53 protein-coding genes (2 of these 53 cut by a window edge) are annotated in these 56,579 nt (G+C 68.8%); 42 read left to right on the forward strand and 11 right to left on the reverse strand.

Annotation, left to right across the window (positions count from 1 at the left end; all coding sequences use genetic code 11):
• The 4 genes from ACP15J_RS00285 to ACP15J_RS00300 form a co-directional block, all read right to left on the reverse strand.
• Positions 1-306 carry the start of an error-prone DNA polymerase gene (locus ACP15J_RS00285; protein WP_424936002.1) on the reverse strand. 3,117 nt of this gene lie to the left of the window's left edge, so the window shows 306 of its 3,423 coding nt (coding positions 1-306); its start codon is at positions 304-306; the stop codon falls past the left edge of the window.
• Positions 306-1,931, reverse strand: a complete 1,626-nt coding sequence (locus ACP15J_RS00290) for a DNA polymerase Y family protein (RefSeq protein WP_424936001.1) — start codon at positions 1,929-1,931, stop codon at positions 306-308. Before ACP15J_RS00290 ends, ACP15J_RS00285 begins: the two co-directional genes overlap by 1 nt.
• Positions 1,931-2,707 carry a hypothetical protein gene (locus tag ACP15J_RS00295; protein ID WP_424936000.1) on the reverse strand — a complete coding sequence of 259 codons (777 nt, stop codon included), beginning with the start codon at positions 2,705-2,707 and terminating at the stop codon, positions 1,931-1,933. Before ACP15J_RS00295 ends, ACP15J_RS00290 begins: the two co-directional genes overlap by 1 nt.
• A 131-nt stretch (positions 2,708-2,838) precedes the next feature.
• Positions 2,839-3,741 (reverse strand): FAS1-like dehydratase domain-containing protein, encoded by a 903-nt coding sequence (locus ACP15J_RS00300; protein ID WP_424935999.1) that lies wholly within the window; start codon positions 3,739-3,741, stop codon positions 2,839-2,841.
• A gap of 87 nt (positions 3,742-3,828) precedes the next feature.
• Between ACP15J_RS00300 and ACP15J_RS00305 the strand changes: the two genes are divergently transcribed.
• From ACP15J_RS00305 to ACP15J_RS00320, 4 genes are all read left to right on the forward strand, one after another.
• Positions 3,829-4,119 carry a DUF1905 domain-containing protein gene (locus ACP15J_RS00305; RefSeq protein ID WP_424935998.1) on the forward strand — a complete coding sequence of 97 codons (291 nt, stop codon included), beginning with the start codon at positions 3,829-3,831 and terminating at the stop codon, positions 4,117-4,119.
• Between the two features lie 83 nt (positions 4,120-4,202).
• Positions 4,203-4,682: a prepilin peptidase gene (locus tag ACP15J_RS00310; protein WP_424935997.1), complete on the forward strand. Its 480-nt coding sequence runs from the start codon at positions 4,203-4,205 to the stop codon at positions 4,680-4,682.
• Positions 4,683-4,753: 71 nt separating this feature from the next.
• Positions 4,754-4,969 carry a hypothetical protein gene (locus tag ACP15J_RS00315; protein WP_424935996.1) on the forward strand — a complete coding sequence of 72 codons (216 nt, stop codon included), beginning with the start codon at positions 4,754-4,756 and terminating at the stop codon, positions 4,967-4,969.
• Positions 4,962-5,594: a CYTH domain-containing protein gene (locus ACP15J_RS00320; RefSeq protein WP_424935995.1), complete on the forward strand. Its 633-nt coding sequence runs from the start codon at positions 4,962-4,964 to the stop codon at positions 5,592-5,594. Before ACP15J_RS00315 ends, ACP15J_RS00320 begins: the two co-directional genes overlap by 8 nt.
• An 88-nt stretch (positions 5,595-5,682) precedes the next feature.
• On the opposite strand, the gene lpdA is transcribed toward ACP15J_RS00320, so the two are convergent.
• Complete coding sequence (gene lpdA / locus ACP15J_RS00325) at positions 5,683-7,080, reverse strand: dihydrolipoyl dehydrogenase (protein ID WP_424935994.1); 1,398 nt, start codon at positions 7,078-7,080, stop codon at positions 5,683-5,685.
• Positions 7,081-7,157: 77 nt separating this feature from the next.
• Between lpdA and ACP15J_RS00330 the strand changes: the two genes are divergently transcribed.
• From ACP15J_RS00330 to ACP15J_RS00340, 3 genes are all read left to right on the forward strand, one after another.
• Positions 7,158-7,640, forward strand: coding sequence for an FHA domain-containing protein (locus tag ACP15J_RS00330; RefSeq protein ID WP_424935993.1), 483 nt, complete (start codon positions 7,158-7,160; stop codon positions 7,638-7,640).
• Positions 7,640-8,323: a MerR family transcriptional regulator gene (locus ACP15J_RS00335; RefSeq protein WP_424935992.1), complete on the forward strand. Its 684-nt coding sequence runs from the start codon at positions 7,640-7,642 to the stop codon at positions 8,321-8,323. Before ACP15J_RS00330 ends, ACP15J_RS00335 begins: the two co-directional genes overlap by 1 nt.
• 102 nt (positions 8,324-8,425) lie before the next feature.
• Positions 8,426-8,971 carry a MerR family transcriptional regulator gene (locus tag ACP15J_RS00340; RefSeq protein WP_424935991.1) on the forward strand — a complete coding sequence of 182 codons (546 nt, stop codon included), beginning with the start codon at positions 8,426-8,428 and terminating at the stop codon, positions 8,969-8,971.
• Between the two features lie 80 nt (positions 8,972-9,051).
• On the opposite strand, the gene ACP15J_RS00345 is transcribed toward ACP15J_RS00340, so the two are convergent.
• Positions 9,052-9,864, reverse strand: coding sequence for a ParA family protein (locus ACP15J_RS00345; protein ID WP_424980856.1), 813 nt, complete (start codon positions 9,862-9,864; stop codon positions 9,052-9,054).
• Positions 9,865-9,953: 89 nt separating this feature from the next.
• On the opposite strand from ACP15J_RS00345, the gene ACP15J_RS00350 reads away from it, so the two are divergent.
• Genes ACP15J_RS00350 through def form a run of 3 tightly spaced genes read left to right on the forward strand, consistent with a single transcriptional unit; the run spans position 9,954 to position 15,597 of the window.
• Positions 9,954-13,361, forward strand: a complete 3,408-nt coding sequence (locus ACP15J_RS00350; RefSeq protein ID WP_424935989.1) for a pyruvate carboxylase — start codon at positions 9,954-9,956, stop codon at positions 13,359-13,361.
• Positions 13,362-13,408: 47 nt separating this feature from the next.
• The gene (locus ACP15J_RS00355; protein WP_424935988.1) at positions 13,409-15,109 is read left to right on the forward strand and encodes an AAA family ATPase; all 1,701 of its coding nucleotides are present in this window, start codon (positions 13,409-13,411) and stop codon (positions 15,107-15,109) included.
• Positions 15,106-15,597, forward strand: coding sequence for a peptide deformylase (def, locus tag ACP15J_RS00360; RefSeq protein WP_424935987.1), 492 nt, complete (start codon positions 15,106-15,108; stop codon positions 15,595-15,597). Before ACP15J_RS00355 ends, def begins: the two co-directional genes overlap by 4 nt.
• A 66-nt stretch (positions 15,598-15,663) precedes the next feature.
• Here def and ACP15J_RS00365 read toward each other — a convergent pair whose 3' ends face one another.
• The gene (locus ACP15J_RS00365; RefSeq protein ID WP_197220616.1) at positions 15,664-17,490 is read right to left on the reverse strand and encodes an AMP-dependent synthetase/ligase; all 1,827 of its coding nucleotides are present in this window, start codon (positions 17,488-17,490) and stop codon (positions 15,664-15,666) included.
• Positions 17,491-17,658: 168 nt separating this feature from the next.
• On the opposite strand from ACP15J_RS00365, the gene ACP15J_RS00370 reads away from it, so the two are divergent.
• Positions 17,659-18,357 carry a lysophospholipid acyltransferase family protein gene (locus tag ACP15J_RS00370; protein ID WP_424935986.1) on the forward strand — a complete coding sequence of 233 codons (699 nt, stop codon included), beginning with the start codon at positions 17,659-17,661 and terminating at the stop codon, positions 18,355-18,357.
• A gap of 38 nt (positions 18,358-18,395) precedes the next feature.
• Positions 18,396-19,733, forward strand: a complete 1,338-nt coding sequence (locus tag ACP15J_RS00375; RefSeq protein WP_424935985.1) for a class II 3-deoxy-7-phosphoheptulonate synthase — start codon at positions 18,396-18,398, stop codon at positions 19,731-19,733.
• Between the two features lie 117 nt (positions 19,734-19,850).
• Here the strand turns inward: ACP15J_RS00375 and pknB are convergent, their stop codons facing one another.
• Together pknB and ACP15J_RS00385 are read right to left on the reverse strand one after the other, a co-directional pair.
• The gene (gene pknB / locus ACP15J_RS00380; RefSeq protein WP_424935984.1) at positions 19,851-21,776 is read right to left on the reverse strand and encodes a Stk1 family PASTA domain-containing Ser/Thr kinase; all 1,926 of its coding nucleotides are present in this window, start codon (positions 21,774-21,776) and stop codon (positions 19,851-19,853) included.
• Between the two features lie 100 nt (positions 21,777-21,876).
• On the reverse strand, positions 21,877-22,857 hold the full coding sequence (locus ACP15J_RS00385; protein WP_424935983.1) for a LysM peptidoglycan-binding domain-containing protein: 981 nt from the start codon (positions 22,855-22,857) through the stop codon (positions 21,877-21,879).
• Positions 22,858-23,026: 169 nt separating this feature from the next.
• Here ACP15J_RS00385 and ACP15J_RS00390 point away from each other — a divergent pair, with 169 nt between their 5' ends.
• A complete protein-coding gene (locus ACP15J_RS00390) occupies positions 23,027-23,377 on the forward strand; it encodes an Rv2175c family DNA-binding protein (protein ID WP_424935982.1) in 351 nt (116 codons plus the stop codon).
• A gap of 32 nt (positions 23,378-23,409) precedes the next feature.
• On the opposite strand, the gene ACP15J_RS00395 is transcribed toward ACP15J_RS00390, so the two are convergent.
• Complete coding sequence (locus ACP15J_RS00395) at positions 23,410-24,495, reverse strand: polyprenyl synthetase family protein (protein ID WP_424935981.1); 1,086 nt, start codon at positions 24,493-24,495, stop codon at positions 23,410-23,412.
• Positions 24,496-24,583: 88 nt separating this feature from the next.
• On the opposite strand from ACP15J_RS00395, the gene ACP15J_RS00400 reads away from it, so the two are divergent.
• The 25 genes from ACP15J_RS00400 (at position 24,584) to ACP15J_RS00520 (ending at position 51,608) form a co-directional block, all read left to right on the forward strand.
• Positions 24,584-24,958: a DUF3040 domain-containing protein gene (locus ACP15J_RS00400; RefSeq protein WP_424935980.1), complete on the forward strand. Its 375-nt coding sequence runs from the start codon at positions 24,584-24,586 to the stop codon at positions 24,956-24,958.
• A gap of 283 nt (positions 24,959-25,241) precedes the next feature.
• The gene (gene mraZ / locus ACP15J_RS00405) at positions 25,242-25,673 is read left to right on the forward strand and encodes a division/cell wall cluster transcriptional repressor MraZ (RefSeq protein WP_424980857.1); all 432 of its coding nucleotides are present in this window, start codon (positions 25,242-25,244) and stop codon (positions 25,671-25,673) included.
• A gap of 100 nt (positions 25,674-25,773) precedes the next feature.
• Entirely contained in the window at positions 25,774-26,727 is a 954-nt protein-coding gene (gene rsmH / locus ACP15J_RS00410; RefSeq protein ID WP_424935978.1) for a 16S rRNA (cytosine(1402)-N(4))-methyltransferase RsmH, read from the forward strand.
• Positions 26,724-27,299 carry a hypothetical protein gene (locus ACP15J_RS00415; protein ID WP_424935977.1) on the forward strand — a complete coding sequence of 192 codons (576 nt, stop codon included), beginning with the start codon at positions 26,724-26,726 and terminating at the stop codon, positions 27,297-27,299. The genes rsmH and ACP15J_RS00415 overlap by 4 nt, the downstream gene beginning before the upstream one ends.
• A 41-nt stretch (positions 27,300-27,340) precedes the next feature.
• Positions 27,341-29,128: a peptidoglycan D,D-transpeptidase FtsI family protein gene (locus ACP15J_RS00420; RefSeq protein WP_424935976.1), complete on the forward strand. Its 1,788-nt coding sequence runs from the start codon at positions 27,341-27,343 to the stop codon at positions 29,126-29,128.
• Positions 29,129-29,161: 33 nt separating this feature from the next.
• A complete protein-coding gene (locus ACP15J_RS00425; RefSeq protein ID WP_424935975.1) occupies positions 29,162-30,574 on the forward strand; it encodes a UDP-N-acetylmuramoyl-tripeptide--D-alanyl-D-alanine ligase in 1,413 nt (470 codons plus the stop codon).
• Complete coding sequence (mraY, locus tag ACP15J_RS00430) at positions 30,571-31,680, forward strand: phospho-N-acetylmuramoyl-pentapeptide-transferase (protein WP_424935974.1); 1,110 nt, start codon at positions 30,571-30,573, stop codon at positions 31,678-31,680. Before ACP15J_RS00425 ends, mraY begins: the two co-directional genes overlap by 4 nt.
• Entirely contained in the window at positions 31,677-33,215 is a 1,539-nt protein-coding gene (gene murD, locus ACP15J_RS00435) for a UDP-N-acetylmuramoyl-L-alanine--D-glutamate ligase (RefSeq protein ID WP_424935973.1), read from the forward strand. Before mraY ends, murD begins: the two co-directional genes overlap by 4 nt.
• Positions 33,181-34,446, forward strand: a complete 1,266-nt coding sequence (gene ftsW / locus ACP15J_RS00440) for a putative lipid II flippase FtsW (protein ID WP_424935972.1) — start codon at positions 33,181-33,183, stop codon at positions 34,444-34,446. The genes murD and ftsW overlap by 35 nt, the downstream gene beginning before the upstream one ends.
• Positions 34,443-35,516: a UDP-N-acetylglucosamine--N-acetylmuramyl-(pentapeptide) pyrophosphoryl-undecaprenol N-acetylglucosamine transferase gene (locus ACP15J_RS00445; protein WP_424935971.1), complete on the forward strand. Its 1,074-nt coding sequence runs from the start codon at positions 34,443-34,445 to the stop codon at positions 35,514-35,516. The genes ftsW and ACP15J_RS00445 overlap by 4 nt, the downstream gene beginning before the upstream one ends.
• 79 nt (positions 35,517-35,595) lie before the next feature.
• A complete protein-coding gene (gene murC / locus ACP15J_RS00450) occupies positions 35,596-36,996 on the forward strand; it encodes a UDP-N-acetylmuramate--L-alanine ligase (protein ID WP_424935970.1) in 1,401 nt (466 codons plus the stop codon).
• 297 nt (positions 36,997-37,293) lie between these two features.
• Positions 37,294-38,028, forward strand: coding sequence for an FtsQ-type POTRA domain-containing protein (locus ACP15J_RS00455; RefSeq protein ID WP_424935969.1), 735 nt, complete (start codon positions 37,294-37,296; stop codon positions 38,026-38,028).
• Positions 38,029-38,212: 184 nt separating this feature from the next.
• Positions 38,213-39,376 carry a cell division protein FtsZ gene (gene ftsZ / locus ACP15J_RS00460; protein ID WP_424935968.1) on the forward strand — a complete coding sequence of 388 codons (1,164 nt, stop codon included), beginning with the start codon at positions 38,213-38,215 and terminating at the stop codon, positions 39,374-39,376.
• A 6-nt stretch (positions 39,377-39,382) separates the two neighbouring features.
• Entirely contained in the window at positions 39,383-40,069 is a 687-nt protein-coding gene (locus ACP15J_RS00465) for a YggS family pyridoxal phosphate-dependent enzyme (RefSeq protein ID WP_424935967.1), read from the forward strand.
• A 40-nt stretch (positions 40,070-40,109) separates the two neighbouring features.
• Positions 40,110-40,574 carry a cell division protein SepF gene (locus ACP15J_RS00470; protein ID WP_424935966.1) on the forward strand — a complete coding sequence of 155 codons (465 nt, stop codon included), beginning with the start codon at positions 40,110-40,112 and terminating at the stop codon, positions 40,572-40,574.
• A gap of 3 nt (positions 40,575-40,577) precedes the next feature.
• The gene (locus ACP15J_RS00475; RefSeq protein ID WP_424935965.1) at positions 40,578-40,886 is read left to right on the forward strand and encodes a YggT family protein; all 309 of its coding nucleotides are present in this window, start codon (positions 40,578-40,580) and stop codon (positions 40,884-40,886) included.
• Positions 40,887-41,046: 160 nt separating this feature from the next.
• Positions 41,047-41,646: a DivIVA domain-containing protein gene (locus tag ACP15J_RS00480; RefSeq protein ID WP_424935964.1), complete on the forward strand. Its 600-nt coding sequence runs from the start codon at positions 41,047-41,049 to the stop codon at positions 41,644-41,646.
• A 9-nt stretch (positions 41,647-41,655) separates the two neighbouring features.
• Entirely contained in the window at positions 41,656-42,267 is a 612-nt protein-coding gene (gene lspA / locus ACP15J_RS00485; RefSeq protein WP_424935963.1) for a signal peptidase II, read from the forward strand.
• Between the two features lies 1 nt (position 42,268).
• Positions 42,269-43,189: an RluA family pseudouridine synthase gene (locus ACP15J_RS00490; RefSeq protein ID WP_424935962.1), complete on the forward strand. Its 921-nt coding sequence runs from the start codon at positions 42,269-42,271 to the stop codon at positions 43,187-43,189.
• A gap of 59 nt (positions 43,190-43,248) precedes the next feature.
• Positions 43,249-43,821 (forward strand): N-acetyltransferase family protein, encoded by a 573-nt coding sequence (locus ACP15J_RS00495; RefSeq protein WP_424935961.1) that lies wholly within the window; start codon positions 43,249-43,251, stop codon positions 43,819-43,821.
• Between the two features lie 91 nt (positions 43,822-43,912).
• On the forward strand, positions 43,913-47,431 hold the full coding sequence (dnaE, locus tag ACP15J_RS00500; protein WP_197220466.1) for a DNA polymerase III subunit alpha: 3,519 nt from the start codon (positions 43,913-43,915) through the stop codon (positions 47,429-47,431).
• A gap of 118 nt (positions 47,432-47,549) precedes the next feature.
• Positions 47,550-48,776 (forward strand): hypothetical protein, encoded by a 1,227-nt coding sequence (locus ACP15J_RS00505; RefSeq protein ID WP_424935960.1) that lies wholly within the window; start codon positions 47,550-47,552, stop codon positions 48,774-48,776.
• A gap of 6 nt (positions 48,777-48,782) precedes the next feature.
• A complete protein-coding gene (hisD, locus tag ACP15J_RS00510; protein ID WP_424935959.1) occupies positions 48,783-50,087 on the forward strand; it encodes a histidinol dehydrogenase in 1,305 nt (434 codons plus the stop codon).
• A gap of 11 nt (positions 50,088-50,098) precedes the next feature.
• On the forward strand, positions 50,099-50,575 hold the full coding sequence (nrdR, locus tag ACP15J_RS00515; RefSeq protein ID WP_424935958.1) for a transcriptional regulator NrdR: 477 nt from the start codon (positions 50,099-50,101) through the stop codon (positions 50,573-50,575).
• Between the two features lie 10 nt (positions 50,576-50,585).
• Positions 50,586-51,608 (forward strand): quinone-dependent dihydroorotate dehydrogenase, encoded by a 1,023-nt coding sequence (locus ACP15J_RS00520; protein ID WP_424935957.1) that lies wholly within the window; start codon positions 50,586-50,588, stop codon positions 51,606-51,608.
• Positions 51,609-51,641: 33 nt separating this feature from the next.
• On the opposite strand, the gene ACP15J_RS00525 is transcribed toward ACP15J_RS00520, so the two are convergent.
• The gene (locus ACP15J_RS00525) at positions 51,642-52,253 is read right to left on the reverse strand and encodes a DUF3043 domain-containing protein (RefSeq protein ID WP_424980817.1); all 612 of its coding nucleotides are present in this window, start codon (positions 52,251-52,253) and stop codon (positions 51,642-51,644) included.
• Between ACP15J_RS00525 and ACP15J_RS00530 the strand changes: the two genes are divergently transcribed.
• The 4 genes from ACP15J_RS00530 to ctaD all read left to right on the forward strand — a co-directional run.
• Positions 52,252-53,667 (forward strand): dipeptidase, encoded by a 1,416-nt coding sequence (locus ACP15J_RS00530; RefSeq protein WP_424935955.1) that lies wholly within the window; start codon positions 52,252-52,254, stop codon positions 53,665-53,667. The genes ACP15J_RS00525 and ACP15J_RS00530 overlap by 2 nt on opposite strands.
• Positions 53,668-53,757: 90 nt before the next feature.
• Positions 53,758-54,120: an iron-sulfur cluster insertion protein ErpA gene (gene erpA / locus ACP15J_RS00535; RefSeq protein WP_424935954.1), complete on the forward strand. Its 363-nt coding sequence runs from the start codon at positions 53,758-53,760 to the stop codon at positions 54,118-54,120.
• Between the two features lie 145 nt (positions 54,121-54,265).
• Positions 54,266-55,159 carry a cytochrome c oxidase subunit II gene (coxB, locus tag ACP15J_RS00540; protein ID WP_424935953.1) on the forward strand — a complete coding sequence of 298 codons (894 nt, stop codon included), beginning with the start codon at positions 54,266-54,268 and terminating at the stop codon, positions 55,157-55,159.
• A 5-nt stretch (positions 55,160-55,164) separates the two neighbouring features.
• Positions 55,165-56,579: the 5' portion of a cytochrome c oxidase subunit I gene (gene ctaD, locus ACP15J_RS00545; protein WP_424936067.1), read on the forward strand. It continues 319 nt past the right edge of the window; 1,415 of the gene's 1,734 nt are visible here — the first part of the coding sequence; it begins with the start codon at positions 55,165-55,167; its stop codon lies off the right edge, out of view.

Genomic DNA, 56,579 nt, shown 5'->3' on the forward strand with positions numbered 1-56,579 from the left:
GAACCGTGCCGCGCCGTAGAAGCCGTCGTGGTCGGTGATGGCCAAGGCGGTGAGGCCGAGCCGCTGCGCCTCGGCGATGAGCTCCGCGGGGGAGGAGGCCCCGTCGAGGAAGGAGAAAGAGGTGTGTGCGTGCAGCTCCGCGTAGGGCATGGCATCGGCGGGGCGGGGAATGTGACCGAGAGAGACCGGGGCGCGCTTGTTCATCCGAGAGGGGGCGTCCACGACCGGCTCGTCGTGAAGGGGCGGCCGGCCGCTGAGGGTGCGCTCCATCTCGGTCCAGGACAGCGGGGGGTTGTTCCAGCCCATCAGTGATACCTCCCCTCGGCCCACCAGGCACGATCGGCGTGCAGCACGAGCCAGGCCCGCTGCTGGGCGTCGACGAGCTGGAAGCGGTCTCCCCGGACCCCGTCGCCGTCTCCCCGCCGATCGCGCACCGGCCAGGGACCCGCCCAGGCGGTGACGGGGCTGCCGTCCACGATCGCAGGCGGTGCGGAGAGCCGACCGCGCTCATCGATCTGAACCTCACCGCCGTCGGCGGCCTGCACCGCGATCGCCCGGAGCGGGACGAAGACCTCGGCGGGGAGAGGGTCGGGAAGATGCCCCGGCCACGGGAGCGCGGGCTCGCGCGCGGGGACCACGCGCTCTCCCCAGGGAGTGAACTGCTGCCGGTCGGCGAGTCGGCGCCCGCCGGTGAGCGTGCCCACGACCACGCCCTCATGACCGAGCAGGGTCTGCACGCGCGACACCGCGTGATGGAGGCGTTCGTCGCCGGCCGGCCCGAAGAGCCCCGGCTGATGATGTGCGGCATCGTCCACGGCGATCGGGGTGAGCCGCACCCGGACGATCCCGCGGAAGGGCCGGTCATCGACGGAGGGGCGGTCGTCCACGGACGGCGCGGTGCCCGTCGGGATGGTCGTGGCGGCGAGGGCCTCGAGCTGCCAGCGCACGCGGTCCACGAGGTCGGCGGCCTCGAAGCAGGTGGGATGCAGCCAGACCCGGGAGAAGACGGCGCCGTCGTCGTCGGTGAGGTCGATCCGCACCTCGGTGCACACGAGCGAGGCGCTGGCGAGCGCGAGGGTCATCTCATCCGCGGTCCGGCGAACGGCGAAGGCGATCTGGTCCGTTTGAGCCAGCGGGCTCTCGAGCTCGATCTCGGCAGCGAGCTCGGGGTCGGGGGAAAGGGCCGACACCGGCCTCGAGTCCGCGCCACGGGCCAGAGCATGCAGACGCGCGCCGCGGGCGCCGAACCGGTCGCGAACATCGAGGGCGGGAAGCGCGGCGAGATCGCCCAGGGTGCGGACGCCGAGACGGACGAGCAGGCTCGCGATCTCCGGATCCTGCAGCACCTGTACTGGGAGGGGGGCGAGGAAGGCCGAGGCAGCCCCTGGTGGCACGATCAGATGCGCGGAGACATCGACCGCGTCCGGGAATCCGGATCCGTCCGCCTCCGCGGAAGGCAGGGAGGGAGCGGCTCCTCTCGCGGCGACCTCGGCGGTGAAGGGCCCATCGGCGATGCCGATGCGCGCCTCGGGGTAGCCGGCGGCGGACAGATGGGCGAGGAGGGCCCGTGCTGCCGCGTCCTCACTGCCGTGGTATCGGGCGACGCCCCGGGCGCGGAGCACGGCGAGGCCGGGTCGGAGCATCTGCACACCAGGAGCTTCGGTCTCGATCGCGTGGAGCGGGGGGAGGAACGCGCGCTCGTCGCGCGCGGGATCGGCGGGCAGGAGCCGCAGCGACGGCAGGAGCCCCTGGGCCTCGCGGCGACGCTGCCCGATGCGCACGCCGTGCTCCCTCGCCGCCGCGGAGCAGGCGAGGACGCGATTCGCATGCATGACGGCGACCGGTGGATGGGGGAGGGGGCCCAGCGCCGCTCGCAACGGCCAGTCCGGGAACCACAGCACGAGAACACGGGAGGGGGCGCGGTCGCTCATCAGACCACCGCCCTGAGAGGGGGAAAGGACGGGGCGTCGGCGGCCGTGTCGTGCTTGACGGGCGCAAGGGGTTTCGCCGCTCCGATCCCCGTCGCTCCGGCCTCCCTCGTCCCTGCCTCAACGGCGCCGAGAGCCCCGGGCAGCCGGACTCGTACGCTGCGTGGGGCGGGGGAGCGACGGGTCTGCACGGTCACGGTCACCTCGCAGCCCTCCAGGAGCCCCCACCCCTCGCCGAGCCCGTGCCACTGCGGGTCGTGCATGCGGATGCTCCCCTCGCTCTGCGGCCAGGGGGCAGAGACAAGGAGAAGGGTGCAGCCTCGATCGCGGAGCCGGGCGGAGAGCCGGGACGCCTCCGCGTCGCGCAGACGGGAGCCGGGGCGGACGGCGATGAGCGGGACCACCTCGGAGAGCGCCGAGGCGGCCGAGAGCCAGCGGTCGCCGGGCGCGGGGACGAGGATGAGCCGGGAGAGGTCCACGCCGTGCCCGGCGAGCGCCTCCAGGCCGAGCGTGGGCATGCCCACCGTCGCGACCCAGGAGCCGTCGCGGGAGGCGGCGGCCAGGAGAGCGGCGACGAGCCCTGGAGAGGAGGAGAGCGCGTAGGTCGTGCCGACCTGGAGCCCGCCCTCGGGGAAGAGCGGCGCGAGGGCGGGGTGCACCGGGATGAGCGGCAGGTCGCTGCGGCGCCGCTGCATCCGGGTGATCTCCTGGCGCAGGCGCAGGATGTCGCCGGCGCGCGTGCTCTCGCCGGTGTCGACGGTACGGAGGGTGATCCCCATGCTCTCCATCCTCGAAGATTGTTTCGAATCTTTCAAGACAGGAGGGGATGCTATCTCGTACATCCGACAGCGTGATCCTCCGCGCGTCCGGCGGGAAGGCTGCGCCGCCGAACGGTCGCTCTCAGGAGTGATCAGGCATCGCGATAGGCCACATGCCCTGTCACCATGGCGCGGCCTTCCGGGCCCACGATCGCGAGCTCCTGGGTCTCCGTGTCCTTCCCGCGCGCCGGCTCCCCGGACGCTGCCGGGCGGCCGCACAGGTGCAGCAGCTCGTTCGCGAAGACGGGGGAACGGGCGATGAACGAGAAGGAGAGGGGTGCTGCTCTCGGATGCGTCCGGAGGAAGGCGTCGAGCAGGAACGTGGCCATCAGCGGGCCGTGCACCACCAGACCGGGATATCCCTCGACCCCGGTGGTGTAGGCGAGGTCGTAGTGGATGCGGTGCGCGTTGAACGTGAGTGCCGAATAACGAAAGAGGGCGACCTCGCCTACGCGGAGCGGACGAGACCATTCCCAGCCCTCCGGTGCAGGGGAGTCAGGGCGTGGTCCTGACGCCTGCGCCGTCCTCGCAGCCTCCGCCTCGCGGTAGACGAGGGTCTGCCGCTCGACGAGGGCAAGGTCGCCGTCCGCGCTCACCTCGTGCCGGAGGGTGACGAAGCAGAGGCGTCCGGTCGATCCCCGCTTCGGGACGATGGCCTCGGTCGTGGTGATCCGTTCCAGGACCTGCCCCACGAAGACGGGGCGATGGAAGTCGATGCTGCTCCCCGCCCACATCCGCCGGGGGAGGTCGGCCGCGGCCTGCAGCCCGTCGCGTCGCGGATGGCCGTCTGCCCCCAGCTTCGACATCGGTGTCGAAGGCGCGAAACGCAGCCAGTGATCCAGCGGGAACAGCGGCGTCGCCGGGCTGCCGGGCTCGGGGTCCATCGTGTGGTCGAGCAGCGCGTCGAGCCCGATCGCAGCCGACCGGGAGGCGACGTCGAGGGCAGTCTCGGTACGACCGACACCCTCTGCTTCGTCGTTCTTCTGCTCGTCCATGGCATTCCTTCCGTGAGGCGGGCACAGCGACCCTATCCCGGTCCGGCGAAGAGCGCCGAGGTCGGAGCCCGACGTTAGCCTGATCCTGTGCAGATCGATTTCGATGCCGATGTGCAGCGCTGGAATGCGCGGGCCGATTCCTGGTATTTCGCGGTCGTCCCCGAGGAGCTGAGCGCAGACATCCGCGAGCTCCCCGCGCCGCCGCGCGGGTTCGGCGCGCTCCGCGTCCGGGTCAGGGTCGGAGCCACGCGATGGGCGACGTCGATCTTCTTCTCCCGGGGGACCTACTCGTTGCCGCTCAAGCGCGCGGTGCGCGAGGCGGAGGGGATAGAAGAGGGCGACGTGATCCGGATCGAGCTCGAGGTCGTCGACCTCTAGCTCGGGACGCTGTGCCGATCCGGGCTCCAAGGGTTGTCCACAGGGGGAGCAGAGGCCCCTTCGATGATCCCTAGCATGAGCGGATGGATCTGATCGGCGTGCGTACTCTCGCCCTGGTCGTCGTGCACGTCGGCCTGCTCTTCGTCGCCCTGGCGTTGATCGCCGTCGACATCGCGGAGCATCGTCTGCCTGACCGGATCGTGCTGCCTGTGCTGGGGGTCCTGCTCCTGCTGGTCGTCGCCGACGCCGTCGGAGCCGGCAGCGCAGGACTCTTGCGCCGTGCCGTGCTGGGCGCGCTCCTGCTGGCGGGACTCTATGCGGCGCTCCGCATGCTCAGCCGGGGCGGTATGGGCGGTGGCGACGTCAAGCTCGCCGCCGTGATCGGGCTCGTGCTGGCCTGGCACGGCTGGCGTGCCTTCGTCGTCGGGGCCGCCGCGGCGTTCGTGCTGGGGGCGCTCGCCGCCGCCGTCCTCCTGCTTGCGCGCAGGGCAGATCGCGAGACGCGGATCGCGTTCGGGCCGTGGATGATCCTGGGCGCCGTGATCGGGATCCCCGCCGGGTGAGCCGGAGCTGCGGGAGGCCACGTTCCGGTCCTGATGGGGCCGCCCCCGGCGAGAGGGATTATGGTGTGCACATGGCACTTGCACGGCTCCACGGCGGCCCGCTCGACGGGCAGATCCTCCCGCTCGACGACATCGCTCAGGAGACGCTCATCGTCCCCTACAGCGAGACCCAGGTCATCTACCGCCGCGACGGCGTGGCGACGCACACCGCCGCGGACGACGGCCCCACGGAGGTGACGTTCCGGTTCGTCGAGTCCGAGGACGGCATCTCGCCGAGCGATGACTGAGCCGCAGCGCACCGTCGAGGTCGAGCGCAAGTACGACGCCGACGCGGGCACACCTCTCCCTGACTGGCGAGGTCTCCCCGGCGTGACCGAGGTCTCGGTCGGCGAAGAGCGCGCGCTCGACGCGCGGTATTTCGACACCGCTGATTTCGCGCTCGCCCGGGCAGGGGTGGCGCTGCGCCGCCGCACGGGCGGTCCCGATGAGGGCTGGCACTTGAAAGGACCCCGCCACGGTGAGGGACGTGCCGAATGGGGGTGGCCGCTCGGGCATCCGGAGAACGAGCACGAGTCGCCGCCGTCGGGACTCATGGCGGAGATCCTCCGCATGACCGCGGATCCGATCGCGCCGATCGCCCGGATCGAGAACGCCCGCACCGCCTACGCCCTCCGCGGCCCGGACGGCGTGGTGGCGGAGTTCGTCGACGATCACGTGCAGGCGACCGATCTGCGCACGGGAACGCGGCGCGCCTGGCGCGAGTGGGAGATGGAGCTGGGGCCGGCGGCGCCCGAGGACGCGGCGGGCAGGGGCGCGTTCTTCCGCGCCGTCGAACAGGCCGTCCGCGACGCCGGTGGGCATCCGTCCGCATCCTCGTCGAAGCTCGGTCGTGCGTTGGGATCCGAGGCTTAGAAAAGGGCAGCAGGAGGATGCGGGAGGGCCCGGGGCGAAACGGATCGCACCGGGCCCTCCCGCATCGCGGAGTCGTTCGAGAAACGGCTCAGAAGTTGATCATGTGCCCGGCCAAGCCGTGGAAGCCCTCCTGCAGCGCCTCCGACAGGGTCGGGTGCGTGTGCACGTTCCGGGCCAGCTCGTGGGCGGTGAGATCCCACTTCTGAGCCAGCGTCAGCTCGGGGAGGAGCTCGGACACGTCGGGGCCGATCATGTGGGCGCCGATGAGCTCGAGGTGCTCGGCGTCGGCGATGAGCTTGACGAATCCGACCGGCTCGCCGAGGCCGTGCGCCTTTCCGTTGGCCATGAACGGGAAGGTGGCGACCTTGATGTCGCGGCCTTCGTCTTTCGCCTGCTGCTCAGTGAGGCCGAACGAGGCGACCTGAGGCGAGCAGAAGGTGGCACGGGGCATCATCCGATAGTCGCCGAGCGTCATGGTCGCGACCTTGCCGATCGTCTCAGCGGCGACGACGGCCTGGGCCTCGGCCACGTGTGCCAGCTGCAGCTTGGCGGTCACGTCGCCGATCGCGTAGATGCCCTCGACGTTCGTACGCATGTGGTCGTCGATGTCGATCGCTCCACGCTCGGTGAGCGCCACGCCGGTGTTCTCCAGACCGTATCCGGTGACGTTCGGCGCGAACCCGACCGACATGAGGACCTTGCCGGCCTCGATCGAGGACTGCTGTCCGTCCTTGCCGGTGTAGGTGACCGTCACTGAGGATCCGTTGTCGACGATCGTCTCGACCTTGGTCGAGGTGAGGATGTCCACGCCGAGGTTCTTGTACTGCTTCGTGATCTCCTTCGACACGTCGGCGTCCTCGTTGGGGAGGGCGCGATCGAGGAACTCGATGATGGTGACCTTCACGCCGTAGTTCGCCACCACGTATGCGAACTCCATGCCGATGGCGCCGGCGCCGACGATGACCATCGACTCGGGGAGCTCACGGGAGAGGATCTGTGCCTCGTAGGTCACGACGTTGTCGCTCAGCTGAACGCCGGGGAGGAGTCGGACGGTCGATCCCGTCGCGATGATGACGTTGTCGAAGGTGACCTCTTCGGTCGTGCCGTCCGACTTCGCGACCGAGATCGCCTTCGGGCCGGTGAAGGTGCCCCGACCGTCGTACTCGGTCACCTTGTTCTTCTTCATCAGGAAGTGGATGCCCTTGACGCGGCCGTCCGCCACCTCACGGCTGCGGTCCCATGCTTTGCCGAAGTCGAGCGTGAAATCGCCCGAGATGCCGAAGAAATCGGCCTTGTGGGTCAGGGTGTGCGCGATCTCCGCGTTCTTCAGGAGGGCCTTCGAGGGGATGCAGCCGACGTTGAGGCAGACACCGCCCCAGTACTTCTCCTCGATGATCGCGGTGGAAAGACCCAGCTGTGCGCTGCGGACAGCGGCGACGTAGCCGCCAGGGCCCGCGCCGAGGATGACGACATCGTAATGTGGCATGCACCCAGCCTACCGCTCAGGATTCTCCTCCCGGCGGGCCGATGGCATCGGATAGTCTGGAACGGAAGGAGGGCCACGTGTCAGACAACGAGCACCGCCAAGAGGCTTCCGCCATCCACCGCGGCACCGAGGCGCAGCACGACACCACGCAGACGTTCGGGAACGAGTCCGATCTGTCGTTCGTGCCGTTCGGGGTCGAGCTGACCGACGTCGAGCAGGCCGCGATCGCCGCCCTCCCGTCCGGTTCGGCCCTGCTCCTGGTCCGCTCCGGCGCGCTCGCCGGAGCCCGCTACCTCCTCGACACCGACGTGACCACGGTCGGTCGTCACCCGGAGGCCGACATCTTCTTCGACGACGTCACCGTCTCCCGCCGGCATGCCGAGATCATCCGTACCGGTATGGCGTTCGAGATCGTCGACCAGCGGTCGCTCAACGGCAGCTACGTCAACGGAGAGCGGGTCGACCGCTCTCCGCTCGGCAACGGCTATGAGCTGCGCATCGGCAAGTTCCGCCTCAACTTCTTCTCCTCGCCCGTCGACATCGCGGCGGCGAACGCCTGATGGCGGCCGCGTCCGCCCGCGAGCGCTCTGCGCCCGCGGGCCTGCTGAGCATCGGTCAGGTGCTCGCGCGGCTCACCCCGGAGTTCCCCCAGATCTCGGCCAGCAAGCTGCGCTTCCTGGAGGAGAAGGGCATCGTGGCGCCGGTGCGCACCGAGTCCGGCTATCGCAAGTTCTCCGCTTCCGATCTCGAGAGGCTCCGGATCGCGCTCACGCTGCAACGTGATCAGTACCTCCCGCTCAAGGTGATCCGTGAGCATCTCGACGAGCGGGAGGAGAGCGGCGGCTCCCTCGCCGAGCTTCCCGTGTCGATCGTTCCCGGCCCGCGTCGCTATCGCCGGGATGAGCTCCTCGCCACGACCGGCGCATCCGCGCAGCTGCTCAACGACGCGATCAGCAGCGGCATGATCGCGGCGGCGGACGCCTTCCCCGAGTCCACGGTGGCCCTTCTCCGGGCGCTGGTCGCCCTCGACCGACACGGGATCGAGCCACGCCATCTTCGTCCGCTGCGCCAGAGCGCCGAGCGCGACGTGGCTCTCGTGCAGTCCGCCCTGTCGGCGCTGCTGCGGCGGACCGATGCGACCTCGCGCGGCAAGGCCGGTGAGATCGCTCCGGAGCTGGCAGGCCGGCTCGACGAGGTGCGCACCGTCCTCGTCAAGGACGCGCTCGGTCGGCTGCTGTCGTAACGAACTGGTTGCGACACGCCTTCCGCGTGTGCCGGATGTCATTGCCGGGGCAGGGGCGCTGCTCTAGCGTGGAGGCATCGACCTTTCCGAGGAGGAGATGAGATGAGCGCGGACGAGCGTCACGACGATCCGTCGTTCGAGGACGAGCTCCTCTTCACCGACGGGCTGCCGGCCATGGACGACGAAGTCGGCTACCGCGGCGCCGTGGCCGCCCGCGCCGCAGGCATCACCTACCGTCAATTGGACTACTGGGCTCGTACCGAGCTTGTCGTCCCCACGGTGCGAGGCGCGAGCGGCTCCGGGTCGCAGCGCCTCTACGGCTTCCGCGACATCCTCGTCCTCAAGCTCGTCAAGAGCCTTCTGGACACCGGGATCTCGTTGCAGCAGATCCGCACCGCGGTGGAGCAGCTGCGTGCCGCGGGCATCCGCAACCTCTCCGGGACCACGCTCATGAGCGATGGGGCCTCGGTCTACCTGTGCACCTCCAACGACGAGGTGATCGACCTCGTCAGCCGTGGGCAGGGAGTGTTCGGCATCGCCGTGGGCAAGGTCCTGCGTGAGGTCGAGACGACGCTCGTGGAGTTCGACCCCGCCGTCCCGGATGCGGTCGACGAGCTCGCCGCTCGTCGCGCACGGCGCACGGCCTGACCGTCCCGCGCCGACCTCTGTCTTCGGCGCATTCCTCTTCCCGTGCGACGCGACGTGCGTCCATCGCGACGGGTCGTCGGTCAGGAGCGCGCGGGAGTCTCCGGAACAGGGACGCGCCCTGTGCGGATGATGCGGTCCAGCAGGGTGTCGAAGTCGGCCGCGAGCTCCTGGGCCGAGTCTCCCGGCCAGATGTGCAGCGGCTTTGCCGCGCCCTGGGCCTGCTGCAGTGAGGTGCGTTCCGGCAGCTGGGGGGTGAGTACGAGCGGACCGAACATGTCGCGCAGCTCCTTGATCCGGAACTGGTGCTCGATCGACTGAGGACGCACGCGGTTCACGACGATGCCGAGGGGCTGGAGGCGCGGTGACAGCCCGCGGCGGATCTCCTCGATCGCGCGCAGCGCGCGGTCGGCCGCGGCCACGGAGAAGAGGCCGGGCTCGGTCACGACCATCACCCGGTCGCTCGCGGCCCATGCCGTACGGGTGAGGGCGTTGAGAGACGGGGCGCAGTCGATCAGCACGAGATCGTAGTCGGACTCGACGGAGGCGAGCGCCTCCTCGAGCTTCCAGACGTCGCGCACGCTCGGGTGAGGGCCGTCGAAGTTGATGGCGGATGGGCTCCCGATGAGAACGTCGATCGTGCCGGGGTGCACCTTGGCCCAGCCGCTGGACGTGATCGCCTGACGGACGATCTTCTCCTTCGGGTTCGCCAGGACGTCGGCGATGTTGAGCCGGCCGGCGATCTGGATGTCCATTCCCGTGGACACGTCCGACTGAGGATCGAGGTCGACGACGAGCGTGCGGATGCCGCGGGCGAACGCCGCAGAGGCGAGTCCGAGGGTCACTGTCGTCTTGCCGACGCCTCCCTTGAGAGAACTGACGCTGAGTACGTGCACGAAGACCACGTTACCGTCCCCTAGGCTGGGGAAACACTCAGCCCCGCCCATGCACGTCAAACGCGTGCATTGAGCTCTTCGAGGTGCGCATGTTCCAGAAGATCCTTGTGGCCAATCGCGGCGAGATCGCGATCCGAGCCTTCCGTGCCGCGTTCGAGGTGGGAGCCCGCACCGTCGCGGTGTTCCCGCACGAGGACCGCGGGTCCGTCCATCGGCTGAAAGCCGACGAGGCCTATGAGATCGGCGAGCGGGGCCATCCCGTCCGCGCCTACCTCGATGTGGACGAGATCGTCCGCGTCGCCGTGGAGAGCGGTGCTGACGCCATCTACCCCGGCTACGGATTCCTCTCCGAGAATCCTGAGCTGGCCGAGAAGGCCGCCGCCGCGGGCATCGTGTTCATCGGCCCTCCTTCTGCCGTGCTGGAGATGGCGGGCAACAAGGTCGAGGCCAAGCGTCACGCGATCGAGGCGGGCGTGCCCGTCCTCCGCTCGACCGAGGCGTCCGACGACGTCGACGGGCTCGTGGCCCAGGCCGACGGCATCGGCTTCCCGCTCTTCGCCAAGGCGGTCGCCGGCGGCGGCGGTCGTGGCATGCGCCGGGTCGAGACGAAGGCGGAGCTGGCGCCGGCGCTGGCCGAGGCGATGCGTGAGGCGGAGAGCGCCTTCGGCGATCCCCGGATGTTCCTCGAGCAGGCGGTCGTGCGCCCGCGACACATCGAGGTGCAGATCCTCGCCGACAAGACCGGCGAGACCGTGCACCTGTTCGAGCGCGACTGCTCGGTGCAGCGTCGCCATCAGAAGGTCGTCGAGATCGCGCCCGCGCCGAACCTCGACGAGAGGGTCCGTGCGGCCCTGCACGGATATGCGGTCGCCTTCGCACGGTCGATCGGCTATGAGAACGCCGGCACGGTCGAGTTCCTCCTCGAGACCGCGGGGGAGAGGGCCGGCGAGGTCGTCTTCATCGAGATGAACCCGCGCATCCAGGTTGAGCACACGGTCACCGAGGAGATCACCGACGTCGACCTCGTGCAGACCCAGATCCGGATCGCCGCGGGGCAGTCTCTGGCCGATCTCGGGCTGCGGCAGACCGAGATCCGCCAGCGCGGCGCGGCGCTGCAGTGCCGCATCACCACGGAGGACCCGACTCAGGGGTTCCGCCCCGACACCGGCAAGATCACCACCTATCGTTCGCCGGGCGGCGCGGGCGTGCGGCTCGACGGCGGCACCGTGCACCAGGGCGCCCAGATCAGCCCGCACTTCGACTCGATGCTCTCCAAGCTCACCTGTCGCGGCCGGGACTTCGGCGCGGCGGTGGCCCGGGCCCGCAGGGCGCTCGCGGAGTTCCGCATCCGCGGGGTGTCCACGAACATCCCCTTCCTCCAGGCGCTCCTCGAAGACCCTGCTTTCGTCGCCGGAGACATCAGCACCTCGTTCATCGACGAGCGTCCTGAGCTGCTGCGTGGCCGTGCGTCGAAAGACCGGGGCACCAAGATCCTCAACTGGCTCGTCGACGTCACGGTGAACAAGCCCCACGGCGCGCGCCCCGGGCACGTCGACCCGCGTGCGAAGCTGCCCGCCATCGACCTGACCACGGAGCCGGTCGCCGGCTCCCGGCAACGGCTGCAGGAACTGGGGCCGGAGGGCTTCGCGGCGGAGCTGCGCGGCCGTCGCGGCCTCGCGATCACCGACACGACCTTCCGCGACGCCCACCAGTCGCTGCTCGCGACGCGTGTCCGCACGCGTGACCTCGTCGCGGCTGCGCCCTATCTGGCTCGGCTGACGCCCGGGCTGCTCTCGGTCGAGGCCTGGGGCGGCGCCACGTACGACGTCGCGCTGCGCTTCCTCGGCGAGGATCCCTGGGAGCGGCTCGACAAGCTGCGGGAGGCGCTGCCGAACGTCGCGATCCAGATGCTGCTGCGCGGCCGGAACACCGTGGGCTATACCCCGTACCCCACGGCCGTGACGGAGGCGTTCGTGCGCGAGGCCGCGACGAGCGGCATCGATGTCTTCCGGATCTTCGACGCGCTCAACGACGTGACGCAGATGCGTCCGGCGATCGATGCCGTCCGCGAGACTGGCACCGCGGTCGCCGAGGTGGCGCTGTGCTACACCGGCGACCTCCTCGACCCGCGGGAAGACCTGTACACGCTGGACTACTACCTGCGCCTCGCGGAGCAGATCGTGGAGTCCGGTGCGCACATCCTCGCGATCAAGGACATGGCGGGTCTGGTCCGTCCTGCCGCTGCGGCTCGGCTCGTCACGGCGCTCCGCGAGAGCTTCGATCTTCCGGTGCATCTGCACACGCACGACACCCCGGGCGGTCAGCTGGCGACGCTCCTGGCCGCCAGCGCCGCCGGCGTGGACGCCGTGGACGCCGCCTCGGCGCCGCTGTCGGGGACGACGAGCCAGCCTTCGCTGTCCGCTCTCGTCGCCGCGCTCGCCCACACCGAGCGCGACAGCGGGCTGTCCCTCCAGGCGGTGTCGGATCTCGAGCCCTACTGGGAGGCGGTTCGTCATCAGTACGAGCCCTTCGAGTCGGGTCTTCCCGGACCCACCGGTCGGGTGTACCACCACGAGATCCCGGGCGGGCAGCTGTCGAACCTCCGGCAGCAGGCCAAGGCTCTCGGTCTCGCCGAGGACTTCGAGCTCATCGAGGACATGTACGCGGCCGCGAACGGGATCCTCGGACGGGTGCCCAAGGTGACGCCTTCCTCCAAGGTCGTGGGCGACCTCGCCCTGCATCTGGCGGCGGTGCGGGCCGACCCCGCCGACTTCGAGGCGAACCCGGAGAGGTACGACATCCCGGACTCCGTGGTCGGGTTCATGGCCGGTGAGCTGGGCGACCTTCCCGGCGGATGGCCTGAGCCCTTCCGGTCCAAGGTCCTGGCCGGTCGTACGGTCCCTGTGGGCATCACTGCGATCTCGGACGAGGACGAGGCAGGGCTCGCGGCTGACAGTGTGACGCGACGTGAGACGCTCAACCGCCTGCTGTTCCCCGCGCCCACACGCGAGTTCGCCCAGATGCGCGAGCTCTTCGGCGATCTCTCCGTGCTAGACACGGCGGACTATCTGTACGGGCTCGTCCCCGGTCAGGAGCATCTGGTGGAGATCGACCGCGGCGTACAGCTGTACGTCGGGCTGGAGGCGATCGGGGAGGCCGATGAGAAGGGCATCCGCACGGTCATGACCACGCTCAACGGCCAGCTGCGCCCGGTCTTCGTGCGCGACCGTTCGATCGTCGTCGACGCCCATGAGGTGGAGAAGGCCGACACCTCCAAGCCGGGCCAGGTGGCTGCTCCCTTCTCTGGCGTGGTCACGCTGAAGACCGAGCCGGGTGCTCTCGTCGGGGCAGGGGAGCCGGTCGCGTCGATCGAGGCGATGAAGATGGAGGCGGCGATCACCGCCCCTGTCGACGGCGTCGTCGAACGCCTCGCGATCAGCGGGACGCAGCAGGTCGAGGCAGGCGACCTTTTGGTCGTGATCCGCCCCGCGCACTAATCTTTGTGCGGGCGAAAGCTCGCACAAAGACTCACCGGGAGTACGACATGACGCCAGAGCGCCGGACGAAGGGGCCGGAGGACGACGACGAGTTCGGCGTCCTCGATGACAGCGGAGCGGTCGACACGACGACGATCGGCGTCCTCGGGATCCCGACGGCGCAGGTGAGCGTGACGCTCCCTGCACCGTCGGACGAGGAGCTCGCGGACGACGACGTGGTGGATGACGAGCCCTTTGCCCGCGTCTTCGACGAGGATCCCGCGGCTCTTGTGCCTGAGCCGGACGCGGTCGGTCGCATCCATCGTGGCTCGGACATCGCCGACATCGTGATCGAGGTGCCTGCGTCCGCCGATCCGGGACCTTCTGCGCAGGCCTCCGCGCCGAAGGAGGCCGAGGACGAACCGGTCGCCGTCGCCCCTGCGCCGGCGTTCGAGGGAGAGCCTGAGCCCGAGGGCGAAGGTCACGGCGGCGTCCGTGTCGCGGCCCCGGAGCCTGCCGCATCCCCGACCGCCGTCTCGGGCAACGGCGGGGAAGGGCGCGCCGAGCCTGCTCGCCCCGACGTCTCACGGACGGAGGAGACGGTCGCGGCGTCGCTCTCAGGACCGCCGGTCCTCGGGATCCCCGCCCGTGTGATCTCGGCGTCCGCATTCGGTGCGCCGGCGGCGACGTCCTCCCCGGCGTCCGAGGACCGGTCCACGCCTCTCTCCGCCACGGCTGCTCTTGAGGCGGAGAGCCCGGAGCACCTGGATGCGACCGCCGCGTCGGCCCCATCCTCCCGTCGCGTGGGCGAGGTGCTCGACCAGGTGCGCGAGAGCGCGGATCTGCTGACCGCGGATCGGCTTCTCGACCCGCATCGGATCGCAAAGGCGGAGCCTGAGGGCGCCTGGAGCCACTTCCTCTACCGTCTCTCCGGCGGTCGGATCAACATCGGCGACGGACGGAAGGTCCGTGAGCGGAAGGCGTTGAGCGCTCGTATCGCCGCGCCGTTGGCCGGTACCGCGCGTTTCGTCCCGGTGCTCTCCCGCAAGGGAGGCGTAGGGAAGACCACCGTGACCACCCTCCTCGGGATGGCGCTGGCCGATGCCCGCGACGACCGCGTGATTGCCGTGGACGCGAACCCCGACCGCGGAACCCTTGCCGACCGTGTCGCGCGGAGCAGCACGAAGACGGTCCGGGATCTCGTGCGCGCGCACGACCGGATCGAGGGGTTCCACGACATCTCGGCGCTCGTCTCGCGGGATGAGACCCGCTTGGACGTTCTCGCCTCGGACAGTGATCCGCATGTCTCCGAGGCATTCGGCGACAGCGACTACGAGCAGGTCGCCGACATCGCGTCGCGGTACTACTCCCTGGTCCTGACCGACACCGGCACGGGGGTGGTGCACGCGGTCATGGGGCCGGCGCTCGACAGGGCCGACGTCCTCGTGGTGGTGGCCGGTCTCAGCGTCGAGGCGGCACGTCTGGCCTCGGAGACGCTCACCTGGCTGGAGACGAACGGCTATGCGGACCGTGTCCGTGACGCGGTGGTCGTGCTCAACCAGACCGCCCCCGGTGCGCCGATGGTGCGGCTCGACGAGCTCGAGGCGCACTTCACCACGCGGGTGCGGCGGGTGGTGCGACTGCCGTACGACCCGGCGATCGCCTCTGGGAGCGCGATCAGCTATGCGGGCCTGCGGTCCGAGACCCGCGCCGCAGCCCGCGAGCTCGCCGCGGTCGTCGTCGAGGGGCTTCGTGAGGCGGATCGATGACGGTTCGTGAGATCCGTCTCTTCGGTGATCCCGTCCTGCGCACGGTCTGCGCTCCGATCGAGGAGATCGACGACGGCGTCAGGGCGCTCGTCGCCGATCTCGTAGACTCGGTGAGGCTGCCGGGCCGGGCGGGGGTTGCGGCTCCGCAGATCGGTGTCGCGCTGCGTGCCTTCAGCTACAACGTCGACGGTCAAATCGGGTACGTCCTCAATCCTGTTCTGACCGAGGTGCGCGGAGATCCGGTGCCGACGGGCGAGGGGTGCCTCTCCGTGCCGGGACTCTGGCACGATGCCATGCGGCATCCGTGGGCGCGAGTGGAGGGCATCGACCTCGAAGGCGATCCGGTGGTGCTGGAGGGGGAAGGGCTTTTCGCGCAGTGCCTCCAGCACGAGACAGACCACCTGGACGGCCGGGTGTACATCTCTCGTCTGGACCCCGACACCCGTCGGACCGCGATGCGCGAGATCCGCGAGAGCTCCTGGTTCTGATCGACTTCCGCCGGGCGATGACGCGGACTGTGCGGAGACGGTGCTCTCGCGGTCCCTCTGTGCTTCTCAGCCGAGGGGAACGGTGGTGGTCGTCGTCGGCTCGTCGTAGATCGCGGCGATGTCGTCCGCGAAGTCCGCGAGGATGACGTTGCGCTTGATCGAGAGCTTGGGCGTGAGGTGGCCGCTCGTCTCGGTCCACTCGCTCGGCAGGATCGTGAACTTTCGGATCGACTCGGCTCGCGAGACCCGCGTGTTGGCGCTGTCGATCGCCCGCTGCACCTCGGCGCGCACCGCGTCGTGGGCAGCGGCCTGAGCGAGCGGCATGTCGGTGGGGAGACCGTTGTTGGCGAGCCAGGTCGGCAGCATCTCCGGATCCAGGGTCACCAGGGCCGAGATGAACGGCTTCTGATCGCCCACGACGACGACCTGTCCGATGATCGGATTGGCACGGATCGGATCCTCGAGCGCGGCAGGGGAGACGTTCTTGCCGCCTGCGGTGACGATGATCTCCTTCTTCCGTCCGGTGATCGTGAGGAAGCCTTCGGCGTCGAAGGAGCCGATGTCGCCCGTGCGGAACCAGCCGTCGTCGAACGCGGCGGCGGTGGCCTCGGGGTTGTTCCAGTACTCCTTGAAGACGTTGATCCCGCGGACCTCGATCTCTCCGTCGTCCGCCAGACGGATGCCGACGCCGGGGAGGGCAGGGCCGACGGTGCCGATCTTGGACTTGTCGGCGAGGTTGACCGTCGCCGGGGCGGTCGTCTCGGTGAGACCGTAGCCTTCGAGGATGACGACGCCGAGGCTGTGGAAGAAGTGACCGAGTCGCGCGCCGAGCGGGGCGGAGCCGGAGATGGCGTAGACGACGTTGCCTCCCATCGCCTCGCGGAGCTTGCCGTAGACGAGCCTGTCGAACAGGGCGAACTTGATCCGGAGTCCGAGGGGGATCCTGGCGCCCTGCTCGGTAAGACGCGAGTGCTCGATCGCGGCGGCGGCCGCGGCGCGGAAGATCTTGCCCTTGCCGCCCGCTTCGGCTTTCTGCTCGGCGGAGTTGTAGACCTTCTCGAACACACGGGGCACCGCGAGGAGGAAGGTGGGCTTGAAGGAGCCGAGCGCGGGCAGCAGCTGTTTGGTGTCGGGCTGGTGGCCGGTGCGGACGCCCGCGTGCACGTTCAGAATCGAGATGAACCGGGCGAACACGTGTGCCGTGGTGATGAAGAGGACGGTGGAGGCGCCGGGGGTCGAGACGACGTCGTCCAGTGCCTTCGCGGCGTTGCGGGCCAGCTCCACGAAGTTGCTGTGAGCGAGCACGCAGCCCTTGGGGCGACCGGTCGACCCCGAGGTGTAGATCAGGGTCGCGACGTCGTCGGCATTGGCCAGGCTGCGGCGGTGCTCGACCTCCTCGTCGGCGATGTCGGCTCCTTGCCCGGTGAGGGCATCGATCGCGCCCAGCTGCAGCTGCCACACCTCGCGGACGAGCGGCAGCTCACCGCGCACCTCGTCCAGGCGGGTGAAATGGTCCGGCGTCTCGACGATGGCCGCGATGGCGCCGGAGTCCTCCAGGATCCACTGGATCTGCGAGGGCGAGCTGGTCTCGTAGATCGGCACCATGATCGCGCCGGCGTAGAAGAGCGCGAAGTCCACCAGTGTCCACTCGTACGTGGTGCGGGCGAGGAAGCCCACCTTCTCGCCGGGCTGGATCCCCGCGGCGATGAACCCCTTCGCGAGCGCGATCACGGATCGCTCGAAGTCGGCCGCGGTGACGTCGCGCCACCCGGAGCCGTCCGGAACCGAGAAGAGGGCGAGGCTCGGTGTCTTCTTGACGCGCTGGACCAGGAGGTCGGTGATGTTCGCCTCAGGGTCCGCGGGAACGATCGCGGGGACTTCGAACTGGACCACGGCAACTCCTTCGGTACCGGACGGGTGCTGTCTTCTCAGGAGTCTATGGCAATCGCGGTGGGGATCGGGGTCGATTCGTATGAGATTCAGTCGCAGATCCGATGAAACCGCGTCGCAGCCGGTGCGAGACTCCCCGCGATCGCGCGTCCCGAGGCTAAACTGCACCTGATGATCTACTGGATCTTGAAGTACGTGGTGATCGGGCCCTGGGTCAAAGCGGTCTTCCGACCGTGGATCGTGGGACGCGCGCACGTCCCCACGACCGGTGCCGCCATCCTCGCGAGCAACCACCTCTCGTTCGCGGACTCGATCTTCCTGCCGCTCATGCTGGATCGTCCCGTGTCGTTCCTCGCCAAGAGCGACTACTTCACGGGACGGGGCCTCAAGGGCTGGGCCACTCGCATGTTCATGAAGGGCACGGGGCAGATCCCGATCGATAGGTCCGGCGGCAAGGCCTCCGAGGCGTCGCTGAACACCGGCCTCAACGTCCTTGGCGGTGGTGACCTGCTGGGCATCTACCCCGAGGGCACCCGGAGCCCTGACGGCAGGCTCTATCGCGGCAGGACGGGCATCGCGCGGATGGCGCTCGAGGCCAAGGTCCCTGTGATCCCTGTCGTGATGGTCGACACCGACGTGGCGATGCCGATCGGCCGGAGGGTCCCCCGCATCATGCGGGTCGGGATGGTCATCGGCGAGCCGCTGGACTTCTCCCGCTACGCCGGCATGGAGAACGACCGCTACATCCTGCGCTCCGTCACCGACGAGATCATGGTGGCTCTGCAACGACTCGGCGAGCAGACATACGAGGACGTGTATGCCTCCACCGTCAAGGACCGTCTCGCAGCCGGTGCTGCCGCTCGCCGCTGAGGCGTCTGGACCCCCTCCGATCCCCCTAGAATTGAGGGATGCTTCAGCACCTCGACGCCCTCGACGCGTGGCGCTCCCTGCCGATCAAGCAACAGCCGCAGTGGCCGGACGCCGAACGCGTCGCGGAGGTCTCTGCGCAGATCTCCGCGCTTCCGCCGCTGGTGTTCGCGGGTGAGGTCGACAACCTCCGTGACCGGCTCGCGCGAGCGGCCGCGGGGCAGGCGTTCCTGCTCCAGGGCGGCGACTGCGCGGAGACTTTCGCCGGAGCGACCGCGGACCAGATCCGCAATCGCATCAAGACCGTCCTGCAGATGGCCGTCGTGCTCACCTATGGCGCGTCGATGCCGGTGGTCAAGATGGGGCGGATGGCGGGTCAGTTCGCCAAGCCGCGATCGAGCGACACGGAGACGCGCGGCGACGTGACGTTGCCCGCGTACCGCGGCGACATCGTCAACGGCTACGACTTCACCGAGGCCTCCCGGCAGGCCGATCCCGCCCGCCTGCTGCAGGGATATCACACGTCCGCCTCCACGCTGAACCTGATTCGCGCGTTCACCCAGGGAGGCTTCGCCGATCTCCGCGAGGTGCACTCGTGGAACAAGGGCTTCGCACAGAACCCGGCCAACCAGCGCTATGAGCGGATGGCGGCTGAGATCGACCGTGCGATCAAGTTCATGGAGGCGGCCGGCGCGGACTTCGAGGAGCTGCGCCGTGTGGAGTTCTTCACCGGGCACGAGGGCCTCCTGATGGACTACGAGCGTCCGATGACCCGGATCGACTCGCGGACCGGGACTCCCTACAACACCTCGGCGCACTTCCTCTGGGTCGGGGAGCGCACTCGTGAGCTGGACGGCGCGCACGTGGACTACTTCTCGAAGATCCGCAACCCGATCGGCGTCAAGCTCGGCCCGACCACCTCGCCGGAGACGGCGCTCGCTCTGATCGACAAGCTCGATCCGGAACGCGAGCCCGGTCGGCTCACCTTCATCACGCGTATGGGAGCGGGGAAGATTCGCGACGCTCTGCCACCGCTGCTGGAGGCGGTGCGCGACTCCGGCGCTCTTCCGCTCTGGGTGACCGATCCGATGCATGGGAACGGCATCACCTCGGCCACCGGATACAAAACCCGTCGCTTCGATGACGTGGTGGACGAGGTGCGCGGGTTCTTCGAGGCGCATCGCGCCGTGGGCACGTTCCCTGGCGGCATCCACGTGGAGCTCACCGGCGATGACGTCACCGAGTGCCTGGGCGGGTCGGAGCAGATCGACGAGGCGGGTCTGGCCACGCGGTACGAGTCCCTCTGCGATCCCCGGCTCAACCACATGCAGAGCCTCGAGCTGGCCTTTCTCGTCGCCGAGGAGCTGGAGAAGCGCTGATCCGCTCCGACGACGTGAGAGAGGGCCGGCAGAGACGATCTGCCGGCCCTCTCTCACGTGATGGCGGGAAGCCACGTGCCGACAGGGGAGTGGGTGCCCGGCAGGCAGGGGCGGAGGTCAGCCGGTGTAGCTGACCCGGACCTCGGAGCCGCGGTCGACGCTCTTGCCCGCTTTGGGATCCGTGCCGGTGGCCCTGACCAGGCTCCAGGCGAACTCCGGCATGCTCGTCGTCGGCTTGAGCCCGGCGTCGCGGAGTGTCTGCATCGCGGTGGCGAGGTTCATGCCGTTCACGTCGGGCACCTCGACCGGGGCGGGTCCGAGCGACACGATGAGCGTGATCGTGTCCCCTGGGCGCCAGTTCCCGCCGCCCTCACGTTCGCTGGTGCGGATCACCTCGCCCTTGCGGACGTCCTCGCTGTATTCGCTGACGACCTCGGCGGCGACGCTGAGCTTCTTGTCTGCGAGAGTCTGTCGCGCCTGGTCGACCTTCATGCCCGAAACATCGGGCAGGGGCCCCAGTGAGGTGAGCAGCCGGACGGAGTCGCCTTCGAAGATCTGACAGCCCTCGCCGCACTCGTATCCCGCCCCGCCGCTGCGGGGGGTGACCTCGGCATTGATCACGGTCCCCGAGGCGGCGCGCGAGAAGAGGGGGACCGTGTCCTGCACCGTGAAGGTGTGCTCGGCCAGCGCGGCCTTGGCCGCCTCCTCGGTCAGCCCGTTCAATGCGGGAAGCGTGACCTGCGCAGGCCCCTGGGAGATCACGACGGCGACCTTGGCGCCCTTGTCCAAGCGTTTCCCTGAGCCGGGGTCGGTGCGGATCGCGACGCCCGCCGGCACGTCGACCGAGTTCTCGCCCGTCTCGATGGGAGCGAAGCCCTCCTTCGTGAGGGTCGCGGCGGCGTCGGCGTACGACATGGCGGCGACGTCGGGCACCGACACCTGGGAGCCGGGTCCTGAGCCGAACCACCATCCCGCCCCGCCGGCGGCGGCAGCCAGGACGAGGACGAGGGCGAGGAGGAGGCCCCCGCGGGCGCGCCGGCGGGCGACGCGGCGGCGCAGTCGGGAGGCGTTGTCGGCGGCCGGCTCAGCCGCGGCGGGACTCGCGGGCTGCGCCCCGGGCAGGACGAGGGTGAGCTCGCCCGAGTCTCGGAGGGAGGACACGGGGGCGGTCTTCGTCTCCGTGACCGCGGGCGAGACGCCGAGCTCGCGCTCGACAGCGCGGAGCCGGTCGAGCATCGCCTGCGCATCGGTCGGACGCTCGTCGGGGCTCTTCTCCGTGGCCCAGAGCACGAGCTCGTCGAGCTGCTCCGGCACGCCGGGGTTTCGTACGCTCGGTCGTGGCACGGACTCCGTCGCGTGCTGGAAGGCGATCTGCATCGGCTGCTCGCCCTTGTAGGGCTGCTCGCCGGTGAGCATCTCGTAGAGCATGATGCCCAGCGCATAGATGTCGCTGCGGGCGTCGGCAGTCCCTCGGGTCACGAGCTCGGGGGCCAGGTAGGCGATCGTCCCCATCAGCTGCTGTCCGGTCGCCGTATTGGCGCTGGTCGCACGGGCGAGCCCGAAATCGCCGATCTTGATGCGTCCGTCCTCGGCGAGCAGGACGTTCTCCGGCTTGACGTCACGGTGCACGATCCCCGCGCGATGGGCTGCGGCGAGTCCGGACAGCACCGCGTCCATGATCGTGATCGTCTGCGGGATCGTGAGACGTCTCTGCTCCCGCATGAGCTCGCGCAGGGTGATCCCGGGCAGATACTCCATGACGAGGTAGGCGAGCTCGCCGTCCTGCCCCTGGTCGAAGACGTTGACGACGTTGGGATCGGCCAGCCGCGCCGCTGCACGGGCCTCCTGGATGAAACGGCTCTGAAAGACGGAGTCGTCGCTGAGGTGGCCGTGCATCACCTTGAGGGCGATGCGGCGCTCGAGGCGGAGGTCGGTGGCGACGTACACCGTCGCCATGCCGCCGCGGGCGATCCGGGCGCGTACTCGGTAACGACCGTCGACGAGCCGCCCGATGAGCGGGTCGGTCTGCTGGCTGGTCGTCACGTCAGAAGTCTAGGGAAGACAGGCTGAAAGCCCGGGGAACGGCTCGCGCTTCGGGGGCAACCCGCGGGGCCCCGGAGCGAGCCGCGCTTCCCGCCGCCGGTCACCGGTGGGCCGCGACCCACGCCTTCGCCTGCAGCTCCCAGGCTCCGTATCGCAGCGGGTAGGCCGAGAGCTGCACGGCCTGAGCCGCGTCCGTGAACGGCAGGGACTCCCAGTCCCCGAGGTCGAGGAGGCCCAGGGCGGTGGGCCCGTCCGGGCCTGTGACGCCGAGGAAGAACGCCCTGATGCTGTGCTCGGGGTCCGCGATCTGCTCCGGCGTCCCCCAGCCCGTGCTGGCCCGCTGCTGGAACAGGCCGATGGAGTCGCGGTCCCCGTGGGAGAGGTTCCGAAGGTTCGACTCGACCATCGCCGCGGCCAGCGCGATCTCGATGCCGCGTTCCGGGACTCCGATCGCGTCTCCGATCGCGATGATCCGCGCCGCGTTGTGCGCCTGCTCGGCGTCGAGGGCGGTGGACGGGGCGAGGGGCGGGGCCGGCTCCTCCGAGGGTTCCTCGTCCGGCGCGACCGCGGAGAGCGACGGCAGGGCGGCCACGGCACCGGCCGGGGAGAGGAGGAGCGTCTGTCCCGGATAGATGATCGAGTCGGGTCCCAGCCCGTTGGCGGCGTAGATCGCCTCGACGGTGGTGCTGTGCGTCCGCGCGATCGCCCAGAGCGTGTCGCCGGCGACGACCTCGTACGCCTTCTCGGCGGGCGCATCGACGGAGGCGGCGGCATGCCCCGCGGACACGGCGTCCTCTGTCGGTGTCGGCGCGGCCGTGCGCAGGACGTCGCCCGGATGCAGCAGGTCGTCAGGGTGCAGCGCGTTCCAGTTGCGCAGCTCGGCGACGGAGATGTCGAAGCGACGCGCGAGGTCGAAGAGCGTGTCGCCGTCGACGACCACGTGATCCTCCGCCGCGGCCGAGGGGGCGAGCGCGAGAGAGCCGGCGAGGGAGCCGAGGACCGCTGCCGGCGCGATCCATCCCGTGGCATACGGATGTCCGGTGCGTGTGCGTCTGGTGCGTCGTCCGAGCTGCGGCGTCATCGTCGTCCCCCTCTGGCGCCCCGACCGGGGCGATTACGGGTACGACGGTGTCATGTTCTGTGACAGGAGTCAATAAGAAGGCACTTGTGTGAATAATGTGGCGGATGTCGCGAGCAGGCGAGGCCTCATCGGGAAGTGGCATCATGACGGGAAGTGGCATCATGACAGGGTGTCCTCGACTGAACCCGCTCCCGTCCCCCTGACCTGGCTGACCCTTCCGGAACTCGTCGAGATCCTCGATGAGCCGCTCGGGCGCGTGCGGCGCCTGATCGACGATCGACACCTCATCGGATCCAAGCGCAACGGCCCGTTCGCCGTGCCCTCGGTCTTCCTGCAGGGCGACCGGCCGCTGCCGTCCCTTCGGGGGACGGTCATCGCGCTCGCGGACGCCGGGTTCTCCGACGACGAGGCGATCGATTGGCTGCTCGCCCCTGAGGAGACGATCGGCCGCCCGCCGATCGAGGCGCTGCAGCAGGGGCACAAGAGCGAGGTCCGGCGTGTCGCGCGTACGCTCGCCTGAGCCGGAGGCCCCCGCGTCTCGCCGGTGAGTGCTCAGGCGATTCTGCTCGTCGCGGCGCGCGCCAGCTCGCGGAGCTCGTCGAGAGCGTGAGCGTCGAGCGGGGCGTCCCGGAGGGCGGTGTCCGCGTCGGCGGCGTAGCGGACGATGAGCTCCTCCACGCGCCGCAGCGCGCCGGACTCGACGATCGCCGCCTGCAAGGAGGCGATCTGGTCAGGGGTGAGGGCAGGGTCGCCCAGAAGCTCGTCGACGAGGCGGCGCCCCGGCGCGGCGAGGGCTTCCCTCGTCCACGCGATGAGCAGCGTCCGCTTGCCTTCCCGCAGATCATCGCCTGCCGGCTTGCCGGTCGCGTCCTCGTCGCCGAAGACGCCGAGGACGTCGTCCCTGAGCTGGAAGGCCATGCCCACGGGATGGCCGAACCCCTGCAGCGACCGTCGTTGCTCGGGGGCGGCGCCGGCCAGCGCCGCCCCGATGAGGAGAGGCTGCTCCACGCTGTATCTGGCCGACTTGAGGGAGGCGACCCGCAGCGCTCGCTCGGCGTGCGTGCTGTCGTCGTTGACGCTCCACGCCGCCTCTTCGGCGACGTCGAGATACTGGCCGAGCGTGACGTCGCGGCGCATCCGCGCGTATTCGGAGCGCACGGCGTCGGCATGCGGATGACCGGTGAGTCCCGTCTCCAACAGATCGTCGCTCCAGGCGAGGAGCAGGTCGCCGAGCAGGATCGCGGACGAGCGTCCGAACGCCGCCCCGTTCCCGCTCCAGCCCGCATCGGCGTGCGCGGTCTCGAAGACGCGATGCATCGAAGGGCGTCCACGGCGCGTGTCGGAGTTGTCGATGACATCGTCGTGCACGAGCGCGGACGCCTGGAACACCTCGAGCGAGGCGCATGTCTCCCAGAGCGCGTCCGCCTCGGCCGCGGCGGGAGTGCTCCGCCGGGCCACGGCGCTCCACCCGGCGCGACAGAACCGGGCGCGAAGGCCCTTGCCGCCCTGGAGCGACGCTGCGGCGGCCTCGACGAGCCCACGCGCGTCGGGGCCATGCGCGGCGATCTCCTCGCGCCGACGCTCCACGAACGTGTCGATGCATGCGGCGACCGCCTGCAGGACGGAGGGAGTGGACACCCTTACAGCCTACTGAGCGTCCGTCCGCATCTAGCCCGCGCACAGCCAAGCGGCGTAGACTGGAGGGAACTTCACCCGAGGGGGACGAATGCCACTCTCTGAACAGGAGCAGCGTCTGCTCGACGAGATGGAACGTCATCTCATGCAGAACGACGCGGACGTCGTCAGCGCGCCCGCCGGAGACCGTGCGTTGAGCTATCGCAATCTCGTCTACGGGGCCGTGCTGCTGCTGGTCGGACTCGGTGGGCTGATCGCCGGCGTCGTGGTCGGTGATGTCCTGGGGATCGTGATCGGCGTGGTCGCGTTCGTCGCGATGCTCGGGGGAGTGATGCTCGCGGTCACCCCGATCCGACGGACCTCCGCGGAGCCGGCCTCGCCCGCTGCGGAGAAGGCGTCCTCCTCCGGCGTCTCCTTCATGGACCGGATGAACGACCGCTGGGACCGGCGTCACGAGGAACGCTGACCCTCTGATCTGAAGGCCCGGATGCTTCGGCATTCGGGCCTTTTTCGTGTCTTCGGAGCCGACCGGCCTTGCTGAGGCCCTGCCCGCCGAGGCCTCCCGTCCGCCGCTTTTCCTCCACCCTCCCTCCACTCCGCTCCACCGGGACAATCCGCGGAATTTCGCGACTACAGGGCTGCTGGCGACGGCGAATCGCCCCGCTCCATGCAGATGGTCGTAGGAAAGTGGGGCGAAGTGGAGTAAAGTGGGGGAAACGCTGCTGGCGAGGCGAGAGGGGGCGATGCCGATGCTGTTGGGCACGCATTCCCCCAAGCTCGACGACAAGGGCCGCGTCATCCTCCCGGCCAAGTTCCGTGAGGACCTGGCCGGTGGTGTGGTGGTCACCCGTGGTCAGGACCGCTGCCTGTACGTCTTCAGCACGGCCGAGTTCGAGAGCGTGCACGAGCGCATCCGGCAGGCGCCGCTGAGCAACAAGGAGGCCAGGGCGTTTCTGCGGATGTTCCTCTCCGGAGCGAGTGCCGAGATGCCGGACAGCCAGAACCGCGTCACCATCCCCGCCCATCTCCGTGCCTACGCCGGGCTGGAGAAGGAACTGATCGTCACCGGTGTCGGCGCCCATGCCGAGATCTGGGACGCCTCGGCATGGAACACCTACGCCGAGGGGCACGAGGACTCGTACGCCGAGCTGGAGGAGGAGGTGATCCCGGGCCTGTTCTGACCCTGGCCGTGACTCCCAGCCGCTTCTGCCCCGGCGCACCTTCCCCGGTGCCGGGTCGAGCGGATGGGGATCAGGGCCCGGGTCCCCGGCCCCGACGACGATGGGAATCCGCGACATCCACACACCCGTCCTGCTCGAGCGCTGCATTGAGCTGCTCGCCCCGGCGCTCCAGCACGAGGGCGCCGTCCTCGTGGACGCGACGCTGGGCATGGGAGGACACTCCGAGGCCTTCCTCGAGCGGCTGCCGCACCTGCGCCTGGTCGGCCTGGACCGCGACACCGACGCTCTCCGCATCGCGGGCGAGCGCCTTGCGCGCTTCGGCGACCGGGTCACACTCGTGCACACCGTCTACGACGCGGTCGGCGAGCATGCGACCGGCGCTTCGGGAATCCTCTTCGATCTCGGCGTCTCCTCGCTGCAGCTGGACGAGGCCGAGCGCGGCTTCGCCTACGCCAAGGACGCTCCGCTCGACATGCGGATGGACCAGACGACCGGCATCACCGCGGCGGACGTGCTGGCGACCTATGGCGAGGGACGCCTGCGCGGCATCTTCGAGCGTTACGGTGAGGAGAAGCTCGCCGCGCGCTATGCCCGAGCGATCATCCACGCCCGTCAGGCGGTGCCGCTCACCCGTTCCGGACAGCTCGTCGAGGTCCTCGTCGCTGCGACGCCCGCGGCGGCGCAGCGGGCCGGCCACCCCGCCAAACGGGTGTTCCAGGCGCTGCGGATCGAGGTCAACGCCGAGCTCCGCGTGCTCGCCGGCGCCATTCCCGCGGCCATGGGAGCCCTCGCGCTGGGCGGACGGATCGTCGTGATGTCGTATCAGTCGCTCGAGGACCGACTGGTGAAGCAGGCCTTCGCCGCGGCCTCCGCCTCGACGGCTCCAGCGGGACTTCCCGTCGAGCTTCCCGAGCACGCGCCCCGGTTCCGCCTTCTGTCCAAGGGGGCGGAACAGGCGAGCGAAGAGGAGCGCGCCGTGAACCCGCGGGCCATCCCCGTGCGGCTGCGGGCCGCCGAACGCATCCGTGACGAACAGAGGAGCCAGGTCGCATGAGCCTTGCCGCCGAACCCCTGCTGCAGCCGGCCGTCGACGAGCCGACGAGAGGGCGCCGCCTGCGTGCGGTCGAGAGCCCGTCTCGGCGTCGACGTCCGCGTCTTGCCTATGCGATCGTGGCGATGGCGGGCGCCGCGCTCATCGCCGCCCTTCAGATCGGTCTCACCATCGCGACGACCCAGGACTCCTTCGTCGTCGCCCAGCTCACCGAGCAGAACCGCGAGCTGACCTGGCAGGCGCAGGCCGCCTCCGAGGAGATCGCGGGACTCAGCTCTCCGCAAGCGCTGGCGTCCAGCGCCGCGAGCCTCGGCCTCGTCGTGGGCGGCAACGCCAACTACATCCGCCTCAGCGACGGCGCGCTCATCGGCGCCGGCGGCGCGGGCGCCACCGCCTCGACTGTCGACCCGCGAGGCGCCGGCGCGGTTCCGAACGCCCTCGTCTCGGCCTCGTCGAAGCCGACGGCCGGGGAGACCGCGGGCCAGGGAGCACAGCCGGGGACGGGAGAGGCGCCGGTCGTAGACCCGAACGTCCCCCCGCCCGCCCAGGGACTGCCGACGCCGAGCCTGCGGTGACGGCCTGACCGAAGACGAATCGTGATCCGGACGGAGAGAGCATGACGACTCGCGCGAACAGAAGCCCTCGTCGACGCACTGTCGTCGCCCTCGCGGTCATCCTCGCCGTGATCGTGGGCTTTCTCGTGCGTCTCGTCGACATCCAGATCGTCAACGCGGCAGGGCACGTGCAGGACTCGATCGACACCGGAGAGGTCGGCGCCACTCGGACGGTGGCGGGCGCACGGGGGTCGATCGTGGACAAGAACGGCTCGGCGCTCGCGAAGGGGGTGCTGGTCTACGACGCGCAGCTGAACCCGAAGACGATCCGGACGCTGGAGGAGGACACGAAGAACCCGCCGAAGGTCTCGTGGGAGGAGGCGTCCGCGCAGATCGCCGAGATCACCGGCCAGAGGCCGGAGGAGGTGCGCGAGATCTACTCTCAGGCCATCGCCGCGAACCCCGACAACCAGTACGCGCTCCTCAAGACCTCGCTCACCACTGCGCAGTATCTCAAGCTCCGGGAACTGAAGCTGTCCTATCTGTTCATGGAATCGCGCAGCGTGAGGCAGTACCCGAACGGTGCCGTCGCGGGAAACCTCGTCGGCTTCGTCGGCTCGGACGGCGAGGCACTGGCCGGGCTGGAGATGGCAGAGAACTCCTGTCTCGCCGCCAAGGACGGCCAGGAGACCTTCCTCAAGGGCGAGGACGGGATCGTCATCCCCGGCAGCTACAAGTCCAAGCCGGCGGTCGACGGCGGCACCCTCACGCTCACGATCGACAGCGAGCTGCAGTGGTACCTCCAGCAGATGATCGCGGAGGAGACGCAGGCCCAGGGAGCGAAGAACGGCTCGGTCCTGGTCGTCGAGGCCAAGACCGGCAAGGTCAGGGCTGCGGCGGAGTACCCTTCGGTGGATCCCAACGATCCGGGCTCCGCCGCCCCGGCTGACCGCGGATCGCGGATCTTCACCACGACGTTCGAGCCGGGGTCGACGTTCAAGGCGATCACCGCGGCGTCGGTCATGGAGCACGCGGGCGCGACGGCGGCCACGAGCGTCAGCGCCTCCAGCCACGAGGAGTTCCCCAACGGCGCCGTCGTCAACGACGCCTTCGTGCACCCGACTTACGACTACACGCTCGCCGGGGCGCTCATCGACTCCTCCAACGTGGCGCTGTCGAAGTTCGGCGACATGGTCACGGATCAGCAACGATACGACGAGCTCGTGAAGTTCGGGGTGGGGTCCAAGACAGCCATCGACTTCCCGGGCGAGGAGCCGGGGATCATCCACCCGGTGAAGGACTGGGACCCTCAGTCGCGTTACACGACGACCTTTGGCCAGTACTACACGGTGACCGCGCCGCAGGTCGCCAGCGCCTATCAGGCGATCGCGAACAAGGGCGTCAAGATCCCCCTGTCGCTGGTCGAGTCCTGCGCCGCTGCCGACGGCTCGAAGAGCGAGATCCCGGCCTCCGAACCCCAACGGATCCTCCCGGAGAAGACCGCGGCGGAGCTGTCGAGGATGATCGAGAACGTCGCCGTGCAGGGCGGGGTCGCCGAGACCATCGCCGTGCCCGGATACCGGATCGCGGCGAAGACCGGAACAGCCGAGAAGCCGGATGAGAACACCGGTGCGTACAAGGCGGGGATCTACTACACGAGCATGGTCGGGTACGCGCCCGTCGACGACCCCCAGTACGTGGTGGTCGTCACCCTGGACGAGCCCACTAGGGTAACCTCGTCAACGGCCACGGCACCCGCGTTCCAGAAGGCCATGACGCAGGTTCTCAAGACGTACCGTGTGCTCCCGTCGTCCGTCCCCATGGACGAGCTCCTGCCCAAGTTCAAGTGATCGGCGCCTGCGCGCCCGGAGGAAGACGTCGTCATGATCGCGCTGTCATTCGGTGAGATCGCCGCCCTGGCCGGCGGCACGCTGCATCCGGCCGGTGGCCGGACAGCGGAGACGATCGTCGCGGGAGCCGTCGACACCGACTCCCGCAAGATGGCCGCGGACGGCATCTTCGTCGCGAAACCGGGGGAGCAGACCGACGGGCACCGTTTCGTCGGAGCCGCGGTCGAGAACGGAGCCGTCCTCGCGATCGTCGAGCGACTCGTGGACGAGCCGATCTCTCAGATCGTCGTGCCCGACGTCATCGAGGCGCTCGCGTCGTTCGCGCGGGGAGTCGTCGCGCGCGTGCGCGAGGGCGGAGACCTGCGGGTGATCGGCGTGACGGGCTCCAACGGCAAGACCACGACGAAGAACTTTCTCGCCCGCATCCTCGCGGACGAGGGCGAGACGGTCGCACCGATCGCGTCGTACAACAACGAGGTGGGCGCGCCGCTCACCATGCTCCGCGTCACGGCGTCGACGCGGTTCCTCGTCTGCGAGTTCGGCGCCAGCGCGCCGGGAGAGATCGCGCGGCTGGCCGGGCTGGTCGAGCCCGACGTCGTCATCGTCCTGATGGTGGGGATGGCCCATGCCGGCGGCTTCGGCGGGATCGAGGAGACCGCGCGGGCGAAGGCAGAGCTCATCGCCTCGGCATGCCCCGGCGGCACGGCGGTGCTCAACGTCGACGACCCTCGCGTGAGCGCTATGCGTCCCGCGGCCGAGGAGCGGGGCCTGCGGATCGTCGGCTTCGGACAGGGGCCGTCCGCGGATATCCGCGGAGGCGGTGTCGAGGTCTCGGCCGCGGGCACGGACGTCGTCGTCGAGGCAGAGGGGGAGCGCCTTCCGCTCCATCTGCAGGTGCTCGGCGCCCATCACGTCGGCAACGCCCTCGCCGCGATCGCCGCGGTCGGCGCGCTGGGCGTGCGACCGGCGGATGCGATCGCCCGTCTGGAGACGGTGCAGATCGCCGAGCGGTGGCGTATGCAGCCGATGGGCAACGACGAGGTGCGCATCATCAACGACGCCTACAACGCGAGCCCCGACTCGATGGCTGCTGCGCTGCGGACGCTCGCGCAGATCGCCGGGCCGGAGGAGCGTACGGTCGCCGTCCTCGGCGCGATGAGCGAGCTGGGAGAGGCCGCAGGCGAGGAGCACGATCGTATCGGGCTGCTCGCGGTACGGCTGAACATCCAGCGCATCGTGGTGGTGGGAGCCGAGGCGAGACGTCTGTATCTCTCGGCGGTCGGAGAAGGCTCCTGGGACGGCGAGGCGGTGCACCTCGCCGACGCCGACGCTGCCTATCGCTATCTGATCGACGAGCTGCGTCCGGGGGATCGCGTGCTCGTCAAGTCCGCCAACTCCGCGGGACTCCGGTTCCTCGGTGATCGTCTGGGAGAATCGTTCTCGTGAGGTCCCTGCTTACCGCGGCGGCGATATCGCTCGCCTTCACGCTCTTCCTGACACCGGTGTTCCTCCGGCTGTTCCGGAAGTGGGGCTGGGGGCAGGTGATCCGCACACCCGAGGCGATCGAGAACCCGAGCCATCACGCCAAGCGCGGCACGCCCACGATGGGCGGCACGATCTTCATCCTCGGGACGCTTCTCGGGTACGGCATCGGCACCTTCACCGGCGGCAGCTATCCGACGGTGTCCGGTCTGCTGGTCCTCTGGCTCATGATCGGCTTCGGCGCGGTCGGCTTCGTCGACGACTACATGAAGCTGCGCAGTCAGCGCAGCCTCGGGCTGTCCGGATGGCGCAAGGTGATCGGCCAGATCATCGTGATCGTCCCGTTCGGAATCGTCGCCCTCACCGTCCCTGACCGTTCAGGGGTCACGCCGGCGAGCGAGTTCATCTCCCTGTTCCGAGACATCCCGGTGCTCTGGCTCTTCACGTTCGGGGCGATCGTCGGATGGGCCCTCTACCTCATCTGGCTCGCGCTCATCGGCGTCGCCGCCTCGAACAGCGTCAATCTCACGGACGGCCTGGACGGCCTCGCCGCCGGGGCCGGCGTCTTCGTGGTCGGCGCCTACAGCCTGATCTCGTTCTGGCAGTTCAAGCAGTCCTGTGCGATCCAGGCCGTCGAGGCGACGGTCCAGAACAGCTGCTACACCGTGGCGAACCCCTTCGATCTGGCTGTCGTCTCGGCATCCTTCGTCGGTGCTCTCATCGGCTTCCTCTGGTGGAACGCCCCGAAGGCGAAGGTCTTCATGGGCGACGTCGGCTCTATGGCGATCGGCGGCGTCGTGGCGGCGATGGCCATCCTCACCCGCACCGAGCTGCTGCTCGTGCTGCTCGCCGGCATCTTCGTGCTCTCCTCCGGCTCTGTCATGCTGCAGCGTCTCTACTTCAAGCTCACCCGCGGCAAGCGACTGTTCCTGATGAGCCCCTTCCATCACCATCTCGAGATGCGTGGCTGGCCCGAGGTGACGATCGTCGTCCGACTGTGGATCATCGCGGGCCTCCTCGCGGTGTCGGCCGTCGGGCTCTTCTACGTCGAATGGCTCGCGCTGGCATGACGGTCCGCGACCTCGACACCCTGACCAGCTGGCACGCGGACTGGCGAGGGCTGCGCGTCGCTGTCCTCGGGCTGTCCGTGACCGGCTTCTCCGTGGCCGACACCCTCGCCGAGCTCGGAGCCGACGTGCTCGTGCTCACCGAGTCGGCGAGCGAGGAGTACGAACGGCTCCTCCCCGTGATCGGTGCGACGCTCTGGACCGGCACGCTCGACGCCGCGCCGGCGGAGCTCATCGCCTTCGCTCCCGATGTGATCGTCGCCTCACCGGGGTTCTCACCCGCACACCCGCTCATCCGCTGGGCGCGCGAGACCGGTGTCCCGCTCTGGGGCGATGTCGAGCTCGCCTGGCGGGTGCGCGACAAGGTGCTTCGCGCAGACGGGACGCCCGCGGACTGGATTCTCGTCACCGGCACCAACGGCAAGACCACCACGACCCGTCTGGCTGCGACGATGCTGGTCGAGGGCGGACTCCGCGCGGCGCCGTGCGGGAACATCGGCGTTCCGGTCCTGGACGCCGTTCGCGATCCCGGCGGGTTCGACGTCCTCGTCGTCGAGCTGTCCAGCCATCAGCTGTGGTATCTGGGCCTGACCGAGCCGGCCGCGCAGCCGGTCCCGTACGCTGCGGTGTGCCTCAACCTCGCCGACGACCACCTCGTGTGGCACGGCAGCGCGGCGGCCTATCATGACGCCAAGGCGCTGGTCTATCGCAACACTCGCGTCGCCTGTGTGTACAACAAGGCGGACGAGGCGACTCGTCGCATGGTCGAGGAGGCGGACGTCGTCGAGGGGGCGCGCGCGATCGGGTTCGACCTGGGCGTTCCCGGTCCCAGCGATCTGGGCGTGGTCGAGGGGATCGTGGCAGATCGTGCCTTCCTCGCCGAGCGCAAGACGACGGCGCTCGAGCTGACGACCATCGCCGCGCTCGGGGAGCGCGGGCTGGCGGCGCCGCACATCGTGCAGAACGTCCTCGCGGCCGCGGCACTCGTGCGCGCCCTCGGCGTCGAGCCGGAGGCGATCCGCGCGGCGATCGACGTCTTCCGCCTCGATCCGCATCGCATCGAGATCGTCGCACGGGCAGGAGGGGTCACCTGGGTCGACGACTCGAAGGCGACCAATCCCCATGCCGCGCTCTCCTCACTGCGGGCCTTCCCCGGAGCGATCTGGGTCGTCGGCGGCGATCTGAAGGGCGTCGATCTCTCCGCCCTCATCGCCGGCCCCGGCTCATCGGTGCGGGCGGCGCTCGTGATCGGTGTGGACCGCACCGGCGTGCTCGCGGCGTTCGAGCGACACGCGCCGGAGGTGCAGGTCCTGGAGGTCGTCCCCGGCGACACTGAAGAGGTCATGAGCCGCGTCGTGGAACTGGCGGCGGGGATCGCGCATGACGGCGACACCGTGCTCCTCGCACCCGCCGCAGCGTCCTTCGACCAGTTCGAGAGCTATGCGGATCGGGGCCGCCGCTTCGCCGAGGCGGTGCAGGAACGGATCAGTCGGGGGAGCGCGAATGACGCAGACGGCTCGCCCCGCGACGACTCCTGAGAGCGACGGGCCCCGCGGACTCGCCGCCAGGGTGAACCTCGGGCGCATCTTCCGTCCCGTCTCCTCCGAGTTCCTGCTGATCGCCTCCACGGCGCTTCTGCTCACCGTGTTCGGCCTTGTGATGGTGCTCTCTGCGACCAGCGCCACGGCGGTGGACAGGGGAGAGGGCCCCTACGACATCGTGCTGAAGCAGGGGCTCTTCGCCCTCGTCGGCGTGCCGCTGATGTTCCTGTTCAGCCGCCTCCCCGTGTCGTTCTGGAAGAGGATCGCCTGGCCGGCCCTGATCGTCACCACCGGTATGCAGCTGCTGGTGTTCACCCCGCTCGGCGTCGAGAACGACGGCAACAGGAACTGGATCCTCGTCGGCGGTCAGAACGTGCAGCCGTCGGAGTTCCTCAAGCTCACCCTCGCGCTGTGGTGCGGCTATGTGCTTTATCGCAAGCAGTCGTTGCTCACGCGTTGGCAGCACGTCTTCATCCCGCTTGTGCCGGTCGCCATGCTCGTGATCGGCACGGTGATGGGCGGCGAGGACCTCGGCACGGCGATGATCATCTTCCTCGTGGTGCTCGGCGCGCTGTTCTTCTCCGGCGTGCGGCTGCGGATCTTCATCCTCCCCCTCGTGCTCTCCGGCCTCGCCGTCGCGGTCCTCGCTCTCACCAGCGATCGGCGGATGAGCCAGATCACCAGTCTCTTCAACACCGAGAGCCTCGATTGCTATTACGCGGCGGGCGGATGCTGGCAGCAGCTTCATGCGCTCTGGGGAATGGCCAGCGGCGGGGTCTTCGGCCTGGGCCTCGGGAACTCGCGAGAGAAGTACGGCTGGCTCCCGGCCGCGTCGAACGACTACATCTTCGCGATCGTCGGGGAGGAGCTGGGGCTTATCGGCTGCGGACTGGTGCTGGCTCTGTTCGCCCTCTTCGCCGTCGGCGTCTTCCACGTGATCCGCAAGACCGACGATCCGTTCATCCGCATCGTCTCGGGCGGCGTCGTGGTCTGGATCATCGGTCAGGCGCTCATCAACATCGGTGTCGTGCTGCGGATCTTCCCCGTGCTCGGCGTCCCGCTGCCGTTCATGTCCCAGGGAGGGACGTCGCTCGTGTCCGTGCTGCTCGCGTGCGGCGTCCTGCTCTCCTTCGCGCGGACCATCCCGGCTGTTCCCGCCCCCGTGACTGCGACGCCCGTCGGCCGGAACGACCGGGGCACAGGATCGCGGGGTAGGGTCTCCCGGTGACCACGTACCTGCTGGCCGGCGGGGGCACCGCCGGCCATGTCAACCCGCTGCTCGCCGTCGCTGACGGGCTCACCTCTCGCGACCCGGGTGCCGACGTGCTCGTGCTGGGGACCAGGGAGGGGCTGGAATCTCGGCTCGTCCCGCAGCGCGGGTATGAGCTGCTGATCGTCGACAAGGTCCCGTTCCCGCGACGACCGAACAGGGCGGCGCTGACGTTTCCCGTGCGATTCCGCCGTGCGGTCCGCCAGGTGGGGGGATACCTCAGGGAGCGTGGCGTGGACGTGGTCGTCGGCTTCGGCGGCTACGCGTCCGCGCCGGCATACGTCGCGGCGCGGAAGGAAGGCGTCCCGGTCGTCGTGCACGAGGCGAACGCCCGGCCTGGGCTCGCGAACGTGCTCGGCGCGCGGAAGGCCGCCGAGGTCGGGGTCGCCTTCGACGGCACCCCGCTTCGAGGTGCGACGCTCGTGGGCATGCCGTTGCGTCATGAGGTCGTGGAGCTCGATCGTGCGGCGCAGCGGGGCGAGGCGGCCGCGGAGTTCGGCCTCGATCCGTCCCGCCCCGTCCTTCTCGTCTTCGGCGGCTCGCTCGGCGCGGCGCGGATCAACGACGCCTTCGGCGGAGCATGGCGCGATGTGCTCGACGCGGGCTGGCAGCTCCTGCACGTGACGGGGGAGCGATCCGATCTCGCCGATCCGGGAGTCCAGGGATACGTGCAGCGACGCTACGTCGATCGGATGGACCTGGCGTTCGCACTGGCGGACTTCATCGTGTCCCGGTCGGGGGCGGCGACGGTCAGCGAGGTCAGCGCGCTCGGGATACCCGCCGTCTACGTGCCGTACGCGGTGGGCAACGGCGAGCAGCGGCTGAACGCGGGATCGGCGGTCGCGGCGGGTGCCGCCCTCATCGAGGACGACGCGAGCCTGACCCCGGAACGGGTGCGCGATGCGGTGATCCCGCTCCTGCGCGACGAGGCTCGTCGCGCAGCGATGGCGGACGCCGCGGCACGGGTGGGGAGCCGACGCGGCACCGAGGACCTCATCGCCCTGATCGACCGCGTCACGGCGCGGTGAGACCGCTCGTCTCCGTGGCGCCCGACGACGGCGCGCCCAGGGCCGGCGCGCATCGACGGCGGCTTAGGATGGGGACGCCATGATCAGACCCGACCTCACCCTGCCGATCCCCGACGAGATCCGCAGCGCCCACTTCATCGGCATCGGCGGCTCCGGCATGAGCGGTCTCGCCCGGATGTTCCTCGATGCGGGCATCCGCGTCTCCGGCTCTGACCGATCCGACAGCGACAACCTGCGTGCTCTCGCCGCTCTCGGCGCGAGCGTGCATGTCGGACACGACGCCGATCATCTCGGCGACGCGGACACGGTCGTGCACACCGGTGCCATCTGGCCGGAGAACCCGGAGTACGTCACGGCGAGGGAACGAGGCCTGCACGTGATCCACCGTTCGCAGGCGCTCCACTGGCTCATCCGCGGCCACCGGCTGGTCTCGGTGGCTGGCGCGCACGGGAAGACGACCTCGACCGGGATGATCGTGACGGCGCTGCACGCTCTCGGCAAGGATCCGAGCTTCGTCAACGGGGGCGTCATCGAGCAGCTCGGCGCATCGAGCTCCTCGGGCGTCGACGATCTCTTCGTCATCGAGGCCGACGAGTCCGACGGCACCTTCCTCCTCTATGACACCGCGGTCGCGCTCATCACGAACGTCGACCCGGACCACCTCGACCACTACGGCTCCGATGAGGCGTTCCACGACGCGTTCGTGCGCTTCGCCAACGAGGCGGGCGAGGCCGTCGTGATCTCGAGCGACGATGCGGGTGCGCTCCGCGTCCGAGCGGGGATCACCCACCCGAACGTCATCTCGTTCGGCATGGCGGAGGATGCGGACGTCAGGGTGACGGAGATCGCGACGGACGGCCCGGTCGCGGCGACGATCCTGCACAAGGGGTCCAGCGCGCGCATGCAGCTCGCGGTGCCCGGCGTGCACAACGCGATCAACGCAGCGGGCGCTGTCGCGGTCCTTCTGACACTGGGCCACGGCTTCGCCGAGGCCGTCGAGGCGGTGCAGGGCTTCGCCGGGACCGTGCGGCGTCTCGAGCTGCACGGCGAGGAGCGCGGGGTCAGGGTCTACGACGACTATTCCCATCACCCGACCGAGGTGCGTGCGGCGCTCGAGGCGATGCGGACGCTCTCCGGCGACGGGCGCCTCATCGCCGTCCAGCAGCCGCACACCTATTCCCGCACCCAGCACATGTATCGTGAGTTCGCCGAGGTGCTCGAGGAGCTCGCGGACCACACCGTGATGCTCGACGTCTACGGCGCGCGGGAGGATCCCGTGCCCGGGGTCACCGGCGAGCTCGTCAGCGGAGCCTTCGCCGATCCCTCCCGCGTGCACTACGTCGTGGACTGGCAGGAGGCGGCGGACTACACCGCCTCCGTCGCGCAGGACGGGGACGTGGTGGTGACCCTCGGATGCGGCAACGTCTACCTGATCATCCCGCAGATCCTCGACGCGCTGCGGCGCACGCCCGGAGTCTGAGCCGTGCGGCGGCCGTCTCCGATCCCGCGGTCGGCTGAGCCGGCCGAGGCGGAGGTTGTGCGGCCCTCTCCTGTTCCGGAGGGACGGACGAGGGAGGGACGGACGAGGGAGGGGCTTGGCGAGAGACCCCTCTCCGACGCCCCCGGCGTCGGAGAGGACGCGCAGGAGACAGCTCCGATCGCGCCGCTCCCCGGCCTTCGGGATGACCCTGCTTCAGGCTCTGTCCGTCGGGCGCTGACGCAAGAGGCGGACGAGACCAGCGGGGAGCCGGATGACCGACCGCTCGGCGCACGGGATGTGTGGCGAGCCGCGCAGGCGCGGCGCCGGACCCTGCGGGCGGAGATCCGACGGTTCACCCAGCGTTCGCGGCGTCGAAGGATCGCCTGGCTCGTCGGGATCGGTGCGGCGGTGCTCGTCGTCGGCGGCAGCGCGCTGGCCGCGTACAGCCCGCTGTTCGCGGTGGAGAAGGTCACCGTCGTCGGGACGACCTCCGTCGATCCCACCGCGGTGGAGAAGGCTCTTGCTGGTCAGGTGGGCACGCCGTTGGCGCTCGTCGACCCCAGCGAGGTCAAGGCGGCGCTGATGGCGTTCCCGCTCATCGAGACCTATCAGCTGGAGGCCAAGCCTCCGCACGACCTCACGGTCCGGATCGTCGAGCGCACGCCGGTCGGGGCGGTCTCCTCGGAGGCCGGCTTCACCGTCGTCGACGCGGCGGGGGTGGCGCTCTCCACCACGGCCGATCGCCCCGCCGGATATGCGCTGCTCGAGGTCGGGGGGCTGGGATCCCCGGCCTTCACCGCGGCCGGCACCGTCATGCGGGCGATCCCCGTGGATCTCAGGGCTCAGGTCGACAAGGTCTCGGCGACCTCCTCCGACGACGTGACCCTCCGCCTGTCCTCCGGCGCCACGATCGTGTGGGGAAGCGCAGAGCGCGCGTCGTACAAGGCGCTCGTCCTGACGAGGTTCATGGCGGCCCTCCCCGGCAAGGACGTCTACGACATCTCTGCACCGAACGCCCCGACGGCAGGCTGACGGTCGCCGGAGACGGGGGAGTGACGGATTTCCCTCACGATAACGCCGACACGCGCGTGTCAGTGCCGGTCGCGCCGCCGGCGCCGCTTACCTTCGATCTGAGAGAACGCAATACCGGGAAATACTTTAACCTTCTCCCTGAGGTTTAAGGTTCCCGACCAAGGCTCGACAATCGGAGGCCGGGATGAGCCAGAACCAGAACTACCTCGCCGTGATCAAGGTCGTCGGCGTCGGCGGTGGTGGCGTCAACGCCGTCAACCGCATGATCGAGCTCGGCCTTCGCGGCGTCGAGTTCATCGCCGTCAACACCGATGCGCAGGCGCTGCTGATGAGCGACGCGGATGTCAAGCTCGACGTCGGCCGGGAGCTCACCCGCGGTCTGGGTGCCGGTGCCGACCCCGAGGTCGGTCGTCGGGCGGCGGAGGATCACGCGGAGGAGATCGAGCAGGCGCTCACGGGCGCCGACATGGTCTTCGTCACCGCAGGCGAGGGTGGCGGCACCGGAACGGGGGGTGCTCCCGTCGTCGCGCGGATCGCCAAGTCGATCGGTGCTCTCACGATCGGCGTCGTGACCAAGCCGTTCTCCTTCGAGGGGCGGCGCCGGCAGAGCCAGGCCGAGGCAGGCGTGTCCAAGCTCAAGGAAGAGGTCGACACCCTCATCGTCGTGCCCAACGATCGCCTCCTCGAGATCAGCGACCGCGGCATCTCCATGATCGAGGCCTTCGCGACGGCCGATCAGGTGCTTCTCGCCGGCGTGCAGGGCATCACCGACCTCATCACCACACCGGGCCTCATCAACCTCGACTTCGCTGATGTGAAGTCCGTCATGCAGGGAGCAGGGTCCGCGCTCATGGGCATCGGCTCGGCCCGCGGTGCGGACCGAGCGATCAAGGCCGCCGAGCTCGCGGTCGAGTCCCCGCTCCTCGAGGCGAGCATCGAGGGCGCTCACGGCGTGCTGCTCTCGATCCAGGGCGGATCGAACCTCGGGATCTTCGAGATCCACGACGCTGCGGACCTCGTCAAGGAGGCTGCGCATCCCGAGGCGAACATCATCTTCGGCACGGTGATCGACGACACCCTCGGTGACGAGGTGCGTGTGACGGTCATCGCCGCCGGCTTCGACGGGGGTGAGCCCTCCCTGCGCCTCGACCCGATGGTGGTCTCGCGCCCGACGGCCCCGCCACAGGAGGTCGGGATCGTCGAGCCGGAGACCGACGCCGAGGAGGAGCAGACGGAAGAGAAGCCCGTCGCCACCGCGCCCGCCTCGTCGGTCGCCCCCATCGTGTCGACGAGCCTCGAGCCGGCCTTCGCCGACGACGACATCGACATCCCCGAGTTCCTCAAGTAGGGATCGGTGTCGAGCGAGCTCTCCGAACGGCTGTCCGCGATCGACCGATCGATCGCGGACAGCGCTCGTCATTGCGGACGAGAGTCCGGCGAGATCACCCGGATCGTGGTGACGAAGTTCCACCCGGCCTCTCTCGTCCGCGAGCTGCACGGCCTGGGCGTGCGGGATGTGGGGGAGAACCGGCAACAGGAGCTCTCCGCCAAGGCAGCGGAGCTCGCGGATCTCGGTGATCTCCGCTGGCACTTCATCGGTCAGGCGCAGACGAAGAAGGCCGCCGCCATCCGCAGATCGGCGGCGGCGGTCCACTCGGTCGACCGCGATCGTCTTGCCGATGCCCTCCACCGCGCGGGGGAGGGCATCGATGTGCTGGACGTCCTGCTGCAGGTGAACCTGACCGACGATCCCGGTCGGGGCGGCGTGGCCCCCACCGGGATCGAGGCACTCGCCGAGCATGTCATGGGGCTCGACACGCTGCGACTGCGCGGGCTGATGGCGGTCGCCCCTCTCGACGAGGAGCCGGCCGCCGCATTCGCGCGGTTGCACGGGTACGCGGAGCGATTGCGAGTCGTCGCGCCGGAGGCGCGGTGGATATCGGCCGGGATGACCGGCGACTTCGCTGAGGCGATCGCGGCCGGTGCGACACACCTTCGCATCGGCTCCGCAATCACCGGACCGCGCCCTTCCCAGGGTTAGCCTCGATGGAGAACCACCCCGCACACGTTCGGAGGACATGATGGGGAACCCGCTGAAGAAGACCATGGTCTACCTCGGTCTCGCCGACGAAGAAGAGGCGTATCAGGAGGAGGCCGCCGCGGCTCCCGCGCAGGCCTCCGCCCGTCGCGAGGAGAGCAAGCCGGCCGCGCCGGTGACGCCCCTGCGTCGGCCGGTCGAGGTCCGCCAGCCCGCCGCGGGCGCGGTGAACGAGATCCTCACCGTGCACCCCAAGCAGTACCGCGACGCTCAGGTGATCGCCGAGAACTTCCGCGACGGCATCCCGGTCATCATCAACCTCTCGCAGATGAGCGACGCCGACGCGCGCCGGCTCATCGATTTCGCGAGCGGGCTCTCGCTGGGTCTGTACGGGCGTATCGAGCGGGTGACGAGCAAGGTCTTCCTGCTCTCGCCGGAGAGCATCGCCGTGTCGGGTCAGGGCGGCATCGCTGGCGCCGACGCCGACGTCGCTCTCGCGCATTCCTGACGCGTGCAACCGGTCGCGTTGATCGCCGGGATCGCCAACGCGCTCCTGCTGCTCTACTTGTTCGTGCTTTTCGCGCGGCTGATTCTCGACTACATTCCGATGTTCAATCGTGAATGGCGTCCGAGGGGGGCAGGGCTGGTCGCCGCTGAGGTCGTCTACACCGTCACCGATCCGCCGATCAAGCTGTTCCGGCGCCTCATTCCTCCGTTGAGGGTCGGGCCGGTCGCGATCGACTTCGGGTTCATGCTCACGATGATCGTGGTGCTGATCCTGATGTCGGTCACCCGTGTCGTGGCGGCGATGGCGATCTGACGACCGTTTTCCTTTCCGCGGTCGTTCCGGACGGACCAGGACGGAACGACGCCCGTCGCGTGTGCTGCATCAAGACGACTATGCTCTTTACAGAGGTGCGCGCCCCGGGTACGCGCCATGACCCTGGTCACCGAGAACTCATCGAAAGAGGAGCCACACCATGGCACTGACCCCGGATGACGTCGTCACCAAACAGTTCCAGCACGTCCGCTTCAAGGACGGGTTCGACCCCGACGAGGTCGACGACTTCCTGGACGAGATCGTCATCGAGTGGCGCAAGGCCCTCGAAGAGAACGCCGAGCTGAAGGCGAAGCTCGCCGCGTATGAGGCGGGCGAGAAGAAGGCTCCCGCCGCTGTTGCCGAGCCGGCCCCCGTCGCCGCGGTGCCCGCCGCTGCCTCCGCCTCCCTCGGCGCCGACGGCGCCCCCGCCACTGCGACCGCCGGCATCATCGAGCTGGCCCAGCGCCTGCACGACGAGCACGTCGCCGAGGGGAAGACCCAGCGCGACCAGCTCATCGCCGACGCGAAGTCGCAGGCGGCGAGGATCCTCTCCGACGCTGAGAACAAGGCGCGCGAGGAACAGGCGCGTCTCGATCGCGAGCGCAACGCGCTCGAGGGGCGGATCACCGAGCTTCACGACTTCGAGCGGAGCTACCGTGCGCAGCTGCGCAGCTACATCGAAGGACAGCTCCGCGACCTCGAATCGCAGGAAGGGCCGTCCGGCTCCTCGGACAGCCCGCTCTCGGCCACCGGTCGATAAGGAGCCCTTTTGACGGAGCGTCGTCCTCTGGGACGTCCGGCGGCCGGCGCGATCGTTGCGATCCTCGCAGCGCTCGCGCTGGCCGCCGACCAGTTCGTCAAGCACCTCACGATCGAGAATCTGCCTCCCGGTCAGCCCGTGCCGGTCTTCGGAGAGTTCTTGCAGCTGATCTTCGTCCGAAACTCGGGGGCGGCGTTCTCGCTCGGCAAGGACGTGACGTGGGTCTTCACGATCGCGCTGGCCGTGGTGGCCTGCGTCATCGTGTGGAAGACGCTGGCGGTCCGTTCGAGGCTGTGGGCCGTCGTCCTCGGCGCTCTGCTCGGCGGCGTGCTTGGGAACCTCACCGATCGCCTTTTCCGGGAGCCGGGGTTCCCGATGGGCCATGTCGTCGACATGATCTCGATGCCGTGGATGATGCCGGCGATCTTCAACGTCGCCGACATCTTCATCGTCACCGGGATGATCTCGGTCGCTCTTCTCATCGTGATCGGCCTGCGACTCGACGGGACGCGGGAGCAGCGTGCGAAGGACCGGCGGCCGGAGGACGGGGCATCCTCGTTCCCGGCAAGGGATGGCGCGGCGGGTGGTTCGCAGACGTCGACGGATCGCCCGGATCTCTGACATGGAGTCACGGTCCTTTCCCGTCCCCGACGGGCTGGACGGCGCACGTGTGGACGCCGCGCTCGCCAAGACGCTCGGCTTTTCGCGGACCTTCGCCGCGGAGGTGGCGGCGTCCGGGGGAGTCAGCCTGGACGGCGTCACCGTGGGGAAGTCCGATCGGCTTCGCGCGGGCGGCTGGCTGGACGTGAGCTGGCACCCCAAGGAGGAGCCGCGGATCGAGCCGATCGCGGTCTCGGATCTCGGCATCGTGTACGACGATGACGACATCGTCGTGGTGGACAAGCCGTCCGGTGTCGCCGCGCACCCCTCGCTGGGATGGGAGGGGCCGACGGTGATCGGTGCGCTGGCGGCTGCCGGCTTCCGGATCGCGACGAGCGGTGCGCCGGAACGACAGGGGGTCGTGCACCGCCTGGACGTGGGGACCAGCGGGCTGATGGTGGTCGCGAAGACCGAGGGCGCCTATACGGCTCTCAAGCGCGCCTTCAAGGAGCGCACGGTCGAGAAGGTCTACCACGCGGTCGTGCAAGGGCACCCCGATCCGCTGTCCGGCACCATCGATGCCCCGATCGGCCGGCATCCGAGCCATTCGTGGAAGTTCGCGGTCATCCCTGACGGGAAGCCGTCGGTGACCCACTACGAGACGATCGAGGCCTTTGCCGGGGCGTCGCTCCTGGAGATTCATCTGGAGACCGGTCGCACACATCAGATCCGGGTCCACATGGCCGCTCACCGGCACCCGTGCGTCGGCGATCCGCTGTATGGCGCCGATCCCACGATGTCCGCCCGACTCGGGCTTACCCGGCAGTGGCTGCACGCACATCGGTTGGCCTTCGCCCACCCGACGACGGGCGAGCGGGTGACGTTCACGTCGGCCTATCCCACCGACTTCCAGCACGCGCTGGACGTCCTCCGCGGCCTCTGAGGCGAGCGCGGCCGACGACGACGGTGCGGGATGTCGGCCTCGCCCGCCAGAATGTGCGCATGAGCATCGAAGTGCGCCCGGCGACCGAGTACGCCGACGTGGCGGCCCTCGTCGGGCCGAAGAAGCCCGAGTCCAACGTGTGCTTCTGCCTGAGCTACCGGATCGGCAACAAGGAGAACGTCGCGCTCAGGGGAGAAGCGCGAGCGGAGCGGGTGCGTGGACTCTGCGCGCAGGATCCTCCGCCCGGCGTGATCGCCTATCTCGACGACGGGCCCGTCGGGTGGGCGGCGTTGCATCCGCGGAAGGACACGAGCTTCGCGCGCAACCGGCTGATCCCTCACGTCGACGACCTCGACGTCTGGTCGCTGTGGTGCTTCCGCGTCCGCCCGGGGCATCGGAAGCAGGGGATCATGCACGCCCTGCTCGACGGAGCGGTGGCATATGCCCGAGAGCGGGGCGCCCCGGCGATCGAAGGATATCCGCTGGACAACTGGGGGGCTCGCGTGAACCAGACGATGATGTATGTCGGCACACGGGCGCTCTTCGAATCGGCCGGGTTCGAGAAGGCCGCAGACACCGGCTCGGTGCTGGACGGATTTCCCCGGGTCCTCATGCGCCTGGACCTGAGGTGAGACGGGAGACCGGCGACGGCGCGCCATGAGCAGTCGTCAGGGCCCGTCCGCGGCAGGCTCCGACGTCGGCACCCGAACGTAGACTCGAGGCATGGCATCCGACTCCTTCGTCCACCTTCACGTGCACAGCGAGTACTCGATGCTGGACGGTGCCGCGCGCATCGGCCCGCTCGTGCAGGAGGCGGTGAAGCAGGGGATGCCTGCGGTCGCGGTCACCGATCACGGCAACACCTTTGCCGCCTTCGAGTTCTACCGGACCGCGAAGGATGCAGGCGTGAAGCCCATCATCGGCATCGAGGCCTATGTGACGCCGGGAACCCACCGCAGCGACAAGACACGAGTTCAGTGGGGGACGCCAGAGCAGCGCAGCGACGATGTCTCGGGATCCGGTGCCTACACTCACATGACCCTGCTGTCGGAGACGACGGAGGGCATGCACAACCTGTTCCGGCTCTCCTCTCGCTCCAGCATGGAGGGCTACTACTTCAAGCCCCGCATGGACCGTGAGCTGTTGCAGAAGTACAGCAAGGGGCTCATCGCCACGACCGGGTGCCCGTCGGGGGAGATCCAGACCCGCCTGCGCCTCGGTCAGTACGACGCGGCGCGTGCGGCCGCGGCGGAGTTCCAGGACATCTTCGGCAAGGAGAACTACTTCGCCGAGATCATGGACCACGGACTCTCGATCGAGCGGCGGATCATGGACGATCTGCTGAAGATCGCGAAGGACCTCGGCATTCCGCTCCTCGGCACGAACGACCTGCACTACACGCATCAGCACGATGCGAAGAGCCATGCCGCGCTCCTCTGCGTGCAATCCGGCTCGACGCTCGACGACCCCAACAGGTTCAAGTTCGACGGCGACGGCTACTACGTCAAGTCGGCGGCGGAGATGCGGCAGATCTTCCGGGACCATCCGGAGGCCTGCGACAACACCCTGCTCATCGCCGAGCGTTGCGACGTGTCGTTCAACACGGGGGCGAACTACATGCCTCGTTTCCCTGTCCCACAAGGCGAGACGGAGGAGAGCTGGTTCATCAAGGAGGTCGAGAACGGCCTTCATGTCCGATATCCGAACGGGATCCCTGACGCGGTCCGGAAGCAGGCCGAATACGAGACCGAGGTCATCACCCAGATGGGCTTCCCCGGTTACTTCCTCGTCGTCGCCGACTTCATCAACTGGGCCAAGGACAACGGGATCAGGGTGGGACCCGGTCGCGGTTCCGGCGCCGGTTCCATGGCGGCCTACGCGATGAAGATCACCGACCTCGATCCGCTTGAGCACGGGCTCATCTTCGAGCGCTTCCTCAACCCCGATCGTGTGTCGATGCCCGACTTCGACGTCGACTTCGACGACCGCCGCCGTGGTGAGGTGATCCAGTACGTCACCGAGAAGTACGGCGATGAGCGGGTGGCGCAGATCGTCACCTATGGCACGATCAAGGCGAAGCAGGCGCTCAAGGACGCCGGCCGTGTGCTCGGCTTCCCGTTCAGCATGGGGGAGAAGCTCACCAAGGCGATGCCCCCGGCCGTGATGGGCAAGGACATGCCGCTGGACGGCATGTTCGACAAGGAGCACCCGCGGTACAAGGAGGCGTCCGAGTTCCGCACCGTGATCGAGACGGACCCTGAGGCGAAGACGGTGTTCGACACCGCCCTGGGGCTGGAGAACCTGAAACGGCAGTGGGGCGTGCACGCGGCGGGCGTCATCATGTCCTCGCATCCGCTGATCGACATCATCCCGATCATGCGGCGCGAGCAGGACGGCCAGATCGTCACCCAGTTCGATTACCCGGCCTGCGAGTCGCTCGGCCTCATCAAGATGGACTTCCTGGGGCTGCGAAACCTCACGATCATCTCGGACGCCCTGGCGAACATCCAGATGAACAGGGGGGAGGATCTCGTGCTCGAAGATCTTCCGCTCGACGATCGGCCCTCATACGACCTGCTCACCCGCGGCGACTCGCTCGGCGTCTTCCAGCTTGACGGCGGTCCGATGCGTGCGCTCATGCGACTGATGAAGCCGGACAGCTTCGAGGACATCTCGGCGCTCATCGCGCTGTACCGTCCTGGCCCGATGGGGGCGAACTCACACACGAACTACGCGCTCCGCAAGAACGGGCAGCAGGAGATCACGCCGATCCATCCCGAGCTGGAGGAATCACTGAAGGACATCCTCGAGGAGTCCTACGGTCTCATCATCTACCAGGAGCAGGTGATGGCGATCGCCCAGCGTGTCGCCGGATTCTCCCTCGGACAGGCCGACATCCTCCGTCGTGCGATGGGAAAGAAGAAGAAGTCCGAGCTCGACAAGCAGTATGAGGGCTTCCAGGGCGGCATGCATGCGAACGGCTACACGGACTCGGCCGTCCAGGCCCTCTGGGAGATCCTCCTGCCGTTCTCGGACTACGCGTTCAACAAAGCCCACTCCGCGGCCTACGGGGTGATCTCGTACTGGACGGCATACCTCAAGGCGCACTATCCGGCCGAGTACATGGCGGCTCTCCTCACGAGCGTGGGCGATTCGAAGGACAAGCTCGCCCTCTACCTCAACGAATGCCGGCGTATGGGAATCAAGGTGCTGCCGCCGGACGTGCGCGAGTCGATCAACTTCTTCGCGGCCGTCGGAGAAGACATCCGCTTCGGGCTCGGCGCCGTCCGCAACGTGGGTGCGAACGTCGTCGAGGGGATCGTCCAGGCGCGACAGAAGGAGAACTTCGCCTCCTTCCACGACTTCCTCAAGAAGGTTCCCCTGCACGTCGCGAACAAGCGCACTGTCGAGTCGCTGATCAAGGCCGGGGCGTTCGACAGCATGGGCGACACCCGCCGCGCCTTGGCCGAGATCCATGAGGACGCCACCGAAGCGGCCGTCGATCAGAAGCGCAACGAGGCCCAGGGGGCGATCGGTTTCGACTTCGACAGCCTGTACGACGAGATCGAGGAGGCGGCGCCGGCGAAGGTGCCGAACCGACCCGAGTGGACGAAGAAGGACAAGCTGGCCTTCGAGCGCGAGATGCTCGGCCTCTACGTGTCTGATCATCCGCTTGCCGGACTCGAGGTGCCGCTCGCGAAGCACGCCTCGATCGCGATCAACAGCCTTCTCGAGTCCGAGGACCTGCAGGATGGCGACCAGGTGACCATCGCCGGGCTCGTGACGAGCGTGCAGCATCGCGTCGCCAAGGCCAGTGGAAACCCCTACGGCATGATCACGGTCGAGGACTTCAACGCCGAGATCACGGTCATGTTCATGGGAAAGACCTACCTCGAGTTTCAGAGCATGCTCCAGCCCGATGCCATCCTCGCGGTCCGCGGCAGGGTCTCACGACGCGACGATGGCATGAACCTGCACGCGCAGTCCGCCTTCACCCCTGACGTGGGCTCTTTCGACGCGGCAGGTCCGCTGTCTCTGATCGTCGCCGAGCAGCGGGCGACAGAGCGCGTCATCAGCGACCTGGCCGAAGTGCTGAGGCGCCATGCCGGAGACACCGAGGTGACGTTGACGATGCACCGCGGCGGTCGGGCGAAGGTGTTCGAGGTCCCGATGCCGGTCTCGGTCACCGCGGACCTCTTCGGAGACCTGAAGTCTCTCCTCGGGCCGCAGTGCCTCGGCTGAAAGGCGCGGCCATGAACGGGCGCGTCCTCGAAGAGCACAGGAAGAGCCCGTGACCGACGAGTAATATCGGGTCGCGCCGCAGAAGCGCCCGCCGTTCCCGACGGAAGGACTCCCCCCTATGATCCGCGACGACACTCCTCCGGACGCTCTTCCCTCAGGTGAGGGCCCGGCCCTCGCCGAGGAGCCGCTGCTGCCGGAGCCGGCGCCTCAGGAAGGCCTCTTCGGGCTCACGCTGCGCGAGCTGATCATCACCGGAGCCTGGCTTCTCGCCTTCGCGCTGTCCTTCTTCCCGATCGCCGCGACGCCGTTCGGCGGTGGTGTTCCGGTGTGGGGCATGGATGGGCAGTGGGTGCTCACCGTCGGCGTCCCCACCGTCGCCGTGTTCCTGCTCGTCCTCCGCCGCTTCTCGCCGGAGGGCATTCGCCGGGTCGGCTCGTTGGCGATCGACCAGTTCGCCTCGGTCGCCTTCTCCGTCGGCGCTGTCAGCTGGGCGGTGATGCTCTGGCAGCAGATGCATCTGGCCACGGCGACCGGCGTCTCGCCACTGTCGACCTGGGTCACCTGGGCCGAGACGGTCCTGCTGCTCGCTCTCGTCGTGCTGACGGTCTTCGCCCCTCTCGTGCCGAGGATCAAGGAAGACTTCGCCGGTCGGACCGAGACCCTGGCGCACCGAAACGCCAACCCGGTGCGCGCTGTGGTGCCACGGCCGACGCCGACGCTTTCGGACGGTGCGCCGGCAGACGAGCCGGACGCGGAGACCGGCGCAGACCGGTCGGACTCCGATGCCGTGAGCCACCCCGATGCGGCGCGTCGGGAGGACGTGGATGTGCCGGTCGCCCCCTTTTCCTCGTTCGCGCATGCGGCGGGAGGAGCCTTCGGCACCGCAGTCGTCGCGGACGATGCGGACGGAGGGCCCCGGTACGCCCGGCGTGGTGCCGCGGAGCACTCGCTCCCGGGTGCGGGCGAGGCGTCGGAGGCCGGGGAACGGGGCGCGTCTCAGCTCCTTCTCGGTGAGGGGCATCATGACGGGGCCGACTCCAACGCCGTCACCGCCGTGTTCGACGCCTCCGGAGAAGACCTCGTGTCCGCTACGGTGGGCGAGCGGGAGGACGACGTCCAGACAAGCACGCACCAGGCTTACGGAGAGCGTGACGCCGCTCAGCCGTTCTGGGCACTGGCACCCGAGCGGCGGCCGATCCATGACGAGCACGGCACGACGATCTTCGAGATCGGGCCGGAGGAATGGGTCCTCGTCCTGGAGGACCGCGGAGGCGCCTTCGTCGTACGGCACGAAGACGGACGAGTCGGATTCCTGCACGACACGATGGACATGACACGAGGCTGAGGACGAATGCAGACGATTGATCTGAGGGGACGCACGCTCACGGCGACCGAGATGCTCGCGGCGGTGCCGCGTGCCGCTGCGGCGCGGGCCGAGGCTCTCGCCGCCGCCACAGCGCTCGTGGACGATGTCCGCGCCCAGGGGGAGGCGGCGCTGCGTGCGCAGGCCGAGCGTTTCGACCGTGTCTCGGGGCACGCGATCCGCGTGCCGAGGGAGCACATCGACGACGCCGTGTCCGCCCTCGATCCAAGGATCCGCACGGCGCTTGAGGACGCCATCCGCCGGGTGCGCACCGCCTCGGCGGCACAGGTGCCCGCGCCTGCGCTGACCGACCTTGCCCCCGGCGCGCGGATTCGACAGCGTTGGCAGCCGGTCGCGAGGGCCGGCGTCTACGTTCCTGGCGGAAAGGCCGCCTATCCGTCCAGCGTCATCATGAACGTCGTCCCCGCACAGGTGGCCGGCGTCGCGGGGATCGCGCTCGCGTCTCCGCCCCAGGTCGATCACGGTGGCCGGGTGCATCCGGCGATCCTCGCGGCAGCAGGTCTCCTCGGCGTCGCCGAGGTGTACGCGATGGGCGGCGCCGGTGCGATCGGGGCGTTCGCCTGGGGGGTCGACGCGCTCGGCCTCGATCCGGTCGATGTCGTCTCCGGGCCGGGGAACAACTTCGTCGCCGCCGCGAAGCGGGCCGTGGCCGGCGTGGTCGGCACGGACTCCGAGGCGGGAGCGACCGAGATCCTCATCGTCGCCGATGACGCGGCCGATCCGCGTCTGGTCGCCGCCGACCTCGTCAGCCAGGCCGAGCATGACGAGCAGGCATCGGCCGTGCTGGTGACAGACTCCGAGCCTCTCGCCCGCGCGGTCGAGGACGAGGTCGCCCGCCTCGCCGTGGCCACGAGGCACAGCGAGCGGGTTCGGACGGCGCTCGGCGGGCCGCAGTCCGCCGTGGTGCTCGTGGACGGGCCGGAGGACGCCGTCGCGTTCAGCAACGCCTATGCCCCCGAGCACCTGGAGCTGCACGTGGAGGACGCCGCGGACGCCGCCGCTCGATTCACCAATGCCGGTGCGGTCTTCGTAGGCGAGGACAGCCCGGTGAGCCTCGGCGACTACCTCGCCGGGAGCAATCATGTCCTCCCGACCGGCGGTCAGGCGAGGTACGCCCCTGGGCTCGGCGCCTACACCTTTCTGCGACCCCAGCAGGTCATCGAATACGACCGCGCCGCACTGGCCGAGGTGCGGGCCTCCATCGTCGCCCTCGCGGAGACCGAGGGTCTTCCCGCCCACGGCGAGGCGATCGAGGCCAGGTTCGGGGCGTAGTCTTACACACCATGCACTGCCCGTTCTGCCGTCACCCAGACTCTCGTGTGATCGACTCCCGCACCAGCGACGACGGACTCTCCATCCGGCGGCGTCGCCAATGCCCCGAGTGCGGCGGACGCTTCACCACCACGGAGACCGCGAGCCTGAACGTCATCAAGCGGTCGGGCGTGATGGAGCCGTTCAGCCGAGAGAAGGTCATCGCCGGTGTGCGCAAGGCCTGCCAGGGGCGTCCGGTCACCGAGGCTGATCTGGCGATCCTCGCCCAGCGCGTGGAGGAGGCCGTGCGTCAGACCGGGGTGTCGCAGTTGGACACCAATGAGATCGGACTGGCGATCCTCGGCCCGCTCCGTGACCTCGACGAGGTGGCGTATCTGCGGTTCGCGAGCGTCTACCAGGCGTTCGACTCCCTCGAGGACTTCGAATCGGCGATCGACGACCTCCGCGCCGATCACGTGCAGTCCGGGGAGACGGCGACGGGGCGATAGCCTGGCAGGGATGTACCCGCTCCTCTTCCGCCTCGTCCTGTCGCGACTGGATCCCGAGTTCGCGCACCACGCGGCCATGCTCGTGATCCGCGTCCTCGGCGTCCCGCCGTTCTCCTGGGCCGCCCGCGCGTTGACGCGTCCGGCGGAGGGGCAGCAGGTGAACGCGCTGGGCCTGACCTTCCCGTCGTCCTTCGGGGTCGCCGCAGGCTTCGACAAGGACGCGGTCGGCGTGTGGGGCCTCGCAGCCCTCGGCTTCGGTCACGTCGAGGTCGGCACGATCACCGCCCGTCCGCAGCCCGGCAACCCCAGGCCCCGTCTGTTCCGGCTGATGCCCGACCACGCCATCGTCAACCGCATGGGATTCAACAACGCCGGTGCCGAGGCGGCCGAGAAGAGGCTTTGGGCGCTGCGTCGTCGGCGCCCTGCCACCATCATCGGCGTCAACATCGGCAAGAGCCGCGTCGTCGCGTTTGAGGAGGCGACGGCGGACTACGTCCTCTCCGCCACACGGCTCGCGCCGCTCGCCGACTATCTCGCGATCAACGTCTCCTCGCCGAACACCCCCGGCCTTCGCGGACTCCAAGCGGTCGAGACGCTGGCACCGCTTCTCCGAGCGGTGAAGGAGGCGGCAGGCACGACGCCGCTTCTGGTGAAGATCGCCCCGGACCTGCCGGACGAGGAGGTCACGGCGATCGCCGAGCTCGCCGTCGCCGAAGGTCTTGACGGGATCATCGCGACGAACACGACGATCTCGAGGGACCGGCTCACGACGGATCCGGCGATCGTCGCCGGTGCGGGGGAGGGAGGCCTCTCCGGCGCCCCCTTGAAGGCGCGTTCCCTGGCTGTTCTTCATCTCGTGCGCGATGCGGTCCCCGCTGAGTTCTGCGTGATCTCCGTGGGCGGCGTCGAGACGGCGGCGGAGGTCCAGGAGCGCCTCGACGCCGGGGCGACCCTTGTCCAGGGGTACACGGCCTTCCTCTATCGCGGGCCGTTCTGGGCACGCCAGATCAACCGCGGTCTGCGGCGACGCTGAGCCGTCCGCGCGAGGATTTGTGCCCGGCCGGAGTCAGTCCGGGTATTGTCCGCGCTTGACCTGCGGCTTCGGCAGGCGCATGAAGCGCATCTGCAGAGACCGCATCGCGGCGTACCAGGCGAGACCCTTCTCACGACGCTCGATCCCGAACTTCGCGGCGACCTTCTTCTTCACGCGCATGCCCAGGAGGACCATCCCCAGGATCGCGATGATGATGTAGCCCCACAGCACGATGAACGCCCAGTAGGCGACGATCGGGTTCGGGACCAGCGAGGCGATGATCACGAGGACCATCAGTGCCATGACCCATTCGCTGAGGTGCCAGCCGGCGTCGACGTAGTCGCGGACCCAGCGGCGCTGCGGCCCCCGGTCGCGAACGGGGAGGAACCGCTCCTCGCCGTTCGCCATCCCCACCCTGGCGCGCTCGCGCTTCTGCTGAAGGTCGGCGCGAGCCTTCGCGCGCGCCTCCTTCGTGTCGAGCACGAGCGGACGGCGGCGAGCGGCCTCCTGCTCGGCGCGGCTCGGCGTGGGCCGCCCCTTGCCGGAGGGCTGGACGGCGGAGTCGTCGTTCGTCGACGAGGAAGAGGTTTCGGGCACGGAGGTTCCTGACATGTGCTGACGGGTTCGCCTTAAGATTACTCGCATGACTTCTCCTTCGCCCTCGGTCACCGCTTCCCCCGCCATCGAGGCCGCCGTGAAGGAGGCCGTCGAGGGAGGGATTCCGGTGGCACTTGCCGATCTCGGCGATCTGGTGCGCATTCCCGGGATCGCCTGGCCCGCTTTCGATCAGGGGCAGCTGGTCCGCAGCGCCGACGCGATCGCGGCGCTGGCCGAGGGCACCGGTTTCTTCGACACCGTGCGCGTGCTTCGCGCGGCGGTCCCCGGCACCGACGAGATCGGTCAGCCCGCGGTGCTGGCGACCAGGGCGGCGCGCAACGGCAAGCCGACGATCCTCCTCTACGCCCACCATGACGTGCAGCCTCCCGGGGACGACTCGCTGTGGGAGACTCCGCCGTTCGAGCCGACCGTGCGCGACGGACGTCTGTACGGGCGCGGCGCCGCCGATGACAAGGCGGGGGTGATGTCGCACATCGCGTCGATCAGAGCGGTCTCGGAGGCGCTCGGCGACGATCTCGAACTCGGTGTCGTGCTCTTCGTCGAGGGCGAGGAGGAGTACGGATCCCGCTCATTCGGGCAGTTCCTCAGTGACAACCGCGACGCCTTGCGCGCCGATGCGATCGTCGTCGCCGACTCCGGGAACTGGGACTCGGAGACTCCGGGCCTCACGGTCTCGCTCCGGGGCGCCGCGCGCTTCACCCTCACCGTCCGTACGCTCGACCACGCTTCCCACTCGGGGATGTTCGGCGGAGCAGTGCCGGACTCGATGCTGGCGACGATCAAGCTGCTCGGCACCCTTTGGGACGAGAACGGCGCCGTCGCGGTGGAGGGGCTCGCGGTCCGCGATGCGGAGACACCGGAATACGGCGAGGAGACACTGCGCGACGAGGCAGGCCTGCTCCCCGGCGTGAGCCCGGCCGGCGACGGGCCGATCCTGTCCCGGATCTGGAACAAGCCGTCGATCACGGTGATCGGGGTCGACGCGACCTCCGTCGCCGAAGCGTCCAACACGCTCGCGCCTCAGACGACCGTCGTGATCAGCTCCCGGGTGGCGCCGGGGCAGAGCGCGCAGGCGGCCTACGACGCGTTGCAGGCGCATCTGCGCGCACACGCCCCGTTCGGCGCGGAGCTCACCTTCTCCGACGTCGATCTCGGCAACCCGTTCCTCGTCGACACCAGCGGATGGGCGGTCGGTCTGGCGCGTGGCGCGATGACCGACGGCTACGGCGTGGCGCCGGTCGACTTGGGGGTGGGCGGATCGATCCCGTTCATCGCCGACCTGGTAGAGACATTCCCCGGTGCGCAGATCCTCGTGACCGGCGTCGAGGACCCGCATTCCCGCGCGCACAGCCCGAACGAGTCGTTGCACCTGGACACCTTCCGGCGCGCGGTCGTCACCGAGGCGCTGCTGCTGACGCGGATGAACGAGATCACGCTCTGAGGCTTGTCGGCGTTCCCGCCCCACGCGGGACCCACGGCGTTAGAATCGGGAGGAACCACCGCCCAGGCGCGGACGTCCCCGAGGAGCGACATGAGCGACACCACCCTGACCGAAGAGACCACGCGTGCCCACGGCGTCAGCCTCACCGAGGCCGCCGCGAACAAGGTGAAGAGCCTTCTCGAGCAGGAGGGACGCGACGACCTTCGTCTGCGTGTCGCCGTCCAGCCGGGCGGATGCTCCGGCCTGATCTATCAGCTCTACTTCGACGAGCGGTACCTCGACGGCGACGAGACGGTCGATTTCGGGGGCGTCGAGGTGATCGTCGACAACATGAGCGTCCCGTATCTGGATGGCGCGTCGATCGATTTCAAGGACACGATCTCCGAGCAGGGCTTCACGATCGACAACCCCAACGCGCAGGGCTCCTGCGCGTGCGGCGACAGCTTCCACTGAGCCCACACGCCGCGCGCGGCGCAGCCGGTTCCGCCGCGCACGGAAACGCCGCCCTGACCGCCGGAACCTGCGTGGTTGGCATGAATCGGGTGTGAGGTTGCTCTAGACTTGGGGATGCCCTTGTCCGCGATCTGAAAGGTGCACCGTGCCTTCAAAACGCCGCCTTCGTTGGGCCGTCCTCCCGCTGGGAGTCGCGGCCGCCGTGGCCTTGGCCGGATGTTCTCCGACCGAGCTCCACGGTTTCCTCCCGGGCTTCGTCGAGGATGGTACGCCGGCCACCAACCAGACCGATCGGGTCGCGGCCCTGTGGGTCAACTCCTGGATCGTGCTGCTCGCCGTCGGCCTCATCACCTGGGGCCTGATGGGCTGGGCGGCGATCGCATACCGCCGTCGCAAGGGGCAGACGGGTCTTCCCGTCCAGATGCGGTACAACATGCCGATCGAGATCTTCTACACGATCGTGCCGCTCATCCTCGTCCTCGGCCTTTTCGCCTTCACAGCGCGCGACCAGTCGATCATCGAGACCCAGTATGAGGACCCCGATGTGTCGGTCACCGCGATCGGCAAGCAGTGGGCCTGGGACTTCCAGTACGACGGCGACAAGAAGGACAACTCCGACGCGGTCTGGACGATGGGGATCCAGGCGCAGCCGGACAAGGACGGCAACATCGACCAGGCTCAGCTTCCCACGCTGGTGCTGCCGGTCGACAAGAAGGTGCACATCACCCTCCAGTCCCGCGATGTCATCCACTCCTTCTGGATCATCGACTTCCTCTACAAGAAGGACATGTACATCGGGAAGGACAACTCCTGGTCCTTCACTCCTACTCGGATCGGTGAGTACCAGGGCAAGTGCGCCGAGCTCTGCGGTGAGTACCACTCGATGATGCTCTTCAACGTCAAGGTCGTCAGCCAGTCCGACTACGACACCTACATCGCCTCGCTCCGCGACGAGGGCAACACCGGTGACATCACGGACGCCTACGACCGCCTGAACAACCTCCCCGGCACCGGGGCGGCCAAGGAAGAAGGGAAGTGACCCCGATGACGTCCACTCTTCCGGGAACTTCTGAGGCGGGAGCCCGCCCCCAGACCATTCCGCCGCGGCAGGCCGCGCTGCTCACCTCCACTCGGGTGGAGCAGAAGGGCAACATCGTGGTCAAGTGGATCACCTCCACCGACCACAAGACGATCGGATACATGTATCTGATCGCATCGGTGATGTTCTTCCTCCTCGGCGGCGTGATGGCGCTGATCATCCGTGCGGAGCTCTTCGCACCGGGGATGCAGATCATCCCGACGAAGGAGCAGTACAACCAGCTGTTCACGATGCACGGCACGATCATGCTGCTCATGTTCGCGACCCCGCTCTTCGCCGGCTTCGCGAACGCCATCCTGCCGCTGCAGATCGGCGCTCCCGACGTCGCCTTCCCCCGCCTGAACGCTTTCGCGTTCTGGCTGTTCCTGTTCGGGTCGACCATCGCGGTCGCCGGATTCCTGACCCCGCAGGGCGCCGCGTCCTTCGGCTGGTTCGCCTACCAGCCGCTGGCGAACGCCTCGTTCTCGCCGGGAGCAGGCGGCAACCTCTGGATGCTCGGCCTCGGCCTCTCCGGCTTCGGCACCATTCTCGGCGCGGTGAACTTCATCACGACGATCATCACGATGCGCGCCCCGGGCATGACCATGTGGCGCATGCCGATCTTCTCGTGGAACACGCTCATCACGAGCCTGCTGATCCTGATGGCGTTCCCCGTGCTGGCCGCGGCGATCCTCGCCGCCGCCGCCGACCGCGTGCTCGGCGCGCACATCTACGACCCTGCCAACGGCGGCGTGCTTCTGTGGCAGCACCTGTTCTGGTTCTTCGGTCACCCTGAGGTCTACATCATCGCGCTGCCGTTCTTCGGCATCGTCTCGGAGATCTTCCCGGTGTTCAGCCGCAAGCCGATCTTCGGGTACAAGACCCTCGTCTACGCGACCATCGCGATCGCTGCGCTCTCGGTCGCGGTGTGGGCGCACCATATGTACGTCACGGGGTCGGTCCTGCTGCCCTTCTTCGCCCTGATGACCATGCTCATCGCGGTGCCGACGGGTGTGAAGATCTTCAACTGGATCGGCACGATGTGGCGAGGATCGATCACCTTCGAGACGCCGATGGTGTTCTCGCTGGGCTTCCTGGTCTCGTTCGTCTTCGGCGGACTCACCGGTGTGATCCTGGCGGCCCCGCCGCTGGACTTCTTCCTGTCCGACTCCTACTTCGTGGTGGCCCACTTCCACTATGTGGTGTTCGGCACCGTGGTGTTCGCGATGTTCGCGGGCTTCTACTTCTGGTGGCCGAAGTGGACCGGACGCATGCTCAACGAACGCCTGGGCTACATCCACTTCTGGATGCTGTTCATCGGCTTCCATATGACCTTCCTCATCCAGCATTGGCTGGGCGTGGACGGCATGCCGCGTCGTTA

The sequence above is a fragment of the Microbacterium sp. S308A+ genome, assembly GCF_049800815.1.
In the GTDB taxonomy this organism is placed as follows: Bacteria; Actinomycetota; Actinomycetes; order Actinomycetales; family Microbacteriaceae; genus Microbacterium.

What these genes read in the sequence shown, in the direction of transcription:
- ACP15J_RS00290 (WP_424936001.1), bottom strand. Translation starts at nt 1,931, where the DNA reads ATGAGCGACCGCGCCCCCTCCCGTGTTCTCGTGCTGTGGTTCCCGGAC.
- ACP15J_RS00295 (WP_424936000.1), bottom strand. Translation starts at nt 2,707, where the DNA reads ATGGGGATCACCCTCCGTACCGTCGACACCGGCGAGAGCACGCGCGCC.
- ACP15J_RS00300 (WP_424935999.1), bottom strand. Translation starts at nt 3,741, where the DNA reads ATGGACGAGCAGAAGAACGACGAAGCAGAGGGTGTCGGTCGTACCGAG.
- ACP15J_RS00310 (WP_424935997.1), top strand. Translation starts at nt 4,203, where the DNA reads ATGGATCTGATCGGCGTGCGTACTCTCGCCCTGGTCGTCGTGCACGTC.
- ACP15J_RS00315 (WP_424935996.1), top strand. Translation starts at nt 4,754, where the DNA reads ATGGCACTTGCACGGCTCCACGGCGGCCCGCTCGACGGGCAGATCCTC.
- ACP15J_RS00320 (WP_424935995.1), top strand. Translation starts at nt 4,962, where the DNA reads ATGACTGAGCCGCAGCGCACCGTCGAGGTCGAGCGCAAGTACGACGCC.
- lpdA (WP_424935994.1), bottom strand. Translation starts at nt 7,080, where the DNA reads ATGCCACATTACGATGTCGTCATCCTCGGCGCGGGCCCTGGCGGCTAC.
- ACP15J_RS00335 (WP_424935992.1), top strand. Translation starts at nt 7,640, where the DNA reads ATGGCGGCCGCGTCCGCCCGCGAGCGCTCTGCGCCCGCGGGCCTGCTG.
- ACP15J_RS00340 (WP_424935991.1), top strand. Translation starts at nt 8,426, where the DNA reads ATGAGCGCGGACGAGCGTCACGACGATCCGTCGTTCGAGGACGAGCTC.
- ACP15J_RS00350 (WP_424935989.1), top strand. Translation starts at nt 9,954, where the DNA reads ATGTTCCAGAAGATCCTTGTGGCCAATCGCGGCGAGATCGCGATCCGA.
- ACP15J_RS00355 (WP_424935988.1), top strand. Translation starts at nt 13,409, where the DNA reads ATGACGCCAGAGCGCCGGACGAAGGGGCCGGAGGACGACGACGAGTTC.
- def (WP_424935987.1), top strand. Translation starts at nt 15,106, where the DNA reads ATGACGGTTCGTGAGATCCGTCTCTTCGGTGATCCCGTCCTGCGCACG.
- ACP15J_RS00370 (WP_424935986.1), top strand. Translation starts at nt 17,659, where the DNA reads ATGATCTACTGGATCTTGAAGTACGTGGTGATCGGGCCCTGGGTCAAA.
- ACP15J_RS00375 (WP_424935985.1), top strand. Translation starts at nt 18,396, where the DNA reads ATGCTTCAGCACCTCGACGCCCTCGACGCGTGGCGCTCCCTGCCGATC.
- ACP15J_RS00385 (WP_424935983.1), bottom strand. Translation starts at nt 22,857, where the DNA reads ATGACGCCGCAGCTCGGACGACGCACCAGACGCACACGCACCGGACAT.
- ACP15J_RS00400 (WP_424935980.1), top strand. Translation starts at nt 24,584, where the DNA reads ATGCCACTCTCTGAACAGGAGCAGCGTCTGCTCGACGAGATGGAACGT.
- mraZ (WP_424980857.1), top strand. Translation starts at nt 25,242, where the DNA reads ATGCTGTTGGGCACGCATTCCCCCAAGCTCGACGACAAGGGCCGCGTC.
- rsmH (WP_424935978.1), top strand. Translation starts at nt 25,774, where the DNA reads ATGGGAATCCGCGACATCCACACACCCGTCCTGCTCGAGCGCTGCATT.
- ACP15J_RS00415 (WP_424935977.1), top strand. Translation starts at nt 26,724, where the DNA reads ATGAGCCTTGCCGCCGAACCCCTGCTGCAGCCGGCCGTCGACGAGCCG.
- ACP15J_RS00420 (WP_424935976.1), top strand. Translation starts at nt 27,341, where the DNA reads ATGACGACTCGCGCGAACAGAAGCCCTCGTCGACGCACTGTCGTCGCC.
- ACP15J_RS00425 (WP_424935975.1), top strand. Translation starts at nt 29,162, where the DNA reads ATGATCGCGCTGTCATTCGGTGAGATCGCCGCCCTGGCCGGCGGCACG.
- murD (WP_424935973.1), top strand. Translation starts at nt 31,677, where the DNA reads ATGACGGTCCGCGACCTCGACACCCTGACCAGCTGGCACGCGGACTGG.
- ftsW (WP_424935972.1), top strand. Translation starts at nt 33,181, where the DNA reads ATGACGCAGACGGCTCGCCCCGCGACGACTCCTGAGAGCGACGGGCCC.
- murC (WP_424935970.1), top strand. Translation starts at nt 35,596, where the DNA reads ATGATCAGACCCGACCTCACCCTGCCGATCCCCGACGAGATCCGCAGC.
- ftsZ (WP_424935968.1), top strand. Translation starts at nt 38,213, where the DNA reads ATGAGCCAGAACCAGAACTACCTCGCCGTGATCAAGGTCGTCGGCGTC.
- ACP15J_RS00470 (WP_424935966.1), top strand. Translation starts at nt 40,110, where the DNA reads ATGGGGAACCCGCTGAAGAAGACCATGGTCTACCTCGGTCTCGCCGAC.
- ACP15J_RS00480 (WP_424935964.1), top strand. Translation starts at nt 41,047, where the DNA reads ATGGCACTGACCCCGGATGACGTCGTCACCAAACAGTTCCAGCACGTC.
- ACP15J_RS00490 (WP_424935962.1), top strand. Translation starts at nt 42,269, where the DNA reads ATGGAGTCACGGTCCTTTCCCGTCCCCGACGGGCTGGACGGCGCACGT.
- ACP15J_RS00495 (WP_424935961.1), top strand. Translation starts at nt 43,249, where the DNA reads ATGAGCATCGAAGTGCGCCCGGCGACCGAGTACGCCGACGTGGCGGCC.
- dnaE (WP_197220466.1), top strand. Translation starts at nt 43,913, where the DNA reads ATGGCATCCGACTCCTTCGTCCACCTTCACGTGCACAGCGAGTACTCG.
- ACP15J_RS00505 (WP_424935960.1), top strand. Translation starts at nt 47,550, where the DNA reads ATGATCCGCGACGACACTCCTCCGGACGCTCTTCCCTCAGGTGAGGGC.
- hisD (WP_424935959.1), top strand. Translation starts at nt 48,783, where the DNA reads ATGCAGACGATTGATCTGAGGGGACGCACGCTCACGGCGACCGAGATG.
- nrdR (WP_424935958.1), top strand. Translation starts at nt 50,099, where the DNA reads ATGCACTGCCCGTTCTGCCGTCACCCAGACTCTCGTGTGATCGACTCC.
- ACP15J_RS00520 (WP_424935957.1), top strand. Translation starts at nt 50,586, where the DNA reads ATGTACCCGCTCCTCTTCCGCCTCGTCCTGTCGCGACTGGATCCCGAG.
- ACP15J_RS00530 (WP_424935955.1), top strand. Translation starts at nt 52,252, where the DNA reads ATGACTTCTCCTTCGCCCTCGGTCACCGCTTCCCCCGCCATCGAGGCC.
- ACP15J_RS00525 (WP_424980817.1), bottom strand. Translation starts at nt 52,253, where the DNA reads ATGCGAGTAATCTTAAGGCGAACCCGTCAGCACATGTCAGGAACCTCC.
- erpA (WP_424935954.1), top strand. Translation starts at nt 53,758, where the DNA reads ATGAGCGACACCACCCTGACCGAAGAGACCACGCGTGCCCACGGCGTC.